We start from the raw sequence: 57671 nt of genomic DNA on the forward strand, positions 1-57671 counted from the left end.
AATAAATTGTGTAAAACACTTGACTGGAGGTAAGAAAAGTTAGAGGTTAATTGGGTGGTGTGAATATGCCAGTATACTCCTTTGATTATTTTGAATCTTATCTATGCCGAAATATCAACGTTTCTCACTTGGTGGGAAACGTTTTTTAATCACTTAATAAGAAGAGCAACAAATTATCTTCCACGAGTGAGGTTGTTGTTTAAACCACCGCGTTCCTTAGTGAATGCTATATTTCCAAATGCCTGATATGGATAGAGTGCAACCATTCGTTGCATGGATGGTTCTGTTTATTCGCTTTACATTTAGACTATTTTCTACAAAGATAGGTGTCAGGGAGGAGTGTTTATCATTGTACTTCAAAGAGCGTTTAAAAATTGAAAGAGAGTTAAAAGGTTGGTCTCAAAGTGAATTAGCAGACAAGCTTCATGTTTCGAGGCAATCTATATCTAAATGGGAAACCGGAAAAAGCTTTCCAAACATTGAGCTGATTATCCAATTAAGTGATTTGTTTGGTATAACGATTGATGATTTTTTAAGAAGTGATGAGAGGTTGGAGAATAAAATTATAGATGATAGTAAAAATTTAGCCTATCCAAATTTAAAAAAGTTATTTGAAGCATTATTGATTCTGGGTGGTTTCTTTATCATGATAAAATGGTTTGTGCTGGGAGTAAATACATATATGAATACCGATATTTATATACATGGTGTTCCCTCCAATGTGTCAAATTATCTGCCGCTTGGTATGGCAACTGTAGGCTGGATTGGCGGAAGTATATTAAGCAAAAAGTATAAATAACAAACAAAGGGCAAGAATCATCTCATCTTGCCCTTTTTACTAATCTTATTTGCAAATATAAAAGGATTCCGTGAGTTAATAACAAAAAAGCCTATATTTTACTCAAATATAGGCGATTTAAGGTGATCTGATCTACGTTTTGAATATAGATTTAGGTCTATATATTTCCCGTCATCTTTCTCATACTGTCTAAGGGTGCCTTCAAACGTAAATTGAAGTTTTTCTATAAGGGAAATGGAATTTAAGTTATCAGGATCTATTTTAGCTTCAATTCGATTAAGATTGATAGATTGAAATGCGAGCTGTAACAATTTACTAATGGCTTCTTTAGCGTAACCTTTCCCCCAAAATTCTTTTGCAAGTTCGTACCCAATTTCTGCTTTGTTGTTTTCTTGATCGATGGAATTAAAGCCACATGTTCCAATAATATGATTTGTAGATAATTCAATTATGGAATAACGTATAGCTTGGTTATCTTTATACAATTGATTCAAGAATTGAATCATTTCTACTGCCTGGTTTTCATCCGTAAAACTACTTATATTCATGAATTTAGTCACTTCTGGATCAGACCATATTCGAAATAGCATGGATGAATCATTAACTGAGATTTTCCTTAAAAGAAGTCTATTGGTCCGTAAAGTTGTAATCAATACTTATTCCTCCAATATAAAATGAATATGGGTTTTAAATATTGATATCCGTGCATGATTCAATCCCTTCTGTTTGTAAGCTAATTTGATTATACAAAGTTCTTGGATGATAGTAAAATATGAATGTAGCTAGAGCAATTTAATATGCCTTTTTTAATAATTCGACAAAGTTTTCTGCGGCGGCAGATAAGTGATGATTTTTAAGCCAAATTAATCCTATAGATCCTTTTACGTTTGCTTGATCGGAAATCTTATAGATGTGAATCGGGTATCCACTGTGTCGTTTCAACAAAGTTTCTGGAACGATGGAAGCAGCAAATTCAGATGAAATGAGGTCCATTAATAGCGTAATGTCTGAACACTCCCCAATTATATTTGGTTTTCGCTTTGTTTTTGAAAATGCCTCAAGAACTAAATAATGTACGCCCAACCCTTTTGTACTAGGCAGAACAAGCGGAAAATCATGAATCTCTTCAAGACTTACCTCATGGGTATGTTGAAAAGGTTTATGTTTGTTGGATGTAATAAAGTAAAATGGTTCTGTATGAAGATGGAGAACGGAAAAGTCATCCAAATCTAATGGTAATCGAATTATTGCTAGCTCAACGATTCGATCCTTTACTAATTGGCAAAGATGAGCCGATTCATTTTGTTGGATCTTATAAGTGACTTTCGGATATCTGCTTCTAAATTGATGTAGTATTTCCGGTAATTCGGCCACTGAAAATGTATTAATGCCAAGTGTTAATCTTCCATTTACGCCATGTCCGACTTCTTTTACATTCACTTTTGCTTCTTCCATTAGCTGTGTCACCTGCAAAGCATACGTATATAAAGCTTTACCAGACTCCGTTAATTCTAAATACCTTCCACTTCTTTCTATTAATTTGCAATCAAGTTCATCTTCCATTGCTTTTAAATGCTGACTTAAAGGTGGTTGAGAAATATGAAGCCTTTCTGCTGCTGCCGATATTTTTCTTTCTTCTACGATCGCGATGAAATAGCGTAATTGCCTTATATCCAAGATGACTCACTCCTTTAATATATGAAAAACTTTAGTAAAATTAAGTTTATTTATATTTTTGATATAAGAAATCTCATGATAGCATAGTTACATAGGAATGAAAAATCAAGAGAAAGGGGATCCACATGCAGCACAAACCATACTGGTTAATAAATGTTCGATTAGAGGTCGGTTACCAATATGATAATGATATCGTCACTGGAACAAATACCGAACAATTTCATATTCGTGTGGAAGATGGAAAGATTGCAGAGATGGTGTTGGCTGATGAACCTATAGAAGATCATCTCCCTAAGCAAGATGCAAAGGGTTGCTTGCTACTTCCGTCATTTCGAGACATGCATATTCATCTTGATAAAACCTTCTATAGTGGACCTTGGAAAGCACCAACGGTTCCAACACAAGGGATTTTTACAAGACTAGAGGAAGAAAAAGAATTGCTTCCAAAAATGCAGCCCTTTGCTGAAGACAGGGCAAAGAAACTTATCGATTTGCTCCTATCTGCAGGGACAACTAACATAAGAACACATTGTAATGTCGGTCCTATAGAAGGGATGAAGAACCTGGAGGCTACTGTACGAACAAAGGAAGCTTATAAAGAAAAGGCTAATCTAGAAATTGTTGCTTTCCCTCAACAGGGCTTGCTACGTAGCGGTTCTTATTCATATATAAGGGAGGCCTTACAAAACGGTGCTTCAATAATAGGTGGAGTTGATCCAGCTTCCATTGATGGGAATATTGAAAAATCCTTACAACAAACGATGGAATTAGCTGTTGAAAATAATAAAGGTATCGATCTTCATTTACATGAACCAGGTCATCTGGGGATATTTACGATGAAACGATTAATCGCTCTTACGGAAGAAGCAGGGTGGCAGGGGAGAGTTAATATCAGTCATGCTTATGCTTTGGCTGACATATCGTGCCAGGAAGCTGAAGAAATGGCAGTATTACTCGCTCACCATGGCATTTCTATTACATCAACGGTTCCTATGGGGAAAACCATTCCAATCCCATTATTGAAGGAAAAAGGAGTAAGCGTATCCCTAGGCGATGATAGTATTATTGACCATTGGTCCCCCTTCGGAAAAGGAGATAGCTTGGCAAAAGCAGGGAGGTTAGCTGAACGTTTTGGTTTAAGTGATGAACGATCTCTTGGACAAGCGTTAGGATATATTACAGGAGGGGTAACATCCTTAGATGAACAAGGGGAGTTCATGTGGCCCCAACCTGGTGATGCTGCTGATTATGTTCTAGTTGATGCCAGCTGTACTGCTGAAGCAGTGGCAAGGCGGTCGCCAAGGAATGCGGTCTTTTTCAAAGGAAAAATCGTAAGCGAAGATAAATAATTTTATATAGGGAGGATGTTTAGATGCATGCTGGTTTTTGGTTAACAAATGTTCGACTAGAGACAGAGTTTCGATTTAGTGCTGGAGATGTGATCGGAACGAAAACGGGCGTATTTCATTTATTTATAAAGGATGGAGAGATTAGCAAGGTATTATCGGCAGACGAGATGCTCACAGATGATGTCCCAAAGAAAGATGGAAAAGGATTTTTAGTATTACCATCTTTCATAGAAAAGCATTGTCATTTAGATAAAACGCTGCTGGGAGAAAACTGGCGTCCTGTCATTCCAACATCCAGTATTTTTGAACGATTTGAAATTGAGAAGCAGGTCCTACCCTCGTTGGAAACATCGACACAATCTCGGGCGGAAAAATTACTTGAAACATATATGCAGTCTGGTGTGACACATGTGCGAACACATGTAGATATTTATCCGGAAGTAGGTCTAAAGAATTTAGAAGCAGTGCAAAAGGCATTACAAGCATATGAAGGAAAGTTATCGTATGAATTGGTTGCCTTTCCTCAACATGGGCTATTACGATCAGAAGCCAAGCATTTAGTTAGGGAAGCTGTTCACAAGGGTGCAACGCTAATAGGTGGAGTTGATCCTGCCACAGTGGATGAGGACATAGAAACATCTTTACAAGAGATGGTGAAGATCGCGGCAGAAGAGAACGTAGGAATCGATCTTCATTTGCATGATCCAGACCATTTAGGAATATTTACAATGAAAAGATTAGCTGCGTTAACAAAGGAAGCTAATTTAGAAGGGAAGGTTGCGATTAGTCATGCCTTTGGACTTGGAGAAATACCTACTTCTCAAATAGAAGAAATGGCCGATCTATTAGCTGATGCGGGCATATCCATTATTACCAGTGTGCCTATTAACCGCAAATTCCCACCAGTTCAACTATTACATGAACATGGCGTAAAAGTTGCTGTTGGCTGTGATAATATTTTTGATGTTTGGTCCCCATTTGGTAATGGCGATATATTAGAGCGTGCAAGTCGATTAGCAGAAATTTCTAAATGGGTAGATGAACGGTCATTAGCTCAAACACTCTCCTTCATAACAGGAGGTGTGACCCCATTAAACAGGGAGGGTCAACAGGTTTGGCCAAAAGTAGGAGATGAAGCTAGTCTTGTTTTGGTAGACGCGTCCTGTTCAGCAGAAGCTATTGCGAGAAGAGCAAAACGAAAAGCTACAGTATTTAAAGGTGAATTTGTTTCGGGTTCATTTTAATAAGGGGTCGATAGAAGGATTTAGGTGGTCAGAAAACCGCATAAATTATTTTTAAGTAAATTCAATTAAAATAAATATCTTCTATTTCAAGACTATTGGGGTCTTTTAATTATGTATCAAGGTCATTTTTCAAAAAGGAAGATTCTTCCCTATCCGTAATTTCAAGTTTATCTTTAATTAGTTCGAGTTCCTTTAATATTACTTTCGTATTTAACCAAGCGGCTATGGATCCAAAAATCGTTATAATTAAAATGATAGTAATAAGAATTTCCAAGATTTCACGCTCCAATCATTTATTAATAATAACATAGTTCCGACTATGTAACAGTAAAACTATATATTTATTCTAATCATCCGATAAATAAATGAGAGCTGATTGTTTGAGTATAGATTTTAGTCCTTTAGAACCTGCATTAGATTATATATGGTGGGGCATATTTAAAATTCTTTTTATCCCTTTTATTTTCGCAATAATAAGTGGTTTGTTCCTAACTTTTGTAAGGGTCCCAAATAAGCTTATCAATCTTATATCGATATTAATTTTCTTGTTTTTATTTGTGAGGATGATCTTGACTTTGGAATGATTTTTAAAAAGAGAAGATAGATTTATTGTGATCTCGATGATGGATCGGGATCTTTTATATTGGCAGATAATCTAACCAGTTTGTTGTTAGGATATATACGACATGATAACTTGAAACAGCAATAGTCAGAAAAATGAATAAAAAAGAAGGGGTGGAAGAATGGATCAGATCATGGAGTTTATTGGACAGGTTAACGGTATACTGTCTACATATTTAACAATTCCTGTTTTATTAGGAGCAGGATTATTTTTTACAATCTTTTCGAAGTTTGTTCAGTTTAGGTATATGAAGGAAACATTTCGTGTTTTATTTGAAAAGACACCTGGTGAAAATGGGAAAGAGATTTCTGCTTTTAAATCTTTTTGCATTGGCTCTGCAACTCGAATAGGTACTGGTAATTTAGCAGGGGTGGCTGTGGCAATAACCATGGGTGGTCCTGGAGCAGTATTTTGGATGTGGATTGTTGCACTTGTTGGTGGTGCAACTGCCTTTTTTGAGTGTACGTTAGCTCAAGTGTATAAGATACGTGATGGTAAGGATGCCTTTAGGGGTGGGCCAGCTTACTATATCGAGAAGGGGCTTAAGCAACGGAGGGTAGGAATCGTTTTTGCTATCCTAATCGCTGTTACATTCGGTCTTATTTTTAATTCGGTTCAAAGTAATACAATTGCTGCAGCAATTAGTTCTACCTTTAATATACCAACATTCGCAGTGGGACTTGGCCTCGTTATTATTTCTGCACTTATTATATTTGGTGGCGTCCATCGCGTAGCTAATTTCTCTAGTGTCGTTGTCCCAATTATGGCAGGGATTTACTGTTTAATCGCTTTTGTAGTTGTGGCAATGAATATTACTGCACTACCTGATATTTTGGCTTTTATTATTTCTAATGCCTTTGGTTTTGAACAGGTTATTGGCGGTGGAATAGGCGCTGCGATTATGCAAGGAGTAAACCGTGGTTTATTTTCCAACGAGGCTGGCATGGGAAGTGCGCCAAATGCAGCAGCCTCTTCGCATGTGTCTCATCCAGTAAAACAAGGGTTTATTCAAGCGGCAGGGGTATTCCTTGATACCCTTGTTGTTTGTACCGCTACAGCGTTTATTATTTTAGTATCGGATCTTGCTGAGTTTGGAAGTGAAGCGGGAATAACGCTGCTTCAGGATTCCTTAACACAGCAAATTGGTAGCTGGGCAAGTATATTTGTAACATTAGCCATTTTTCTATTTGCATTTAGCTCGATTGCTGGAAGTTATTATTATGGAGAAAAGAATATTGAGTTTATTCGAGAAAATCCTACCGCTATTTTAGTCTATCGCGTAGCTACCTTAGGAATGGTAATGTTTGGTTCGATAGCAAGTCTTAGTCTGGTCTGGGCCCTTGCTGATGTGTTTATGGGATTAATGACAATGATTAATATGTATGCGGTAATACGATTAAGTAAAGTGGTCTACAAGGTTTTCGCAGATTATATGGAACAACGAAAAGCGAACGTTGAACCAGTATTTGAACCAAGGAAGCTTGGCATTGAAGAAGCAGTAACCTGGGAAAGACTCGATTTTGAAAATGTAAAACATAAGAAAGTGGTTTAGTTAAACAAGACCGTCGTGACGATCACGACGGTCTTGTTTTTAATGTGAGGAGATATTGCTTGCAACAAGGTTGTTCAATAAAAATCATGATTAATGTGATATATATGTTATTATGAACCAGAGAATTGTTACATAATTTGGTAATAAGTTCATGTTACTGCGAACCAAGAAGAAAAATGAATCAGATGAACATAGCTATTCTTGCTCCATGTTCAATTAACTATAACATGTGTAGATTTTATAACATCAAGTAGCGTTTGGAGATGGTAAAATGGTATTCGTTGTTGGATATGGAGTTGCATGTATAGCTGCTATGATAGCTTATCTTCTAAGCAGAGATAAGTCTAGAAATAGCAAATATAAGATTTGGGGCATCGCTTTGATGGTACCTATTTCCGAATCCTTGTCTTTTGCTATTGGGTTAACCTATGCGACCATTGTTAAAAATGGTTGGGCTGGATTGATCATGTGGTATATTTTTTCCATTATCTTTATCATAGGATTGATGATGCTTGCGGTTGGTATTCTCAAAAAAGAGAAAGCAGAAAACCTTTGATTCGGGGACAATATTTTAATATTATTATTTTAAATACTGATCAAGGATGTTCTGAAGAAGCATTGTCATCATGGGGAATTTTTTCCTCTGATTAATCCTTTGAGGAGTGTATGAATTTTAAAAGCCATACTACATCTATGTCGGGAGAGAAAACTTTTATCCTAGAATTTGCATGATAGTTATTTAAATTGCATTTTTGCTATGGGTTGGAAGTTTTTTCTTTAATTCATGGACTGGAAAAGCGGTTGATTTCGTTACTTCCTATTATATTTATTTGAGAGGAGAAGCATAGAATGTCTTTATTTATTGGATTCTTATTACCTATTTTTTTGGTAGCTATCTATGTCTTTTTTAAATTTTCCTGGAGTAAAGAATCGAAAGATGAAAGTGGTAAACAAATACTAATGAAGGCAGCTGAGAATGCGATCCCTATTTTCCCGACCGGTTGGTTATTGATGGAATATTATCATCGCTATATTCAAGAAATTTCATTGCAGCTATATAGAGATTATATGGGCATATTAGTTTGCATCACATTTATAGTAATCGGATTCAGTATCGTAGTTTTAAAGCAAAAAAGAAAACAGAATAACAGTACTGGATAACAAACACAGTCGTTGAGGGAGGTCATTAGTTATTTTTCTTATTATGTAGGGCTATCCTGCTGTTAAGGTTCTTAGGGAATACAATTGTTTCTTTCATAAATACTTGTAAGAAGAGTAAGAAAAAGAGTATTTATATTTTTTACTGATTGGCATAGCAATTTTCTTTTTAACTGGTTGGTCACAAAGAGTTAGAGATCAAAACGAATGATGGTTTAAAATCAAAAAAACAGAAAGGGTTTGGAGGGAATTGAAATAATAAATCTTAACTGTTAGCTACAAGAAAAGTAAAAAAGAGGTGCCTTAATGACAAATAGTAGAACAAATCCTAAGGTTGATGAGTATTTAAGTGAGGTTAAAAAATGGCAGGCAGAAACGGAAAAACTGAGAATGATCATTCTCAACTGTGGGCTAACCGAAGATCTGAAGTGGCGTAAACCATGTTATACGTTCCAGAATAGTAACATAGTTATAATACAAGGATTTAAAGACTATTGTGCGCTAATGTTTTTCAAAGGCAGCTTGTTACATGACGCCAAGGGAATTCTAATTAAACCCGGGGAGAATTCGCAGGCGCAACGTCAAATTCGATTTACAGATGTTCGAGAAATAGTTGAGCTGGAACCCGTTTTGAAATCCTATATTCATGAAGCCATTGAGATCGATAAAGCAGGTTTGCAAGTGAATTTTAAACAAAAGAAAGAATTAAAATTTCCTGAAGAACTTCAAAATAAATTCAAAGAATTCCCTGCCCTGAAAAATGCTTTTGAAGAATTGACACCTGGGAGGCAAAGAGCGTACATAATTTATTTCTCACAGGCCAAGCAATCCAAAACGCGAGCATCTAGGATTGAAAAATATATGCAGCAAATTCTCAATAGAAAGGGATTACATGATTAAGTGTGTCAGTGAAAGCATAAATAAATGAATCAGACTTTTCAATGGATCACTTCCTTTCTTTTTTATCATAATTTAATTATAGGGCAATTTACTGAACAATAAGTTACTTAACGAATAGTATGAATAAGGAATATTGCTAAATTAAAATTATTGGACCATTTAATAGATAATAAAAAATACAAAATGGGAGGTTTGAATATGACAGTTGAAAGTGAAAAAGAGGTTGAAGGATTAAAGAGAATCGGAAAAATCGTTGCAGCGACTATAAGGGAGATGAAACGCCAAACATGTGTCGGCATTGACGACTAAAGAATTAGATGATATTGGATTAAAAAGCCACGGAGCTGTATCTGCACCAAAGACAACTTTTCCTGGTAATACGTGCATAAGTATTAACCATGAAATTGCCCATGGAATTCCAGGGAATCGGAAAATTCAAGAAGGTGACTTAATTAATATTGATGTTTCCGCTGAACTTGGAGGTTATTTTGCTGATGCAGGACATTCTTTTCAACTGCCTCCGTACAAACCTACTTTAACGCATCTGACATACAATAATTATTACAAGGGATCAGCCCATCATTACTACTGTAGCCTAGTTTATTTTCTAACGGGTTCCATCATCGTATCGATAAAATTAAAGGAGGAAGATTAAAATCAGAGGTCTACAAGCTGGATATGGGTTAGACAGAGATGGTTACATTATAAGTGACGTCTCTCTAGACAAAATTGATAATGTCTACTTTCCATGCATTAAAGAGGCTGTTGAGAAACTAGGAAGGGTATTCCCCGATTTACTACATAGTGTCTATGTATATGGCAGCGTTGCAAGAGGCGAAGCTGTGGCGATTAAGTCAGATCTAGACCTTTTAGTTATATTCAATGGTGTGCTGCGAACGGAAGCGTCGATGGAATTAAAGAGCCTTTCTAAAGAGTTGTCTCTACGATATAATTATCTGGTTCGCGAAGTTGGCTTAGCTGTTGCAAACTATGATTACGTGATTAATCCGGAGAATTACTATGAACAAGCATTTTTAAAGGAAATCTGTGTTTGTGTCCACGGAGAAGATCTTCGCGAACGGTTCGGCCCTTACAAACTCACATCTGAAATAGCTGTAAGTTTTAATGGAGATATTCGCGATGTTTTTACTCGGACTATAAACCGGTTAGAAGTAGCTTCCAACAAGGAATTTAAAACACTTATACAAAACTTTGCTCGTAAGCTCATTCGAACATACTATTCTATGGTGATGGAACGATCTCAGATTTGGACGACACGCCTTCATGAGCAGTCTGAGGTTATTATCAATTACTTGCCACATAAGGAACCTATTATTCACACCTTGCAGAACTGGATAGAAGAGTCACCAACCAACCGAGAACCAGTACTAGAGTTATTTCAGAGCGAGGGCAGCTGGGTTACTGAAAACTTTGAATATGAAGCCCGTATTCCTTATTTATAAAATAAATTGATACTATTTCAAGTTGGAAGGGATAAATGATGAGATTGTTCTTTTTTTTTGCTTTTGCTATTTTCGTTTTAATAGGTTGTCAAGAAGAACAATCTAGTGAAAATGCAGAAGTTGAAGTAACTTTTTGTTGTTAATGAGGATCAGATTCCGTTGGGGGACGCAGCAATAAGTCTTGTGAGACCAAGCAAGGGGGAAAAGGAATGAATCTAGATCCTACCAATGAGGATGGAAAAACAACAGCAATTTTAATTGTTGGAGAAGATTGGAAGTAGCACAAAAGAGGTGCAAAACAAAGAGTTGATAGTTTCAAAGAGAGAAAATGACTTTACGTTAGTAGTAAAATAATAGTAAAACCTTTTCTATCTCAATGATCAGTGGGGATCATCTTTTTCGATAGTAGTAATAAAATCACTTGTTTATTCTGTTTTTAACAAAATAGATACTAGTCAATATTATTAGCGACAAAATCATTAAACCTATGGTTGGAGCAGCACTTATTTCCTCGTATGGATACGCAGCTTCTCGGATAGCCTTTTTAAATTTACCATTATTTTCTTGAATAGCTATAGCCTTATCTGTGCTAATACCCTCAATAGAATAGTATTTGGTACCTTTTTCATACACATTGGAAAAGTTCCCGGAGTATTGTTCCATATCAGAATACATAGTAACTTCCCCAATCTCTTTATGTATTTGAGTTATGTATTCATCGCTAACTACATAAATCGATCCATCCCACACGACAAATGGATAAGCCCATGATGTTGCGAAGGATGTTATAGTTGGAATCAAAAATGAAAACAATATAATACATGGAATTACATGTTTCCCCATCCTAATAAGCCCCCTTATATTAAAATAGACGTGTATGATTCTGTTACGTTTCACTAACATACTCGCTTTTTTATTGTAAAGACGAGGAAAAAACTAAAAAGCTAAAAGATTAGTTACGAAAGGGAGGGCAGGATACTATGTCTTTAAAAATAGTTATATCACACCACTAATCGTTGCAATAGCTGGTTATATCTCGTCCACAATGTTTCAATCTACCTTGGTTTTAGGTAACACTGTATGTAGGATTATCGTTATTATCAGGGCTAATTAGTAAACTAATTTGTTCTAAGAATAACTATGATGATAGATAAACGTAAAGATATCCTATGGCTTCTCCAGCATTTCTAGTGATTATCTATATCGCTATTTAATATAAAGCAACAATAAAATAGTCTATGATATAATAAGAAAAACATCATCATATGTGATTACAATAAAGCTAGAAGGATAGTAAAAGCCATGTTACGAAAATTGAAAGAAACCATTGAGCAAGGATTGCATGTATCGATGCAAACAAAGATACTTGGACTAATAATTTCCCTGCTTGTTTTCATCATTGCATTAATTTCTACGATATTTGGTATAATGGAGCTTCGGGAAGAAATTGAAAAAGCAGAAAATAGTGCGGAGCAGACGGCAAAAACATTATCCTATATGCCTGTGATACAAGACTATGCGACAGCAATAGAGAGGGATACCAAGCCGAAGCTCAAAGGAATTGCGGATCAAGTACGGGAAGAAATCAATGCGACGGGGATTATGATTGAAGATAGAAATGGGTTGATTTTTCATAATGTTTCTACTTCGATTGTTTCACAGCTTTCAAAGAGTGACGAGACCTATCAAGCAATTATGTTTGGAAGCGCTTATACGAAAATGCTAGGTGAAGGAGAAGAGGAACTACTCTTAGGGATTGCTCCTATTTATGTTGATTATGGATCCTATATAAAGGTGGAAGGTGCCATTTCCGTTATTTTTCAAATGAAAGAGATTAAAGCGGATATTATTACAGATATTCGCAATATCCTGATTATATCATTGATTGTGCTTGCTGGTGGTTGCTTTGGGGGAGTCATGCTAGCGAGAAGTATTAGAAAAGATACATTTGGATTGGAACCGGCTGAAATTGCTGCTTTATACAAAGAGCGAGGAGCAATTTTACAATCTGTAAAAGAAGGAATTCTAGCCATCGATTCAAATGATCAAATTACCATGTTAAATATGTCGGCAAAACAGATGTTAAGCATTGATCTTTATAAGAAAGGCATACCTTTGGATGCCGTATTTTCCTCTAATAATGTGATTGAATTGTTAACGTCTGCACATGAAAATCATGATGTAGAACTAGAATTTAATGGTAAGACGATTATTTTAAACTCACAGCCAATTATTGATGGGAACAAAAAAGTAGGGACAGTTGCTAGTTTTAGAGATAAAACGGAAATAAAAGATATGGTCAATACCCTTTCGGAAGTCAAACGTTATTCGGATGATTTACGTGCACAAACACATGAATTTTCCAATAAACTGTATGTTTTACTTGGATTAATTGAACTTGGCCGCTTGGATGAAGCGATTTCTTTTATTAAACAAGAAGTAGAGATTCAAGAGTTTAATACGGATATTATATTTAATCAGATTGAAGATGAAAAAATCCAAGCGATACTCCTAGGCAAGTTAGCAAAAGCCTCGGAATCAAGGGTGTCACTTACAATAGATACGAATTCTTCCTTATCACCGCTTCCTGAGTACTATGGATTACACCCATTATTAATTATTCTAAGCAACCTAATAGATAATGGATTCGAAGCGGTGTCACACGTAAATAATGGGGAAGTAACATTTTTTGTCACAGATATTGGGAAAGATATTATTTTTGAAGTTGCCGATAACGGTGGAGGAATAGATCAGGATAAATTACCAATGCTTTTTAAAAAAGGAGTATCTGAAAAAGGAAAACAGCGGGGATATGGTTTATCCAATGTCAAGGATGAGGTTGAACAGCTGGGAGGAACGATTGAGATCGAGACCTCTGTGGATAGTGGAACTGTTTTTACCGTTAGCTTACCGAAGAATCAGAAATGAATGAGGGGGATCATGGATGATTAATGTAGCCATTGCCGAAGACGACTTCCGAGTAGCACAAATTCATGAAGGATATTTAGAGAAAGAGCAAGATATGCAGATCGTGGGTAAGGCGATGAATGCAACAGAGACGATGGATCTATTAAAAGACAAAAGGATTGATCTAATCCTCCTGGATGTATATATGCCAGATCAATTAGGAACAGAACTTCTTCATCAGATTCGTTATCACCATCCAGGAGTGGATATTATCATTATTACGGCGGCTAGGGATAAGGCTTTCTTGGAGAAATCATTGGGTTATGGTGTGTTTCAATATTTAATCAAACCTGTTGATTTGCAATTATTCAGCAAAACGATGGAGCAATACAAGAAACAGAAGCAAGTATTAAATACGGCAGCGGAAGTGAATCAGGATATCTTAAATCAAGTATTTGGCAAACGTATTACGGATTCGAATGAAACGAATAATCTTCCACTAGGCATTGATGCACTAACTCTCGAAAAGGTAAAAACTTTAATTCATCAAACCTCCGAAGGGCTTACATCAGAGAAAGTTGGTGAAAAAATGGGAGCATCTCGTACGACCGCCCGAAGGTATTTGGAGTACTTAGTAGGAACAGGGGACTTAAAGGCAGAAAGTGTATATGGTATTGTGGGGAGACCTGAGCGAAGATATTATGCTATGAACGAATAAACAACTAAAATAGTTACCACAAAAGCCGATTGAAAATAGAATGAACTAAACGATCATACGATGTGCAGTCAACATATGTAGACTCCTGTGGGAACAGCATGAGCGCTGAAGATCCCAAAGGAAAGTGTTCTGATAAGGGCCGGCGAAACTCGTTCTTTGCGGACAACGTCGGCATACCCCTTGCCGGGGCAAAGAAGCCGAAGCCAGGAAGTATATGTCGAAGCCTTGATAGTACCTTTTGCAAATAAAAAATCCGAACGGTTTCGAGTGGAATCGTTCGGATTTTTATTAGAATAAGATACTTTTGTCTCAGTCTTTTTTTATCTTCCACTATTTGTTTCATGAACTTTATGAACAAAATTAATTTTAAGTTTTTAAAAAACAATATTTTGAAAACGTTTACATTAAACGTTGTTGTGATTTAATCTAGTAGTACACTTATAAGTTGTAATTTTCCAATATTTTTATGAGAAATGTAAAGGGGGATATAGATGAAAAAAATTATCTTACTTATTTGTATTTTATTTCTAGCAGCATGTTCAAATTCAGCTTCCGGTGGAAATGATTTTCCGACAAAAAATGTGGAAATCGTTGCGCCAGCATCTCCAGGGGGTGGCTGGGATTTAACTGCACGCTCGGTGCAAAAATTGTTGAACGATAATAATCTCGTGGATGCCAATATTAACGTCGTAAATAAACCAGGCGGCGGTGGCGAAGTAGGTTGGCAATACATTCAATCGAAGGATGCACACAATCTTGCAATTAATTCAAGTTTGCTGATAACCAATAATTTATTAGGTACAAGTGATTTAACGCACAAAGATTTTACGCCTTTAGCTACCTTAGCTACTGAATGGCAGGCATTAGCGGTTCCTGTAGATTCTGAATTTAAATCTTTGGAAGATTTAATGAACCAATTCAAAAAAGATCCTAAATCGGTGAAAGTCGGTGTTGGTCCAGCTTTAGGGAATGATGATCATTTGTCTTTTGTTCAAGCTGTTCGTGAATACGATGTAGATCCTAAGAACGTAGATTTCCTTGTTTATGAAGGTGGTGGAGATGTTGTAACTGCACTGCTTGGTGGTCATGTAGGTGTTGTGACTACGTCATTGTCAGAAGTAAAAGAACAGCATCTTGCTGGAAAGGTACGTATCCTTGCAATTTCTTCTGAAGAACGTGTGGAAGGATTAGAAGATGTTCCAACCTATCAAGAAGAAGGACTGGATATCGTGTTCCCGCATTGGCGAGGCATTATGGGACCACCAGATATGACGGAAGAAGAAATCGCCTATTGGGATGAAAAACTTAGTGAAATGGTGAAAACCGATCAATGGCAAGAAGTGATGAAGAATAATGATTGGGAAGGGTTCTATAAGAACAGCTCTGAAACGAAGAAATTTCTAGAAGAACAGACAAAATTGTATCAAGACTTAGTGAATGATTCTGGGTTAGGCCAGTAACTCTCTCGGGATGATAGGAAGGGGGATATTTGTTGAAAGCATTTAAGATAGGGATGCCGATATTTTTAATTCTTTTAAGTGTTTTTTTCCTAGTTGGTTCGTTAAGATTGCCCAAAGCTAATTTGGGCAATCCTTATGGACCACTGTATTTTCCAATTGGTGTAAGTCTATTATTACTTATCTTTAGTATTATTTACTTTATTCAAGAGTTAAGAAAGTTAACGGAAGATAATGAAGCGATCAAAGAGCTTTTTTCCGGTCGAACTCCAAAGCTAATCGGAATTACCATTTTGTTTGCGATTGGATATTCGCTGCTATTTGAGAGGGCGGGCTTTCTCCTTTCTTCCATAGTCTTTTTGGGGGCATTATTATTCCTGATTAATGGGCCGAAGAAATGGATCACCAATCTTGTTGTGGCCGTTATCTTTTCATTTATTTCTTGGTATGCATTCAGTGAGATGCTTGGAGTAAGTTTACCGTAGGAGGTGTAATACCATGGATATGAGTACATTTATGCAAGGGCTAACCACAGCTTTAGAGCCAATGAACCTCCTCTGGATTGTTATTGGTGGGTTTTTAGGGACCATTGTTGGGATGCTTCCAGGTTTAGGACCAGCTACGGCAGTTGCTGTATTAATTCCAGTTACCTTTGGTATGGATCCAGTAAGCGCATTAATTCTTATGGCAGCAATTTATTATGGAGCCATGTATGGCGGGTCGAGAAGCTCGATTTTGCTAAATACGCCTGGTGATGGTTCTGCGATTGCTGCTACATTTGACGGTTATCCCATGGCAAGAAAGGGAATGGCTGGACAGGCGCTTGCAATTTCAGCAGTTGCCTCATTTATTGGCGGACTTATTGCTGTAGCAGGGTTTATTTTATTAGCAGAACCATTAGCCAATTTTGCCCTGAAATTCGGACCAGCAGAGTATTTTTTATTAATGCTACTAACGCTTTCAGCAATCATTTCCTTATCCATTGGAAGAATGGTTAAAGGATTTATCGCGATGTTAATTGGATTAATGCTAAGTACGTTTGGAATTGATACGCAAACTGGCGTATATCGATTTACGTTTGATATTCCTCATTTAAGTGAAGGTATCGATTTCTTAATTGTGATTATTGGAATTTATGCTGTCGGTGAAGTTCTCTATAACTTATTGACAATTGATAAACAGAAGAAGGAAAAGAAAAAGATTGGCAAGGTATGGTTTGATAAAGACCAATGGAAACGTTCGAAATGGCCGATATTACGTAGTGGGCCGATTGGTTTTATTGTAGGAGTTCTGCCAGGTGCTGGCGGATCTATTGCTTCCATGATTAGCTACACAACCGAGAAGCAGATTTCCAAAAAGTCAGAAGAGTTTGGTGAAGGTGCGCCTGAAGGACTTGCTGCTCCGGAATCAGCAAATAACTCTGCCTCTGTTGGTGCAATGATCCCCTTACTGACAATGGGAATTCCTGGTTCAGGTACAACAGCAGTTATGCTTGGCGCTTTAATTATGTTAGGTATACGTCCAGGACCGATGTTATTTGAGAGTGACCCTGGCCTTGTTTGGACATTTGTTAACAGTATGTTTATTGGGAATATCGTACTAGTTATTATTAATATTGCACTTGTTGGACTGTTAGTAAAAATTCTAGATACACCAGCAAAAGTGCTTTATCCAATCATTTTACTACTTGCCTTCATTGGAACCTATACACTTAGTTACAGTGCGATTGACTTTTTCTTGTTAATTATTTTTGGTTATTTAGGTTTACTTTTTAAATTATTTGACTTCCCAATTGCACCATTAGTATTAGCGGTGATTGTTGGATCAGATATGGAACAAAACTTTAGAATGGCAGTTCTATCTTCTAATGGAAGCCTTGGTGTTTTCTTCCAGTCTCCAATATCGATTGGGTTGATCATTTTAACTATTTTATCCCTGTTCTATCCATTGATAATGAAATTAATTCGAAATAGAAAAAGAAAACATGCGTCGGAACAAAGAAAGGGAGCGTAATTGATGAAACAAGCTTATGATGTGATTGTTGTAGGAGCAGGAAATGCTGCATTATGTTCAGCTATTGCAGCAAGCGAACAAGGAGCAAAAGTAGTTGTCTTAGAGAAAGCTCCAAAACATAAACGTGGTGGGAATTCATTTTTTACCGATGGAGCAATTCGTGTTGCATATGAAGACTTTCATCAGATCAGAGAAATCATTCCTGATATTACAGATGAAGAAGCAGATAAGATAGAGATGCCAGTATATACGAAAGACGATTATTATGATGATCTCATGCGAGTTACAGCTGGCAAAAGTGATACCGATCTTGCACACCAATTAGTTGGTTCTTCTTTAGAGACAATTAAATGGATGAGACAACAAGGAGTCGCGTTTGAATTAAATGCTAAAAATCAATCCTTTATCAACGATGGAAAGCGTCATTTCTGGGGAGGATTACCATTAAAAACAAAGAATAAAGGGATCGGTTTAATAGGGCAACTATTCCATCGTATCGATGAACTAGGAATTGATGTGCTTTATGAAGCTCGAGCGATGAAACTTTTAAAAGAAGCAGCCCGTGTTAATGGGGTAGTGGTGGAACATCAGGGAGAAGCTAAAGCGTTACAAGGAGCTAGTGTTGTTTTAGCTTGTGGCAGTTTTGAAGCGGATAAAGAAATGCGAAAACAGCATATTGGCGATGAATGGGAGGCAGCCATTGTCCGTGGTACAGAATTTAACACGGGAGATGGAATTGAAATGGCATTAGCCGTCGGAGCACAGAAATATGGTGAATGGTCTGGCTGTCATTCGATAGGTACGGATTATAATGCACCACGGGTTGGAGATTTTGAAAAGCCTGGGGACATCTTTAAAAAGCACTCGTATCCAATAAGTATTATGCTTAACAAAGATGGGCAGCGGTTCGTAGACGAAGGTGCGGATTTCCGAAACTACACCTATGCCAAATATGGCAAGGAGATATTAAAACAGAAAGATCACGTAGCTTATCAAATCTACGACGTCACATTACGTCCATTATTAAGAGAAGAGTATGATTTAGAAGAAGCAACCAGCTTCCAAGCAGATACACTAGAGGAATTAGTTGATCAGCTTCCAGTAAATAAGAAAGCCTTTATCGAAACCATTTATGAATATAACGATGCTGTTCAAGCAGGAACATTCAATCCATCTATCAAAGATGGTAAGCATACGGAAGGTATTACACCGCCGAAAACAAACTGGGCAGCTAAAATAGAGCAAGGTCCATTCTATGCCTTTCCAGTTACCTGTGGCATTACCTTTGCTTTTGGAGGTTTACATGTAAATACTGATGGAAAGGTATTAGATGAAGATGCACAGCCAATTAATGGCCTCTTCGCTGCTGGAGAAATGGTTGGTGGAATTTTCTATGAAAATTATCCAGGTGGTTCTGGATTAATGTCAGGAGCAGTGTATGGAAAAATTGCTGGAACGGAAGCTGGAAAGTATGTTCAATCTGTTAACGTGATGAAATAAGAAACGATGGGAGGAAAAGCCACCTTATTTGATGGTGGCTTTTTCATTGATTTCTCACTTCTAGACCGTTATTCAAAGGGGTAGGAAGGTATGAAAAAGAATATCCTTTTATGTATTGCCATCATCCTCTATTTGCTTTTTCTACCTAGCTATGTGGATGTTGACATAAAGGTAAAAGCATTCGCTACACTTGTTATTATTCAAATTCTTTGGATGGGAAGAGTTTTTCCTCTAGCCCATAGTTCAATTCTTTTAATGTTGATTCTTTCGTTTCATTTTTTTACATACGAGGAAACACTTGACTTTATCGCTACGGATATTGTCTGGCTAATGTTTTCAATTTTTATCATCTCTCATGCATTTATTAAAACGGGATTAGCAAGTAGAATTTCCTTAATGATGTTAAAGCTTTCCAGGGGATCTGGGAGGCTACTCATCTTAATTGCATATCTTCTGATGTTTATTTTATCGATTATGGTGCCTTCTAATATTGGAAAAGCTAGTTTATTAACTTCTGTATTTGATAGCTTACTAAAAAGTGTACAAAAAATAATAAAAGCAAAAAACTTAGGAAAAGCCTTGTTTATTGGTGTATCTTATCTTACAGCGACGTGTGGTGCATTTGTTGCCACAGGAGCTAGTTCCACTGTATATGCCTACGGGATTATGAGTGGGTTGTCGCCTGACTTAAATTATTTAAATTGGATTCTATACTTTGCTCCACCAATTATTCTATTTGCATTCGTTCTATGGGGGATTTTTCTGTTTGTTTATCCACCCGAAAATATTGATAAAGAGCTATTAAATCAATTAATTAATTCCAAGCTGCGTGAACTTGGAGAAATAAGCCTTTCAGAGAAAAAGATGATCGTTATTATTAGTATAACCGTTGCTTTATGGGCTACACAGCAACTTCATCACGTCTCGATACCATTAATAGGGCTATTAGGAGCGGTGCTTACCATTACTCCTATGGTTGGTGTTTGGAATTGGAACGAAGCAAAACAGGCCATTGATTGGGATATGATTCTATTCTTTGCTTCGACAATCATGGTATCTGGAATGTTAATTGATACAGGAACCATTGATTTGCTTGCGAAGACACTAATGGATGTTTTACCTTTCGAATCATCCATGCTCATTGTAGTTGCTCTACTCATTTTTATTTTATTATTACGAATCATCTTTGTTAACGTACTCGGATTTTTGACGATTGTTTTACCATTGGCATTGACATTAGGAGAGACACTTCCAGGATTTTCATCCATTGTGCTTACGATGGGGGTATTTTTGATTGGTATTCCAGGATTTCTACTCATTACCCAATCGCCTGTCCATTTACTTACCTTCCCATATGGGTACTATTCTGAAAGAGATTTACTACGAGTAGGAGGGATTTCCATCGTTTGCTGGTTGGTTATCATTCTAACTACGATGATGACCTATTGGATATACATAGGGTAGAACAGTAGGTATAGCTTGTGGAGACTGGTTTCTGTTTTCTACAAGCTATTTTTATAGTATTTTGATAAATGGGGAATATGGTCCTTGCTGATTGCTTTTGTGAAAGACAAAATATCTAACAAAAAGGAAATAATTGGTTGAAGGGCATGGAAGATGAATGGTATGATCGACTTAGATAAAACGTTGGTATGAAGACGAGTAAATGAAAGGGCAGTTCCTTACAATTCAATAATTCTCAATTTTCGTTCTTCATTCTAGGCAATTCGCATACAAAGTACAAAAAGGGTTGGTAAATGGGGGAGTTGGATGGGAAAAAAGAAAAAGACAAAAAAAGAAAAATTACCGCTTCGATTAAATATTATTTTCTTTATTATGTTTCTCATGTTTTCCGCATTGGTTCTGCAATTAGGAGTTGTACAAATTCTTAATGGGGAAGAATTTCAGCAGGAAATTGATCGAACAGTTAGAGAAACAACGAAAGAACCAGTGCCTCGAGGGGAAATATATGACAGCAATCATCGGTTAGTTGTTGGGAATAAACCGATATACGCGATTACATATACTCCACAGAAAGGGTTACAAGCGAACGACCGTCTAGAAGTTGCCGAAAAACTTGCAGCATTCATCGATTTAAGTACGGAGGACATTACGGAACGCAATAAAAAAGAATATTGGTATTTAAAAAATAAAGAAGCAGCGGTAGAGCGATTAACGGATAAGGAAAAAAAGGATCTTGATGATACAGAAGAATACAATCTTGCTTTAGAGCGAATTACGGAAAAAGAAATGAATGATTTATCGGAACAAGAAAAGAAAGTAATTGCTATTAAAAAAGAGTTGGATAAGGCTTATGCGCTAACGCCACAAATTGTCAAAAATGAAGATGTGACGATGGAAGAGTATGCAAAGGTGTCTGAAAATCTTGATAAGTTACCAGGAATCAATGCCATTGCAGATTGGAATCGCGATTATCCTTTTAATAATACGTTTAAAAATTTAGCAGGTAACATTACCTCCCAGGATCAAGGGATACCTGCTGATCAAGAAGAACATTTCCTAACAAGAGGGTATAGCCGCAACGATCGAGTCGGTACAAGTGGACTGGAAGAGTACTATGAAGAAGTTCTACGCGGCAGAAAAGAACAGGTTCAATATATAACAAAAAAAGATGGGACGACGATTGATTCAGAAACCGTAGTGGAGGGGAAACCTGGAAAAGACTTGGTTTTAACGATTGATATGGAATTTCAAAAAAAAGTTGACGAAGTGGTAAAACAAGAATTACAAAATACCATTCAAAAACATCCTTACCAGCATCAATTCCTTTCTGATGCCATTGCTGTTGTTATGAATCCGAAAACAGGTGAGTTGCTAGCAGTTAGTGCACAAACACATGATAAGAAGAAGAATGAATATATCAATACTTCTTATAAAGCATTGCATGATTCGTACTTGCCAGGTTCCGCAGTAAAAGGAGCTACTGTATTAGCTGGTTATCAATCGGGAACGATTACGCCAGGTCAAGTTTTCGTTGACCGTACGATAAATATTGCTGGAAGTCCACCGAAAGGCTCCTATCGAACATTGGGATCGGTCAATGATTATGATGCACTCCGATTATCTTCCAATGTTTATATGTTCTATATTGCCTTACAAATGGGGGGGGAGATGAGGCATCCATTTCCAGATGGAAGTAAAGCTAGTTTTAATATGGCTGCTTGGACAGAAATGCGTGGTTATTTCCAACAATTTGGATTAGGAAAGCATACAGGGGTTGATTTCCCCTATGAATCTACTGGTGTAACAGGTGATAATCCATTTAACCCCGGGCTACTCATGGACTTTGCTATTGGCCAGTACGATAATTTCACCGCCATGCAGATGGTTCAATATGTATCGACCATTGCTAATGATGGCTATCGAGTTCGTCCCCATTTCGTCAAAGAAATTCGTAATCCTTCCAACAATGACGAACTTGGTCCAGTATATCGAACAAAAGGCACGGATGTTTTGAATCGTATTGATATGAGTCAGCAGTATATTAATCGAGTAAAGGAAGGGTTTCGACAAGCATTTCATGCAAATGGTGGAACTGGAACCGACTATTTTGGAACAAAAGATTATCGAGGCTATAAAGCAGCGGGGAAAACTGGTACCGCAGAGAATGAATTTTATAGAGATGGCGAGAAGTTAGGAGATACAGAAAATTTATCTTTGGTAGGTTACGCACCGTACGATGATCCGGAAATGGCTTTTGCTATCATTGTACCGCATACCGGAATTGTAGATAATAAATACCCCATTAACCATCGCATAGGTCAAGGAATACTAGATGCTTACTTTGAAACATATAAACCATAGACAAGAAGAGGCGAGACAAAAGTAATTTAAATAAGAGAAATCCGAACGCTTTCCGAGTATACAAGGATTTTTTGGAGAGTAGTTGGGATTTTTTTGTTTCATACATGGAGGATTTTGATGAGGAAAGTAATTGTTACAAATTATCAGGAGCAATGGGAAGAAGGATTTAAAAAAGGAACTGCTAAGCTAGAAAAAGTGTTTAAGGATATACTTATTTCCATTCATCATATTGGGAGCACAGCCGTTAAAGAATTAAAGGCAAAGCCAATTATTGATATATTGCCTGTCGTAAACGCAATTGATCAAGTAGATAGCCATAATCAGAAAATGTATGAATTAGGATATACTCCATTAGGCGAATATGGAATTTCAGGAAGAAGGTTTTTTAAGAAGGGTGTAGATCAACGAACCCATCATGTGCATATATATCAAGCTGGCAATCCGCATATTGATCGACATTTAGCGTTTAGAGATTATTTACGAGCCCATTCACAAACTGCTAAGGAATATGGCGACAAAAAAGAATGGCTTGCAATACAATATCCTTATGATATCGAATCCTACATCAAAGAAAAAGACATGTTTGTTAAACAAATCGAACAACAGGCATTAAAGTGGTATGAAGGCAAGCAGTAATTTATCCCTATTAATGTATGGAACATCCATTGTTATAATGGAGATCGTATTACTTAGGAGAATGAGGTAAGGTATGGGCATAAATGATATTATTATTGTTATTGTGGTTGGTTTTCTTTGTCTTGGGGCGATTGATAAATGCTTTGGCAATAAACTTGGATATGGAAAGCAGTTTACAGATGGGTTAATGACAATGGGGTCACTTACCATAGCAATGGTTGGAATTATCTCCATGGCCCCAGTACTCGCTAAATTACTGACTCCGATAATCGCACCTGTTTATGGGGTTATTGGAGCAGATCCTGCCGTTTTTGCTAATACCATCCTTGCCATTGACATGGGTGGATATGCTTTAGCGCAGGAAATGGCGGAAACCCCAGATGCAGGGCTGTTTGCTTGGGTTTTTTTAGGAACCATGATGGGTCCTACTATTGTTTTTACAATTCCAGTCGCATTGGGAATTATTAAGAAGGAGGATCATCCGTTTTTTGCTAAAGGTATTCTCATAGGAATAATTACGATTCCTTTTGGTTGTTTTGCTGGTGGGTTCCTTGCTGGATTTACTATTCATATGATTCTATTAAATTTACTTCCTACTGTCATATTCTCTGTGATCATTTCTGTTGGTTTATGGAAAATACCTGATAAAATGATTTATAGCTTTTCTATTTTTGGTAAATGTATCGAGGTAATCGCTATTATTGGGCTAACAGCGATTATTATCGAGACGTTGACAGGGATAGTTGTGATTCCTCATTTAACACCACTTAATGAAGGAATACAAATTGTTGGTCAAATTGCGGTATTTTTAGCAGGTGCATTTCCAATGGTCCATTTTATTTCGAAAGCTTTCAAAAAACCGTTATTTATGCTAGGTACACGTCTAGGTATTTGTGATACATCAACTGCTGGATTAGTTGCTTCGCTTGCGCACAGTATTCCGATGTTAACCCTGTTAAACCATATGGATGACAAAGGCAAAGTATTGAATGTAGCTTTTGCCGTCAGTGGTGCTTTTGTATTCGGTGGCCATCTAGGGTTTGTCGCAGGAATTGATAAGGAAATGGTATTTCCGATGATTGTGGGGAAATTTATTGGAGGAATTAGTGCAGTTGTATTAGCGATTTTTGTAATAAAACCGTCTAAACAAGCTTAAAAGTAGAGAGAAGGGATTGCTGTTGATCATTGCATTGCGCTGGCTAGTATTTTTTTTAGGGTTGATGTTATTTAGTTTAGGAATTTCGATCTCTATACAGGTACAGTATCTTGGTATCCATCCTTGGGATGTATTAAATGTTGCATTGTATGAGAAGTTTGGTCTATCGATTGGTTCCTGGGCTATTCTTATTTCCATTCTATTAATTATCATTTCTTGGTTTTTAGATAAGCGTTATATCAAATTAGGTACATTTCTAAATGCTGTCCTTATTGGAGCTTTCGTAGACATTTATTTATTTTTAGACTTTTTGCCAAAAGCAACACACTCGTGGATTGACTATCTTATTATTATCATTGGTATTGTCATTATGGGATTAGGTGGAGGCATCTATAATGCTGCAGGTGTTGGATCTGGACCACGTGACGGATTTATGTTATCGATCTCTGACAAAACAAGCACTTCTGTTGGAAAAGTACGGATTATTACGGAATCAATTGTACTTGTAATTGGATTCATGCTAGGAGGGCCGGTGTTTTTATTTACTTTCCTCTTCACCTTTATACAGAGTCCAATTTTTCAATATACGTATGAACGGCTAAAAAAATGGATCCGTAAATTGGATGAGTTATATCGCCACAAACAAATTTCAAAAATGCGTGCGTAAGGCAGCGATTAGTTAGTAATCGCTGTTTTTTTCAATAATTAAAAGTTTCCTATAATGATGGATAACTAACCAAGTAATCAAGTCTCTAGGGTCTTTAGGATAGAGGACATGCTGAAGTTGGCCTACGATGGGCCGAATTTCGCGGCTTTCATTAATAAATGGTGCTGACGTTATTGTGCAATAACTAAAAATTGATAAATAAGCTTGCCTTTGCACGATAAAATGGTAAAAGTTCTAATGGAAAACGAGAACCGAGCGAAACGTTGCTGCTTTCCATTCTATTTTGTACATTAGACGTTCCCTTTATGAATGCTACAATAAAGAAAATAGATTGGGGGGAAACTTATGTTAAATCAAAAGAGCGCTTCAAAATCCCTATGTAATAAACGGGATCTAATTGCGATGATTGATGAAATATTTTACTATTCAATGGAACAGCATCTGCAACGATTATTGGAAGAAACAGAACGGTTTGCAAAGGATATTCATTTATCTGAAACTTGGTATAATAAACTATATGTCCAATGGTTATGGTGGACGATTTTTTGTATAGAATGCAATTCTACTTCTAGAACTATTTATCAACAATTCTTAGAAAGATCAAGTACTCGTGACTATCCGGAGCCAATTCGACAAGTATTGGGTAAGTGGAAACAGGTGGATGCTGGTTTTTATATAATAGAAACTTCCTATGATAGACCTCATTATATTATGTGTAGAGATTTAGTTGATCATCAAGTTAAGCCTGTTCAATTAGCTAGTACTAGAGTCAACTACCAGATAGGTGACTTGGTAACAGGATTATTACTTCCTTTTCCTGACGGCATGTACTTCTCTCCTAGTAGTTTATGTAAGCTTAGAAGAAAACTATCAACTCCACTTGCTTCTGATATCCAAACAGTGATTCATCCTACAACTTCTTCTCAATGTTCTTCGAATTATCCTATATTATTAAAAACAATCTTACGTTTGGTGGATAGCCCGATATGAAAGCACCTTATAAGACATCTAAAAATGATACGTCTTCCATTATAAAATCGTTAGCTAAAACAAAAATCAGGATTATATTTTTTGAAAAACCAACTTGTTTACGAGAGAAAGATAGTACAATTGATCCGTTCAGGTGATTGATGTAAAGCTTTTTCCAGGTCGTAATCAACAATAACGTCTTGTAGCCAAAACCAACATAAGGCTAGTGCTATTAAAGTCACAATAATTAATATAAATACAATTGTTCTTCCTTTCATGATCTATCCTCCTTCATATGTACATAAGCGTACCAAACCGCTTATCTTATGTAAATATTCTTTTAAAAAGTACTAGAAAATAATAGATGACTTGATTCAATTACTTTTTGTTAACTTCTAGTAAATCAAGCAAATACATAAGAAAATTAAAGAAAACGAAAGAAGAACACGCTTTCTTTCGGTTTTTAATGTCGGGCGATTTATGGTATGATTCATTGGTTATCTGCGGCTCAAGCTACACGAAGGCTTGGAAATCTTAAATAGAAAGAGGTTGAACATTTGAAAGTAGCACAATGGAAACAGGAATGGTTTGGCAATGTCAAGGGTGATGTTTTAGCAGGAATTGTCGTAGCTTTAGCATTGATTCCTGAGGCAATTGCTTTCTCCATTATCGCTGGTGTAGATCCGATGGTCGGTTTATATGCATCGTTCTGCATTGCAGTCGTAATTGCTTTTGTCGGAGGGCGACCGGGAATGATCTCTGCGGCAACAGGAGCAATGGCATTACTCATGGTTGATTTAGTTGCCGAGCATGGGTTGCAGTATTTATTCGCGGCAACTATTCTTACTGGTATGATTCAAATTATATTTGGTATCTGTAAGTTAGCAAAAGCAATGAAATTCGTACCACGTTCGGTGATGGTCGGTTTCGTTAATGCATTAGCTATCTTAATATTCACGGCCCAACTTCCTCATTTTAAAGGAGAAGGATGGATAATGTATGCATTGGTTGGATTAACACTTGCAATTATTTATCTCTTACCACGCATTACTACAGCAGTTCCATCCGCATTAGTAGCAATTGTAGTGGTTACAGCAATTGTAGTCTTAGGGGATATTCAAGTTGGAACAGTCGGAGATATGGGGGCTTTAACACAGCAGCTTCCAGTATTTTTACTCCCATCTATCCCATTTACTTGGGAAACATTGATGATTATCTTTCCTTATGCTTTCGCATTAGCCATTGTAGGTTTGTTAGAATCGCTATTAACCTCAAATATTGTGGATGATATGACGGATACGGAAAGTAATAAACATCGTGAAAGTAGAGGCCAAGGAATTGGGAATATCATTGCTGGTTGTTTCGGAGGAATGGCAGGATGTGCCATGATAGGTCAATCTGTGATCAATGTGAAGTCAGGTGGAAGAGGAAGATTATCAACACTAGTAGCCGGTATTTTCTTGATGTTTTTAATTATTGTATTAGGTGGCTTAGTTGTACAGATTCCCATGGCAGCATTAGTGGGTGTTATGATTATGGTATCTATAGGTACATTTGATTGGTCCTCGATTAGAAATATAAATAGACTGCCGCGTACGGATGCAGCTGTCATGCTGGTTACAGTAGCTGTTGTGGTTTATACACATGACCTATCCAAAGGCGTATTTGCCGGAGTGCTATTAAGTGCGATTTTCTTTGCGGCAAAAATTTCACGAGTGAAAGTAACCAATGAGCTTGTAAATCAGGGACAAAAACGAATTTACTATTTAGAAGGTCAATTATTCTTTGCATCCATCAGTGATCTGCCAGTTAACTTTTACTTTATGGATCAAGTTACGGAGGTAGAAATAAACCTTGAAAAAGCCCATCTCTGGGATGACTCTGCTATTGGGGCATTAGATAAAATTGAGATGAAATTCGAGCAGAATCAAATTGCTGTTTCATTTTCTGGGTTGAACGCTGATAGTCAACAGCTTATGCAACGAATTGGTGGTATTTCCAAAGCCTCTGGTCATTAATATGATAGGATTAGGATAAGAACTATTTTTCTAGAGTTATCAAAGAGGTGAGGCTATTGTTCCAACAAATTTTATTAGCAACCGATGGTTCGGAGCATTCTATTCGTTCAACGAAACAAGCAATTGAACTTGCCAAAAAGTTTTCTGGGACAATTGAACTGATTTATGTAATAGATGGCCAAACAGCGAAATCAGATGTTTTACATGCAGCGGATAAATTTGAGGTAGAACAAAAAAGATTAGAAAAATTAAAAGCGGTTGAAGATATCGTAAGAACGGCAGGGATTAAGTACAAAATAACTATTTTACATGGAGAACCTGGACCAACAATTGTAGCTTATGCTAATGAACAAGCCTTCGATTGTGTTGTTATTGGTAGCCGCGGATTAAATAACCTACAGACATTTATTTTAGGAAGTGTTAGCCATAAGGTAGCTAAGCGAGTAAATTGTCCGGTTCTAATTGTAAAATAAAGCTAGAAGGATGCCTGATTAAAGGCATCCTTCTCTTTGTGTGTAATAAAGGCAATGTGCTAGTAAATTGCTCCATTAATATCATAGTTGTCTAAATCAATCTCATGCTCTTGATCTGTTGCCATTTTTGCTAATTGTGATCCTATATATGGACCCATCGTAAGACCAGTAGATCCTAAACCATTCGTTAAATAAAGTCCTTTAAACTTAGGTATTGGACCGATAACTGGAAGGAAATTTGGCGTTACCGGGCGAAAACCTACCCTCGCTTCCACTATCGTACTGTCAGAAATGCCAGGAGCATATTCCATTGCTTTTGATAATATTTCATGAAGCCCCCCAGCAGTGATACGTGGATCGAACCCTACATTATGTTCATGGGTAGCACCCAGAACAATTCGATTGTCTGGAAAGCTAAGCATGTATTGATTATTAGGTGGTTTAACAACTGGCCATGTAGCTGTTTCTTCATATGGATGAGCTACATGTAATATTTGTGCACGCTGTGCTTCGACTTGAAATTTGATCCCTAATGGTTTCAATAGTTCAGGCATCCAAGCGCCAGTAGCGGCAATAACTGAATCAGCAGGTAATTTTTGATTATCTACGATCGCTCCAATCACCTTATGTCCAGCAACGTTTAATTCGGCACTTCCATTGATAAAAACAGCACCATGTTTTTGTGCACCGTTTAATAAAGCATCTCGCAGTTTTTGGCCATTTACACGAGCAGCACCACTTACGTAAACAGAGCTATAGTTGTTATCCAATAATTTGAATTTACGCTTTGTTTGTTCAGGATCTAGTATTTCAATATGTCCTATTTCTGGTGCGTCTATTTTTCTTTTTTCTGCTCTTTCTTTCATAGCAATCAATTTCTGTTCATCTTTATGAAGATGAAGTGCACCCACTTGATCATATCCTATGTCACCTTCACCATCTTTGGCAAGAGCATCTACAAGGCTTGGATAGATGCGAGCCCCTGCTTTTACAAGCTGATACCAAGCCTTATTTCTGCGTTGAGACAACCACGGGCAAACAATACCAGCCGCAGCATCTGTAGCTTGGCCATTATCTGAACGATCGATAATAGTGACTTCATGGTTGGCTTTAGCAAGGTAGTAGGCAGCAGAAGCTCCAGCTATACCTCCACCTACTACAATGATCTTCTTTTTCATTTATTTGTTTTCTACTATACGCTTTATTGCTTTAATTTGGCCAAGATGTTCTGCTTCGTGATGAATAATCATTGCATAAATATCACCATATGTTTTGAAGTTACCAAACGGTAATGTATAGGGTAAATCTTTTGCAAGGAATTCCTCTGTCAATTCTTCAATACGTGGTGCTTGTGCTTCCAAATCTTTAATCAGATTCGCTAGGCTAGGTACGCTCTCAGGCCAATCGGCCGGTTTCGTACCAGTCGCAAATAAGTCATTATAGTATTCTGGCAGCTGATTGGTTTGTTTTGGAAAGCCGAATAATAGACTTTCTGCGGTTACAAGAATATGGCCGATATGCCAATGAATGTTGTTATTAAATTCTTTTGGCTGCACATCAATCACTTTAGTGTCTAAGTTCTTAATAAATGAAAGTAAACTTCCCCGTGTAAATGAAAATTGATTAATCATTTAACTTCGCCTCCAATTCAAAAATAACTCTATCTATCATGATAAAAATAATTACGGAAAAAGTAAACTATTTGAAGGGTTTACAAGAAGAATCAAGAATTAATTATCAAGAGGACTAGCGAGGAATGGGAATGAACAAATCATATAGCTCGCTATTTTATGTCTTCCTGAAAATACAATGGTGGAGGATAATAATGGAAAATAAATGCAGCAGAATTGGAATAATAATGTCTATAAGATTATGGTTTTTATGAGGATCAAGCAATACCAGAAATAACTGAAACGTCCATAAAGGGATATTTTATGATTAATCTTCAAGATCGTCGAGACTATCCATTAAATCCAGAGTTACATGTGGTAAATATTAGTACTGAGCAAGCAATTGAACTTACGTATCAAAAACAGAAGCTTTAACTAATGGAATGCTATCATAATCGACGTATCTAGATCTTTTGAACAGTTGTTCAAAATAAAGGGAGTTTTAATATGAAGCGGAAAAAGACAAAGAGAAGCTGGGGGTGGTTTGGCTGGACAATATTGAGTGTTGTGTTAGTCACCATTATTGGTTCAACTGTGTTTTTCTTTACCATCTTTCAATTCAATATCTCCTCTCTATTTCAGGAAAGCGAGGCAGCCAATAATTCGGAAGTGAATGAAGAAAATTCACAGCAAAATAATGATGAAACATCTAAAAATATTGAGCATGTACAAGAAACTGTAGGAAAACAACATCAGGTAATTGGTACATTTATTTCTGAGACACATGCATTTTATAATGAGACGACAGGTTATGGTGGTATAAATAATTTGGATTGGGATGAACAACAATCAAAAGCAAAAACGATACAATCCCAAATCCATTTGCAATTAAGGGACGTGAAAAATGAATCACTAAAGAATGATTTGGAGAAGGTGAATGTTTTTGCAAAACGTGTCGTCAAAGACCAATCAGTCGAAGCTGTTCAGAGTCTACATCGATATTTTCATGATTTAGACATCGCTTTAAATGAATACAACGGGTATGACAAAATTTGGAATATCACCGAAACATTAGCAGAAACAGACTAAATAAAACGCTATTCAATTTCCTTGAATTTTGATAAGCTATTATTGGTAGAAGCTTAATAGAAGGAGAATGATCATGGGAAAAACGTTAATTTTTGGCCATAAAAATCCAGACACTGATACAATCTGTTCGGCGTTAGCTTATGCTGATTTAAAGAATAAACTTGGAATTCCGGCAGAGCCAGCAAGATTAGGTTCCGTTAATAAGGAAACCCAATTTGCATTAGATTATTTTAAAACGGAAGCTCCACAACGCATTGAAACAGTGGACAATGATGTAAGCGAAGTTATACTTGTCGATCACAATGAATTCCAACAAAGTGTAGATAATATTAAGGATGTACGTATTGCAGAAGTAGTTGATCATCATCGAATTTCTAATTTTGAAACAAGTGAACCACTTTATTTTCGTGCAGAACCAGTAGGTTGTACAGCCACTATTCTAAATAAAATGTATAAAGAAAATAAAATAGAGGTCACAAAAGATATTGCTGGTCTTTTAGTTTCAGCAATTATTTCCGATTCATTATTACTCAAATCACCAACATGTACAAAAGAAGATGTAGATGCTGCTTATGAATTAGCTGAAATTGCTGGCATCAACCTTGAAGCGTACGGTTTAGAAATGCTTCAAGCTGGTGCAGACTTAAGTGATAAATCTGTAGCCGAATTACTTACGATGGATGCAAAAGAATTTTCTATGGAGGATGCAAAAGTAGAAATTGCTCAAGTCAACGCGGTGGATACGGCGAAGATTTATGCGCTTCAAGATGAGATTAATCCAGAAATAGAAAAAATCATAAACGAAAAAAATCTTGATTTATTCTTGTTTGTTGTAACAGATATTCTAAATAATGATTCAGAAGTGTTGGCACTTGGAAATGGCAAAGCGAAAGTGGAAGAAGCATTTCATGTTCGTTTAGATAATAACAATCGTGCCTTGCTTAAAGGTGTTGTCTCACGTAAAAAACAAATTGTTACTGCTTTAACAGATGCATTCACAAAATAGAATGTTTTTCGTAAAAAGTGAGAGCTTTTAGGCATTCGACTTTTTTACTGTGCTAAGCGACGGGTTACTTCAGCTAACTAAACATAGTAATATTTTGGCTTTCTGCGCTCTATTTAGCTGTTGTAGGATGGAATTCACTGATTTTATTTATCCCATACATTTATGATTAAGCGACAAGTCAAATGTTCGGTCGATGAATAAATGAGAATACTACCTCAAATGCTATGTAGTGTGAAAGGAGGAAGTTATCCATGGGAGGTAAGCCAAAAGGACCGAAGCAGCAAGAGCATCCTAATTTGCCACAAAGCCCCAAACAGCCATATGGTGAACCATTAAGTGGTTCTAAGAAAGTAAAGAATGCAAATCACTCGAGACAAAAGCATAACCCGCATCATGGTCTTTAGTATCAAGGTATCCTGTTTTAGGATACCTTGTTTCTTTTATATCATTCTCATTGTAATTACATATATAAATTAATTCATGTATAGGATGGAACAGGGGGATGATCTAGTTGTGGAAGGATTTTAAAGAATTTGCATTTAAGGGTAATGTAATTGATTTAGCTATAGCGGTGGTGATTGGCGCGGCATTTAGTGGTATCGTTTCATCCCTAGTGGATAATATCATTACTCCATTGATTGAAATCCTCTTAAATGGGATGGACTTTACCGATTTAACTTATACGATTGGAAATGCAGAGATTTTATATGGCATGTTTATTCAGTCTGTTGTAGATTTCTTTATTATTGCTTTGTCTATTTTTTTCATTATCCGCTTGTTTATGGCATTTAAACGTAAAAAAGAGGTAGAGGTGATTAAGTTATCATCAAAAGCAAACCCTCAAGAAAAACTGCTTAAGGAAATTAGAGATATATTGAAAGAAAAAAATAAATAAAAGGAGGTAAGATATGGAAATTAGAGCTTATGGGCCAATTTCGAGAAAAGTTGGCTAAGGTTGCAGGGTTCTTTTTTCGAAACTACTTATTTTGATCATGCTTTACATCAAAAAGAGACATACAAAAATCCGGAAATTGAATGTGAGTTATGCTTATAGATGAGCAAGTAGTGGGGATTATTGATGTTGAATATGAGTTAGCATGAAATAAATGGGTTTAACCATGTATTCTCTTATTTATAAGTTACATGGAGGGCGAAACAGAATTAGGAGCCATTACAACCAGTTCAAGCTTGGGCACACTGCACAAGAAAGGACGAGTCAACTATACATTCTACTTTCAATCGTTACCTAAATGTAGCAATTTTGAAAAGCGTTTAAATGAAACCGTGACGAATTAACATTAGCAATAAATAAGCATAAAGGGAGGCGTGTCGATGCAACCGAAAACAATCATTCGTATAGAAGGCGTAGCGGTTTTGTTAATAAGTATCTATGTTTATGCAGCATATGAATTTAATTGGCTATTATTTGGATTATTCTTGTTTGCTCCAGATCTCTCCATGGTTGGTTATCTAAAAAGTAAGCAAACGGGAGCCTGGGTGTATAACATCTTTCATACCTATGCACTGCCTATTATTATTGTGATGCTTGGCTTTATCTTTGTTCATACATGGTTTCTTAAAATTGCGCTCATCTGGTTTGCGCATATTGGAATGGACCGAATGTTTGGGTTTGGTTTAAAATACAAGACTGCATTTAAAGATACACATATACAACGAGTTTAGTGGCTTATTGAGATTGTTAGCTTTGCAGTTATATGATGATGAAAACCATGAAAATAATTTCTCCTGACTGGGTAATTGTCTTATACAAATCGTAGTTACTTGCCATACGTTATTAGTGTAGTAAATACAGGAAAGGGGAGTCTTTATTCATGAGACGTCATCATCATGGGAACTGTGGTTGCCCAAAACAAGTCGTTCATCCAACTAAATATAATAATGTACAACAATGCTCAGAAGATGTAGTAGAACATGTTCATCCGTCGCACACAACCGTTCACAATCATCACACAACAGTTAACAAACACGTATTTCCACATTCAACTTCCGTACAAAACACGAGTGACAATGTAGATGTTTATGGAGGATCATATAACGTACCTTCTCAAGTAGGAGGAGCAATGGATCCGGGTTATGGGAATGGAAACGGTAACGGAAATGGGCAAGTTGGGGGAGCAATGTACCCAGGTATGGGCCAAGGAATGGGTCATGGGTGCCACAAGCCTAAACATTGGAAAAAACCACATAAATGGTGTTAACTTAATGTAAAAGGCTGGCATACGATATGCCAGCCTTTTATTATAAGGAGGAGTGAGATGTGAAGATTCTAACAGTAACTGGTTATAAACCAATGGAGATTAATATCTTTAAAGAGGATGATCCTAGGATTACATATATTAAAGCAGCTATCACGAAACGACTCATTCCATTAATCGAAGAAGGATTAGAATGGATACTTATTTCAGGGCAAATGGGAATTGAGTTGTGGACTGCAGAAGTTGTACTTGATTTGCAACAAGAATACAATGTGAAATTAGGAATTTTCCCTCCTTTTGAAAATCAAGAAAGTCGCTGGCCAGAGACAATTCAGGAAAAATATCAAATGATTACAACAACAGCTGATTTTTATAAACCAATCTACAAAGGAGATTATCAGGGGGCTTTTCAGTTTAAGGCAAAGAATATGTGGTTAGCTGATAAAAGTGATGCATGCCTCTTATTAATGGATAGTGAGTATCCAGGAAGTACGCGCTTTTTCTATGAAATTGCAAAGCAGGTAATGGAAGAACAAGCTATTTTCATAATTACCCCAGCGGATTTAGATGATGTTGTAGAGGAGATAAGAATGGCAGATCCGGATTATTGGGGGTAAATGTTATTCACAAATATCCCCCTAAAGTTCAACAAAAATAAAACGTAACAAAACCCCCTCCAGGTCCACCATATACAACCAATCTGCATGAAACGAAAGCAATTTCTTGATTTCGTTTTCTTTCAATCTGAACCGTCAATATTTTCTCCCTTTATGCATACAATTTACTAATTCATGAAAGGAGGAGTGCAGATGCAATATACTTATCCTTACTATAGACAACCGTTCACTCCTAATCAGGTTGAGTCAAATCGAAGAACGATGGAGGTTTATGGAGATGGTAAAGTTTCTGTAGAACCTAATGTCGTAACCATTCAATTAGCTGTTGTTACAGAAAATCAATCCCTACAAACAGCGCAGGAAGAAAATGCAATGCGAATGAATCAAGTTATTCAAGCGCTAAATAACGAGGGAGTACCTAAAGAAGTGATTCAAACGGCAGCCTATACTATTTCTCCCAAGTATGAATATGAAGATGGAAAACAAATGGATCGTGGTTACCAAGTTACAAATGCTGTTCAAATTAGGGTGAAAGATATTAGTAAGATTGGCAAGATAATTGATACAGCAGTGGATCAAGGTGTAAATCGGGTCTCTAATATTACGTTTACCATTGATCAGCCACAAGTATATTATGAAGAAGCATTACGGTTTGCATTGGAAAATGGAGGCCAAAAAGCGCAAACGATTGCTGATTCACTGCAACTTCAATTGGACCCAGTTCCAGTAAAGATTATCGAGCAAACAGAAGCACCACCTGTAGCCTACAAAACATTTGCTGCATCAGCAGAGAGTTTTGCAACACCTATTGAACCAGGCCAGATCGAAATTGAAGCCTCAGTAGAGCTGCAATATCAGTATTAGTTTCGTACTTGACAACTTTTTGAACATCTCAAAAAAGCAGGTATTTAAAGAAAATTGGCGAATATAACATATAAATAGGAAAATAATTAAAAATTGAAATGAGTGGTGAATGGATGGATAAAGATGATAAAGAATATGAAGGAAATGAGCGAATTCAATATGCAGACCCAATAGGTGAAATGATAAAAAAAGCAGAAAATGATGGCCAATTTGACAACTTGCCTGGTAAAGGAAAGCCTCTTTATTTGGGAAAGAATTATCTAAATCCAGATGAAAAACAACTGTATAAAACGATGAAGGATAATCATGTTCTACCAAAATGGGTGGAATTAGCTAATGAAATTGATCATATAAAAAAAGAATTGTTAACGTTGGATGGAGAGGAGCGGCTAAAGAAAATCAAAATCATTAATAAAAAAATAAAAGCGTATAACTATGCTTGTCCACCGTCACTACAACTTAATAAAATAATGGAATGATTTCAATATTTTTGTGGTTACATGCATGAATAGCGACGTAGGAATAAGCAAAAAGTCCTCCGTCTTTTTTTGTGTTATCATTAAATTCATAATATAATGAATTTAATGGAAAGGAGCTTTGATATGGAATATAACATACGTCCAATGGCGGAAAAAGATATCACTCAAGTGCAACGTGTAGCGGAAACAAGTTGGCATACTACATATAAAGGATTAATACCACAGGCTGTACAAGATCATTTTTTAACAGAAGCATATAGTGCGAAAATGCTACAACGACGTATGAAATTCTCCTATATTCTGGTAGTCGAAGTAGACAACCAAGTGATAGGCTTTGTCAATTATTCACCAGTTACTGAAGGGAAGGTAGAACTTGGTGCCATTTATTTGCTACCTGATTATCAGGGGAAAGGGATTGGTACAGCTTTATTAGCGCGTGGGATAGAGATGTTTCCGGAAGCAAAGGTAATTTATATTAATGTTGAAAGAGATAATGAAATTGCTAAACCCTTTTATTATGCAAAAGGGTTTAAAGAAGTTGAAGTGTTTAATGAGGATTTTGATGGTCACCAATTACAAACCATTCGAATGGCTTTAAACCTTTAAACAAGAAATTTAATAATCATTAGTAAAAGAGCGTTCAGGAGGTAAGCTCATGAAAATTTTTAATTTTGCCAAAGATGCAGGGAATGCAATTACTCTATTTGGTTCAATTAATATGGTGATGTCACGAATTATCCAAATTGGAAAAGGTAGATATCCATATTGGATGTATTCCCATTTAGAAGCTAACGGAAAGATTGGCGAACATGCTGCCTCAACTGATCAATTATTACTAATCGTATCTGGTTCAGGCCAGGTAAAGGGAAAAGAAAATGTATTTCAGGATGTTACTCGTAACGATGCTGTACTTTGGGAGAGAACAGAAATGCATAAAACAATAACTGAAGCAGGACTAACAGCAATTGTTATTGAAGGGAATAGCATTGATCCTGCACCTTATTTGCCAATGAAACAGGGGCATTCATATTGAATTATTTAAATTTAGGAGCGTACGTATGCAAAAGAATATCGTAATTTGGGATTTAATTTGTTATCTGGCTTTTCCATTATTGGTATGGAATGTTTTAAGGGATTACATCGGTGATTATCCTGCAATGCTTCTATCAACGATACCCGGAATTGTGTATTCCTGCATCCGTTTTTTTGCAGTAAAGAAGATAAATACGTTTGGTATATTTATGATTGTTACGTTAATTGCCAGTACCTTGGTAAACGTACTTGCTGGCTCAGCAATACAGATGCTTTGGAATAATGTATATTATGCATTTGCCATGGCCGCATTCTTTTTATTTACTATATTAATCAAACGGCCATTGGTTTTATTGTTTACCTTAGATTTTGCCGAGCTGCAAGGCCAAAGTCGTAAAAAAATGAAAAAAATTTTTTATGAGAAAAGATTTTATATGATCTTCAATTTAATTACGTTTGGATTTGCCATGAGGGAAGTTATCTTAGGAATTATAAAAGTTAGACTAATATCAGCATATGGCATAGAGGCGTTTGATAAAGGGTTAATCATTCGAAATATCCTCAGTTGGGGGATTACTGCATTATGTGTACTGGGATTTATTTATATATCGAAGCTTTTACATACGCAGACGGCGAATTATACAGGTAAGTTCAAGACGTACTGAATTCGGAGTAGGTTAAATAAAAGGAATGAGGAGAATAACGTGAGAACCATTGGTTTACTTGGGGGAATGAGTTGGGAATCTTCGGCAACATATTATGCATTAATTAATAAAGAAGTGAAAACACGGCTGGGTGGATTGCATTCAGCTTCTTGCATTATGTATAGCGTTGATTTTCATCAGATGGAGAGGTATCAATCTACAGGTAAATGGGAAAAAGCAGGTCAATTGCTTGCAAATGCAGCTAGGTCGTTAGAACAAGCTGGAGCTTCTTTTATCATACTTTGTACAAATACGATGCACAAAGTCGTTGACATGATTCAAGCTGCTATCACGGTACCGGTCCTACATATTGCGGATGCTACAGCGAAAACTATTAAACAAAAAGGCATGAAGAATGTTGGTTTACTTGGGACGGCTTATACGATGGAACAAGATTTTTATAAGTCACGCCTTGAAGAACATGGAATTCATGTGGTGATTCCTGATCAAGAAGAAAGACGCAACATAAATGACATCATATTCAATGAATTATGTCTGGGTCATACTCATACATCTTCAAGGGCTGTTTTTCAAAAGGTGATAAATGGACTGATCGAACAGGAAGCCGAAGGTGTTATTTTAGGCTGTACAGAGATTGGCATGTTACTCAAAAGCGAAGATGTCATACTGCCTATTTTTGATACGACAACTATACATGCGTTAGAGGCGGTAAACCAATCGTTAAAAGGAGGCATCCAACTTGAATAACAGGTTATTACGAGCAGGCACGACTTATTTACCTATAAAGGAGTTAGAATTATCAATAACTTGGTATGTTCATTATTTAGGTGCTGTGCTAACGTATCAAGATAAAAATTAAACGATTCTTAATATGGCAGGCCAAAGTTTTTGTCTAGTGAAAGCGACGGACGGTCAAAAATTTTTTAGATCAACGTGGTCAAGAATGCTTTTCACTTGTCGTTTGAATTCAATGGATAAACTGATTTACTAAAGCTACATAGCGAATTATCCAGTCATCATATAAAAGTAGGTCCTATTGAAAACAGAGGACATGCTGGTAGGAATTTTATCTTTTCTGATCCTAATGGTAAGCAATTTGATGTATGGAGTGAGTGAAGTGATAATTTTAAACAATGTATGAAATAAACATGAATCTTACGAAAGGAATTACCAAGGTTTTGGCTGATTAAGCCCAATTTGCAGGTAATGTAGAGGGATTATCAAATGAATAGTAGTAAAATAATGAAGCATTTTGGAATTAAGACGGATGAAGCACCAATAAGTATTTATCCGTTCTCTCCAGTTTATAAAGTTCAACATACTACAGGAAATATAATTATAAAGAGAACACAGCAACCATTAGAAAAAGCGAAAAGGTTAATGAAGTACTTATTGCATTTAAGGAAAAACAAGATTGATATTGTCACCCCGGTTGTATTGGACAGAGAGAATCCAATAGAGATGGAGGATGCGTGTTATGTGGCATATCCGTTTATAGAAGGTGAAGGTTACATTGCCTCGGAAAAGTCGATTAAAGAAGCAGGTAGATTACTTGGTTCCATTCATAGACTATCGGAGAGTACGAATACCTATCAGCTTCCAGAATACAATGTGTATGATTTTACAATAGAGGAAGTGGAAGAAAGTATGGCGGCAATTAGGAGATATGCAATGCCATATAAGGAGGATGTTCAGGTTCCTAAATTAAGAAAGCGATTATTAAAAGTGGTGGGACAACAAGATGAAATCAAACATGCTAAATTACCACATGTTGCAACACCCCATGATTATAAAGCAAATAATTTAGTATATACACCTGAGCCTTTTTTAATTGACCCAGATAACGCTACATGGATTCCACGTATTTTTGATTTAGCTCTCGTTTTATTATTGTTTCATAATGAATTAGAAACAGCCCCCGATCGTACATTCACTCCTGATGAATGGTACATATTTATGGATGGTTATACAGAGTATGTAAGATTAACTATGGAGGAGAAACATTTTTGGAAAAAAGCAGTAGAACATGTTTTTTTAGATGAAGTAATGTGGTTAATGGCTGAAGTTCCAGAAGATTGGAAGAGCCCTTCGCAACGTAATTTATTTCAGAGTATCGTCCATTTACTATTTCACATAGAGAACTATTTCATGCTAAGGACAAATACCTGGTGATCTGCTCACCAGGTATTTGTCTTTCCATTATGACTGATTTGGAACGGGAGTTTGCTGACTATCTTGCATTTCTGCTTGTTGCATTGCCATCTCCTGTTGCTGTTTTTGACTTTCTGTTGTATCAACACGTTTCATAAATAGAGCTAAAATCAATGCTCCTACTGCAATTATGGTTGATATGAAGAAGGTAAAGTTAATTCCGCTTAACATTGCCTCATTCATAATTTGGGCTTGCATTTCTGCCATCGCTTGGTCAGAAGGAACAGCACTCGGATCCATATTTGCCATTGCTTGCTCACCCAACTCAGTTGCCTTACTTTCTGTGCGATTATTCATTACTGTAATTAATAGTGCAGAACCAATCGCTCCTGACACTTGTTGTAGGGTATTATTCATTGCAGTTCCGTGCGGGTTATCTTTAATTGGTAGTTGGTTTAAGCCATTTGTCATAACAGGCATCATGACCATTGACATTCCGAACATACGAACCGTGTATAGAAGCATGATCGTACCATAAGCAGTTTCCATATCTAGACGGCTAAAGAAATAGGTTGTTGCAATGGTAATGAATAGACCCGTAATTGCTAACAATTTTGGCCCGTATTTGTCAAATAATCTTCCTGTAATTGGTGACATAATTCCCATCACAAGTGCTCCTGGTAGCATTAATAACCCAGAATCTAGTGGAGAAATGCCACGAATCGTCTGTACGTAAATAGGCATTAAAATCATTGCTGAGAACATTGCTACAGCAAGGACAATGGAGATAGCGGATGATAATGCGAACATCGAATGCTTAAAGATTCGAAACTCTAACATTGGATCATCCATTCGTAATTGACGAAGAATAAGGCCAATGACAGACAAGGCTCCAACAATAATCGTTCCATAAACAGATGGATCATTCCATCCGCTTTCTCCTGCTGAACTAAATCCATAAAGTAACCCACCAAAACCTAAACTTGATAAAATAATGGACAGGATATCAAGTCTAATGGCTCGTTGCGGGGTAATATTTTTTAATTTAACGATTGCATAGATTAGTGTAAATACAGCAAACGGCAGTACAATATAGAATAGCGTTCTCCAATCATAATGTTCAATAATCCAACCAGATAATGTTGGGCCAATTGCAGGTGCAACAATCATTACCAAACCAAAGGTTCCCATTGCTGTACCTCGTTTTTCGACTGGAAATGCGGTTAGCATGACATTCATTAATAATGGCATCATCACTGCTGAACCGGCCGCTTGAATCATTCGAGCTACAAGTAGTATTCCAAATGAAGAGGCAAGGGCAGCTGTTAGTGTTCCAGCTGTAAATAGAGCCATGGCAGTTATAAATAAACTTTTATTGGTAAACCGCTGAATAAAAAATGCGCTTGCTGGAATAAGAATTCCGTTTACCAGCATATATCCATTTGTTAACCACTGTACGGCGGATGGACTTACATCAAATTCGGCCATAATTGACGGCAATGCTATATTTAATAACGTTTCATTTAATATGGCAACAAATGCTCCAATAAATAAAATAGCGATCATTCCATAGGGTGGACGTTTTTCAATAGAATGTGCTTCCAATTGTTCATTCCTTCTTTCATTCTGAAGAGTAATTTTTTAATATAATACTAACCTATTTTATACTCATAGTATAATAAAATCAATATCTTTATTGAAAATTTACATTAAAGTTGATTTGGCAGCGTTTTACTGATCAGATTTATTTATAAAATGGTGCTTTTTTCTTCCGCTGTTTTTTGGGTTTTGTACACTTATTATAATACTTTCGTTAATAGAGAATAATGCATCAATATAAAGGTTTGGTTTAACTTCTTGAGAATTAAGGTATGATAGAAATATAAATAAATTGGAGGAAATACGATGAAAAGGTTAATTAGAAAACTAATAAAATATGGTCCCATTATCTATCCGGTAATAAAAAAATATTTAAATAAACGAAAATCCAAAAAATATCCAGGAGATTAATAAAAGGCGAAGCGTTTCTGAGCTTCGCCTTTAAAAATGGTTGAAATCAACAATATGGAGGGGCTCGACTAGAGGAAACTAATCAGTAATGTACTCGATGTACATGGACATCCTGCATAGGGCATTTATGGTTTTTCTAATCTGTTTCATAAATGAAACAGATCTCTTGATGTTTCCTGTGATTTTTGTAACAATATATTATGCGATTATTTTTAATAACTAACAGGAGGAATACGAGATGAAAATTGTAGCAATGGTCGGAAGTAACCGCCAAGATTCATACAACTTGAAGCTGACTCGCTTTTTACAAAAAAGATATACGAATAAAGTAGAGGTTGAGATTCTACCTATTGATCAGCTTCCTTTTTATAATCAGGATGAGGAATACAATCCACCTGAAATTGTGAAAGAAATTCGAAATAAAATCTTAATGAGTGATGGTGTACTTATTGCAACACCAGAATATAATGGTTCTATTTCAGGAATGTTAAAAAATGCGCTTGATTGGTTCTCGAGAGTAGAACAAGTATTAGTGAAAAAACCAGTCATGATCGTTGGTGCTTCTATGGGTGCAATGGGAACGATCCGTGCGCAAATGCACCTTCGTCAAATCTTACAAGCTCCAGGGATTGGTGCATTGACATTGCCAGGCAATGAAGTATTCATTGGTTCTGTTCATGAAAAAATGGATGAGCAAGGCAAGCTTACCGATGAGCCAACAATTGAATTTGTAGATTCCGTAGTTGATAACTTTATCGATTGGGTAGAGAAAACAAAAGTTTTTTAATGAATTAAACATGCAAGTTTAACACTTACTTTCAAAAATTTATTTTTTGAAGGTAAGTTTTTTTGTATCATAATGAAAAGGAGGGACAAAACTTGGGAATAAAAGGAATTAATCATTTGCTATTTTCAGTTTCTGATTTGGAAGTCTCTATTGATTTTTATCAGCACGTGTTTGATGCAAAACTTCTAGTGAAAGGGAAAAGTACGGCTTATTTTGATTTGAATGGGCTATGGCTAGCTTTAAATGAGGAGAAGAATGTTCCGCGAGAAGAAATTCAGGAGTCTTATACACACATTGCTTTTTCTATTGAAGAAAAAGATTTTCAGCAGATGTACGATCGGTTAGGGAGTTTAAACGTTTCTATATTGCAAGGTAGACAACGCGATGTTCGCGATAAGCAATCGATTTATTTTACAGATCCGGACGGGCATAAATTTGAGTTTCATACAGGTACCCTGGCAGATCGATTGGACTATTATAAGCAGGCGAAAAAGCATATGACATTCTATGACTAATTTCAGGTACTTTGAGTTTCTATAATGAAAAAGCACTCGGGTAGGCGCGATGAGATTTTTGCTTACCCGAGTTATCTCTTGGTAGATATTATGTTCATTTCGGTCCATGAAGATACGGTGCTTTCGTTACATTCTTATAATTCCAATTGTTCAATTTGTGATTGGAATTCGATAATATTCTCCATTGTTTGATATACTTCTGACTCCTTAAATTGTTCAACGGCAATTTCTCCTTGATCAATGATACCATTTGTTGCATCCAATAATGCTTGGCTTTGAGATTCTAATTTCTGATGAATATCTTCAGCCAGGCTCGGTGGTTCTATCGTAAGAAAATCCTTTATTGTATCTTGTAGACCTTCTAGCTTTATGACAAGCTCTTCTTCTGGAAGTTGTGTTGCTTCGTTTGCAAATTCACTTAAATCATTTATATAATCTGATGTTTCATTCACATAATTGACTGAATTCGTTGTTTCTTCTAGAAAAGAACATCCAGTTAAGCTCCCGATAAATAAAACGGACAGTAGAATAAAAATCGCTTTTTTCATTTGTTACTCCTTTCTTTTTTATAACACTTTATATAATCTACATACGATGAAACATCATTTTTGTTTCATAAAATCAATAAATGATTTTGTAACAAATGGGTAAGCTATTTTCTTGAGAGGATATAGAAAGGATGTAAGAAGATGAAAAAAATATTACTATTAAGTATGATTGCGATTTTTGCTTTGGTAGCAGGTGGGAATTCGGTCTCTGCAGAATTTTTAGACATCCGATTATCGGACATGCATCATTCCAAGCAAGCAAACGATGTTCATAAGGCGTTACTTCATCAAAAGGCGAAAGAATTAGGAATTAAGGTAGAAGATAAGTCAACAAAAGAAATTCATAAGGAAATTATAAAAACAACCATTCTAAAAAATGCAAAAGAAATGGGAGTAGAAACAAAAGGAAAATCATTTAAAGAACTGAAGGAAGAAGTTCATCATCAAAAAGTTATAAACAAAGCGAAAGAACTAGGAATAGCTACAAACAATAAGTCGCAAGAGAATCTGGCGAAAGAAGTTCATGAAGCAATGATTAAAAATAAAGCGCAACAATTAGGAATTGAACAACAAGGCAAAAGTATCAAGGAGCTGAAGAAAGAAGTTCTTGCACATTCGGTAAAAAAAGAGGCGCAAGAGCTAGGGATTGAAACGAAGGGGGAAGAAGTAAAAGCTTTAGTACATGCTATTCATGAAGCAAAATTATATACCACAGCCGAAAAACTTGGGATACTTACAAGCGGAAAAAGTGCCAATGAGTTAATGGAGGAAATCATTGTAAATCATGCTACGGAAGCGGCAGAACTAAACCTTTATCCATTTAAGAATGGCAAGCTTCATTTTCATGCTTCTCATAGAGAACTTCGGAAATAGGAAAAACGAGCAAGGATGCTCGTTTTTTTATGAATGAGAAAATGGATTGAATTTTTTACATAGTGGTTGAAACATTTTAGTTTGTAATGTATTTTCGATATGGTATGATGATGTTTATGACTAAACTTTGAGTCTAAATTAGGGTGCTTTATAGCTCTACCACAGGTAATACGTATGTATAAAAAGCTGTCGCTGAGGCATCCATAAGATTAAAAAGAATTCTAAAAGAAAGAAGGAAGATTTTATGGTGGACAACAATGTTTCAGAAGCAAATAATCCAACTTCTGTAAATAAAGTACCGCTAATGATTGTTCTTATATCTGGTGCTTTTGTTGCTATTTTAAATCAAACATTATTAGCCACAGCCTTGCCTCATATTATGGCAGACTTGCAATTAGACGCTAATACAGCACAATGGTTGCAATCCATTTTTATGCTTGTTAATGGAATAATGATTCCAATTACTGCATTTTTAATTGAACGTTTTACAACAAGAGGATTGTTCTTGACTGCATTAACGATATTTGCGGTGGGAACAGTGATCTGTGCAATCGCTCCGAATTTCAGTATCTTGATGGCTGGACGTGTTGCACAAGCTGCCGCTGCTGGTATTATTATGCCATTAATGCAGACTATATTATTCCTAATATTTCCTGTTGAAAAACGCGGTTCAGCAATGGGGATGTTTGGGTTGGTTATCGCATTTGCTCCAGCCATTGGACCAACGTTATCCGGCTGGTTAGTAGAGCATTTTCCGTGGAGAAGTCTGTTCTATATTATATTGCCAATCATTATTGTTGATATTATTATTGCTTACTTTATATTAAAGAATATTACAAATCGTACATTCCCAAAATTGGATATGATATCCATTGTTCTTTCAACGTTAGGGTTCGGAGGACTATTATTTGGATTCAGTAGTGCTGGTAATAACGGCTGGGGAAGCTTCGAGGTTATTCTTTCTCTAGTTATAGGTGCAATCACGCTCTTCTTCTTTATTTGGAGACAAATGAAGCTGGAACAACCAATCCTTGAATTCCGGGTATTTAAAAATAGTATTTTCACTTTAACAACCGTTTTAGGTATGGTTACATTCATAGCGATGATTGGAGCAGCAGTTGTATTACCATTACTCGCTCAAAATATGCTTGGGTTTACTGCATTGGAATCAGGGTTAATGTTATTACCTGGTGCTGTGCTTATGGGAGTTATGAACCCAATTACGGGGCGTTTATTTGATAAGTTTGGGGCGCGGTGGCTCTCCATTATTGGATTAACGATTGTTACCGTGACTACATTTATGTTTTCAAATTTATCAGCAGATACAACGTTTACTTATCTTGCCACCGTTAATGCAATTCGTATGTTTGGAATTGCTATGGTAATGATGCCTGTTACAACAGCTGGATTAAACCAGCTACCAGTGAATTTAATTCCACATGGTACAGCTATGAATAATACCATGCGACAAGTTGCTGGTGCAGTTGGTACAGCACTGTTAGTTTCGGTTATGACAAATAGTGCAATACCTGAAGAAGGGTTAAATGGTATGATCCATGGTGTAAATGTGTCCTTTATTGTTGCAGGCGTGTTTGCAATCATTGCCCTAATCTTGTCATTCTTTATTAAAAGATCTCAACCGAAATCAGTACAGATAAGTAAGTAATTTGCATTAATTTTGAAAAAACAGTTGACATAAGTGCTATTTCTATCCATAATATTAAAAAAACATACTTGAACGGTAAGGAAGGAATAGTATGTGGTAGAAATAGGTGGCCAGAGAGAGTGGGTTATTAGCTGGAAGCCACTTCACTTATTGTCACAGAACGCGCCTTCTGAGTCCTGCATAAAGCAGGCGCTTTGCATGGCGTTAACGCAAAAAGACGGGATGTAATCATCCAAATTAGGTGGTACCGCGGAAGAAAAGCTCTTTCGTCCTGAGTAGCAGGACGAATAGGGCTTTTTTTATATATTACTTTCATTTTAATTATATTAGATAGCTGGTTCTTAGTTAAACATCTATAGAAAGAAGACAGAAGGATAGGGGCATACAGTATGAGTAAACAGAGAATTGTAGTCAAAATTGGAAGTAGTTCGTTAACTAATCCACAAGGTGAGCTAGATAAAAGGAAATTGACGGAGCATGTGGAAGCAATTGCTAGACTTCGTCAACAAAATCATGATGTTGTGTTAGTATCTTCTGGGGCAGTTGCTTCCGGTTTTTCTAAAATCGGCTATGCTTCAAAGCCGGTAACGGTAAAAGGAAAGCAAGCAGCTGCAGCGGTAGGGCAGGGATTATTAATTCAAACCTATATGGAGAAGTTTGCTGAGTTTAGGTTAACTGCTGCCCAATTACTACTAACTAGAGAAGATTTTACTACACGTAGTAGATACAAAAATGTATTCAATACGATGATGGAACTTTTGGAACGACGCGTCATTCCAATCATTAATGAAAATGATACGGTGTCTATAAATGAGCTTACATTTGGAGATAATGATATGCTTTCAGCATTAGTAAGTGGTATTGTTCATGCAGATCAATTAATGATGTTAACGGACATAAATGGTTTATATAATGGTAATCCGCGTACCAACCCAGATGTTGTTAAGTATGATTATCTAGAGATGATCACAGAGGAAATGATTGCCGCTGCTGAATCAAACGGGTCTTCTGTAGGTACCGGTGGGATGAAGTCAAAATTGGAAGCAGCACGAATGGCTTTATCTTTAGGTGTTAATGTATTTATTGGTACAGGTGAAGGGGAGAGAAAGCTCCTCGAAATTATTAGTGGCGATGGGGATGGTACATACATTTCTAATAAATCGAAAGTAACTGTTAATACAAATAGGCAGTGGATAGCACTTCATTCAGAGACGATGGGGAAAATTTATGTCGATGAAGGGGCAGAGAAAGCAATCTTATATCAAGGAGCAAGTCTTCTTTCCGCAGGAATAAAAAAAATCAAAGGAACCTTTCAAGAAGGAGACGTGGTGGAAGTTTATGGAATAAAGGGGCTTATTGGAAAAGGGGAAGTCAGTTGTTCAGCTGCCATTGTGAACAAAGAAATGGAAGAAAGAAATACAGATAATAGCTGTTTATCATCACGCGTTATCCATCGTGATCGTTGGGTAAGGTTGAAATAATAAAGATAACATTTAGAGGAGGAGAGATAATGGAAGAAGTTCTGGAGAAAGGAAAGTTAGCCAAAGTCGCAAGTTATCAATTAAATGGGGTGACTACCGAAGATAAAAATAAGGCTTTGCAATTAATCGCAGATCAATTAATACAGGATTTGGATTATATATTAAGCGAAAATCAAAAAGATATTGTTGATGGCCGTACTAATGGCCTAAATGAATCTTTAATAGATCGAATTATGTTAGATAAAGATCGAATCCGATTAATGTATAATGCCATTTACCAATTAATTGATTTAGCCGATCCAATTGGTGACGTGCTTGAGTCGATTGAAAAGGATAATGGATTGCTAATTGAAAGGAAGCGTGTACCAATCGGAGTTATCGGTATGATTTATGAAGCAAGACCAAATGTTACCATCGATGCTGCAACTCTTGCTGTCAAAACTGGGAATGCAGTAATATTACGAGGCAGCTCCTCTGCTAAATATTCTAACCAAGCTTTAGTCCATTCGATACATCAAGCATTATCTACTAGCAATCTTTCTGTAGATGCAGTACAGTTAATTGAAAATACAAATAGAGATTCTGCAAAAGCATTATTTACATTAAATGAATATTTGGATGTATTAATTCCAAGAGGCGGGAAAAATTTGATTGAAACGGTGATTAAGGAATCTACCGTACCAGTAATAGAGACAGGTGCTGGTAATTGTCACGTTTATATTGACGATACAGCCGATGTGAAGATGGTTCAGGATATTGCAATTAATGCGAAAATACAACGACCATCTGTATGTAATGCGATTGAAACTGTTTTGATTCATGAGGATTGGTTTAATCATCATGGTGTAGAACTTCTTGATACATTACGAGAAAATAAGGTGGAAATTTATGGCGATGATATCGTATGTGAGGCTTTCCCTTTTGCTAAACAAGCATTAGAAGAAATATGGTACACAGAATTTCTTGATTTAGCAATTGCTGTACGTGTCGTAAAAAACTGCAATTCAGCTGTTAATCATATTAATGCTTATGGAACAAAGCATTCGGAAGCAATTATTACAGCAAATGATAATCACGCTATCTACTTTCAAACACATGTTGATGCTGCGGCTGTATATCATAACGCTTCAACAAGATTTACAGATGGTTTCGAATTTGGATATGGTGCAGAAATTGGCATTAGCACACAGAAATTACATGCAAGAGGACCGATGGGGCTTCCAGCATTAACATCTAGCAAATTCTTTATACATGGTACAGGGCAAATCCGTTCATAAATCTAATTTGAAACGACTGCATTAAATGTAGTCGTTTTTATAAGGAGAGAATTCGAAAATTTATGGACGCCGATTAAAGTGAGCGTTTAATTGGCCTTGTAACATTTCACTTCGAATGTCTTTCTTTCTTTTTTCTCGAATCATGTCACGTTTAATTTCAGTGGTTTGAACACCGTCTTCACGTAGATCAGCAATCTTCATTAACAATTCTATATCTGAAAAAGAATATTTTCTGGTTCCCCGTTTACTTCGTTCTGGAAATAATAGTCCGCGCTCTTCATAATAGCGAATTTTCCTTTCTGATAGGCCAGTAAGTTCGTGTACAATACCAATTGTAATTACTTTTTTATCTTTATAGGATATCATTTTGTTTCCCTCCTGAAGAATTAATCGACGTAATTTTCGGACAATACAGTCATTATCTCACTTTTATGTTAGGTTTCCTAACATAATGATTGGGAAGTGAATAGAAACGGAAACTATCCTGGATAGTTTCCGAATAACTTATAACTGATAAAATTTAACCAATCGCTGTAGTTCACTCAATGTGAGATTATTCATCTTCTTATTTTTATCCTCAATGACACCCGCATCTTTAAGTTTTAAAATATAATACAATTTCGCTTCTTCAATTCCCTCACGAAGCTGATTTCTCATTGACTCGCCTCCATAAACATTTTGCATTTACCGTTCAATTTATGAGATAAAAGCCAGTAGCGGTACAATTATTGCAAGAAATAAGGCAGATATCGTCATTGCGATACTTCCCCATTGCACCTTCTTCTTCTCCCCATATTAAAGATCGATTTGCTCCTAACATTTGTGCCTAAGTACCCATAGCCAATCCTTTGGCAGATTTACTCCTAATACCTGCTTTCTTTAATAAATCAGGACCTATAATAAGTGATAATAAGGCAGAAGTAATTACAAACAGGACAGTAACTGAACCTAGACCACCAAGATCGCTAGATATGGTGAGGGCAATTGGTAATGTGACAGAGCGCGGAATTAGTGAAGCTAGCAGTTGATCTTGTAAATGAAAGAAGTGAGATAAACCAATCACTGCAAGAACTCCTAGTCCCGTTCCGCATATCACACCAAGACAGATTTTTTGATAATTTCGTTTAAGGAATTCCCACTGTTTGTATAATGGAACAGCTAGTGAGACGATGGTTAACTATAATAACAGGCTGAATAATTCAATTCCTTCCTGATAGCTCTCTCCTTTGATAGGTGTGAATAGTAATAGGATGACAACCATAACGGAAGCAGTATATAATGGGTTTAACCAAGATTTTTTGTATTTTTTAAATAAGAATAGTCCAAGTAAATAGCAGCTAATAGTAATCGTAATTGCAAGAAGTATGTTAAAAATGAAAAAGCTCATTCTACATTTCTTCTTTTTTCATATAGCTCTACAGCAAATCCTGTACCTAATAAACAACATATACTACTTGCTAGAAGTATAAATAAGATGTTCCATTGGAGTATTTGTATAAAACCGGTGGAAAGAAATAAGGTGACGAGCGGAGGAATGAAAAGAAGTGTCAGATGCTTTAATTGAAAGTTAGATATCTTCTCAATCCATTCCAGTCGTATAACCCCCGTTAATAAGAAAAAGAATAATAGAATCATACCAATAATACTCCCTGGTAGTGGAAGTTGCATGACAGCTGCTATTCCATAACCCAAAAGAAGAAACAAATTTATTATCCCAAGCTGTATGAACCAGCGAAATATCATGTTATTCCCTCCAATCTGTAGATGATGATAGTAACAGATTAGAATAATTTTCTTGTCTTGTCATTCGATTTGTTAGATTATCTAACAGGATATTTTGACATGATAGGATAGGAAATCTTACTTCGTAGGTTAGAAATGATTAGTTTCCTATATAAACAGGGATTAGGTGAGGGTTTAGCGAATTAATTATATAGAAAATGGAATGGAGGAATAAACTTGGCTACTATTGACGATTTTATGGAAATTGATATGAGAATTGGAACCGTAAGAAAGGCGGAACTGTTTCCAGAGGCTAAGCATCCCGCAATTAAATTATTTATTGATTTTGGAGAGCTTGGTATGAAACAATCGTCTGCGCAAATAACCAAACGTTATACACCAGAAGATTTGATTGGTCGGCAAGTAGCAGCAGTTGTTAACTTCCCGCCTATGCGAATTGCTGGATTTAAATCAGAAGTGCTCGTATTAGGTGGGGTGCCGGAAAAAGGCGATGTCGTACTGTTGAATCCAGGAGAAGAAGTGAAAAACGGTACTCGAATTTCTTAATTTGCATATCAAACATATAAAATAAAGAAATGAAGTTCTTAGGAAGGGAACGGACAGATGACAATGATAAAAACTGTCAACAAAATAGGCCTGCTTACGAAGGTAATATCGTTCTACTATCTAACAAGATGACCGTATTGAAATAATAAACAATAGGAAACGGGTGTGGCATCTAGAAGACAATCAGGGACGATTACGTATGTCCTATTCTTCTTGGTAGGTATAATGCTATGGTATTTATCTGTTTATGTCCCTTTATGAAGTACGTGCGTACATATGAGCCATTTTGGTTAAAGTACATCTATCGATTGCACAGGTGAGTAGCAGAGAAAATAGGTTAAACGAACAACAAAGTAACGCATCAAGGAGGTTATTAAATGGCTGAAACAAAGCCAGCTGGATTCTGGATACGGGTATTAGCAAGTATCGTAGATTCGTTATTATTGTCTGTATTGGCAGCTATTATTGCATTCATTATTAACGATGAGGATTTTGTATTTTTGTATTCGCAAGCTGAAATGGAGACTTCCACTTCGGATTCATGGGCGTCTGCGATTTATATCATTTTATTTATGATTATATTAACGGCGAGTAAATGGAAAGGCTCACCAGGAAAAATTATCTGTAATATTCAAGTTGTTAATACGGATATGTCGCAGATAAGTATATTGAAATCAATTGGACGGTATTTAAGTTATTTCCTTTCTGCAATTCCATTATTGATTGGTTTTATGATGGCAGGTTGGAATGAAGAGAAAAAAGCTCTCCATGATATCATTTGTAAGACACGAGTTGTATATAGAAAGTGATCACTGCTTGTAGGGAATTAATTGTAGTTCTCTGCAAGCTTTTTTATGCTGAAAAATGCATCCCAATCCCCTTTCTTATTAGTAAATGATATCATCCAGAAATAAATCTCTTCAATAACGTATAGGTATTAAATGTGATAAACTATAAATAAATGAGACGATTTGAAAGGAAGATGGGGTTGAAACTATTAGAGGCTTTGCATCAGATTTTACCAAACGATCGTGTGACGAATAATGAAACCGTTTTAGACCAGCATAGCTCGGATGAATCGTACCATACACCAGCACGGCCAGATGTGGTGGTATTTCCTGAAAATACGGAAGAAGTCAGTGATATTATTAAGCTTGCAGCGTTATATGAGGTGCCAGTTGTCTCGTATGGTTTGGGAACGAGCTTAGAAGGAAGTATGATTCCCTATGATAAAGGGATTGTTATGGATTATTCATTGATGAACAAAGTATTGGAAATTCGACCAGATGATTTTCTTGTTAAAGTCCAACCAGGAGTAACCAGAAAACAATTGGAAAAAGAATTAAAGTCACATGGGTTATTTTTCTCGGTTGATCCAGGAGCAGACGCAACCCTAGGGGGCATGGCTGCAACAAATGCAAGTGGAACTACCTCAGTAAAATATGGAATTATGCGAGATCAAGTTCGAGACTTAGAAGTAGTGCTTGCAGATGGAACGATTATCCATACCGGTGGGATGGCAGCTAAGTCTTCGTCAGGTTACCATTTAAATGGATTATTTGTTGGTTCAGAGGGCACCTTAGGATGTTTTACAGAGCTTACACTTCAAGTGCATGGAATTCCTGAAAAAACAATGGCAGGAAGAGCCGCTTTTCATTCATTAGATGAAGCTGTATCTGCTGTCATTAGTATTTTGCAAGCGGGTATTCCAGTAGCAAGAGTAGAGTTGGTTGACGAACAATCAATGAAACAAATTAATTTATTTAGTGAGACAGATTATCCGGAAGTTCCAACTGTATTCCTTGAATTCCATGGAAATGAGGCTGGATTACAACAAGATGTAGCGTTTGCCAAAGAAATTCTGCATGATTTAAACTGCCGATCCTTAGATTTTGAATCAGATACAGCTGCTAGACAGCAATTATGGGAGGCGCGACATAATGCGGCATACGCATATTTGCATAATTTCCCAGGAAAAAAACAGATGGTTACTGACGTATGTGTCCCAATATCTGAACTAGCTGGAGCAATTAAGGATGCAAGGGCAGCGATTGAAGCTTCTGGCCTTGACGGCGGAATTGTAGGTCATGTTGGTGATGGTAATTATCATATCTTATTAATGGTTGATGTAAATAAATCGGCTGATATAGATAAAGCTAATGTAGTAAATGAAAAAATCGTAGCCTATGCTTTGGATAGAGGCGGAACCTGTACGGGGGAACATGGGGTAGGTGTTGGTAAAGCAAAATATCAAGAAAAAGAGCATGGAAAAGCATTAGAAGTGATGCGAAAAATTAAGAAAACATTAGACCCGGCGGATATTTTAAATCCTGGTAAAATCTTATATGATAAGAAAATCCATTCTTAAGGAACTGCGTAGGAGGCAGTTCTTTTTTATTCGTAATTATCCTTGGAATTCTTACCAGTAAGTTGTTTAAAACTTTTGTGAAATTATATGATCCACGATATATCTGCAAGGATTGCTTTAAATAGATGTAAAAATAATGCAGCTAATTGAAATACATAGTTTTAGAAAATAAAGGAAATATATAGGGAAACAGTATTTATGCTAGGAGGAATTTCGATGTCAGGGCAAAATCAACATCAGGAGATTGAAAAGTGTACCATTCAAGTAAAACAAGCATATCAAATGATGGAACAGGCAAAAACGAATGGGGATATGGATCAGTTGGAACAAGCTCAGCAGCAGTTACGTCAAGCCGAGGAGCATTTAAAGGCTGCGCAGGATCGGTTTGGAAATGAAGCGTTAGAAAATCCCCAATTTCAACAGACTCAAGAACATTTACATGATGCTCGCCAAGAAATAGAGCATTTTAGGCAGAATCATAAGTAAAAAGCTCTTTCAAGAGCTTTTTACTTTTTTGTTCGGTATATGTTAAAAAAATAATTTATGGTAGTTGTCTATGTTATATTGTTTGGATTTAAATTAAATAACAAGTTTTATTCGTTTGTTATCGCATTAAAAAACATTAAAAAACGAACAAAAACTTGTATTAATGACTGGACTTTTTTATAATAGGAACGTTCACTAAAAAATCAAACCATTTTTGGGGAGGACTTTTTATGAAAAAGAAGGTTTATTTAAATCATGATGGTGGCGTCGATGATTTAATTTCATTATTTTTATTATTGCAAATGGAAGATATTGATTTATTAGGAGTGGGGGTCATTCCTGCAGATTGTTATTTAGAGCCGGCAATGTATGCGAGTCGAAAAATAATCGATCGTTTTGGGAATGGTGACAAAATTGAAGTTGCTGCATCTACCTCACGTGGGAAAAATCCATTTCCAAAGGATTGGCGAATGCATGCTTTTTTTGTCGATGCCTTACCAATCCTCAATGAAAACTTACCAATAAGTACAAAAGAAGCGGAACTTCCAGCACATAAGCATTTGGTTCAACAAATTCAGCAAAGTAATGAACCAGTAACACTTGTTTTTGTTGGACCTCTAACAGATCTAGCACGAGCGTTAGAGGAAGCACCTGAAATTGAAGAAAATATTGAAAAACTAGCATGGATGGGTGGTACCTTTCTTGATGTAGGGAATGTGGAGGAGCCTGAACATGATGGCTCAGCTGAATGGAATGCGTTTTGGGACCCAGAGGCTGTGCAAAAAGTGTGGGAAAGCAATATTGAAATAGATTTAATTGCATTGGAAAGCACGAATATGGTGCCACTTACAGTTGATGTAAGAAACCAATGGGCTGCAGAGCGAAAGGACATCGGAATCGATTTCTTAGGACAATGCTATGCAATGGTCCCACCTCTCGTACATTTCCAAACGAACTCTACGTATTTTCTTTGGGATGTGCTTACAACGGCTACCATTGGCAAAAGTGATCTAGTTAAGAAAAAACAAGTTAACTGTACAGTTCACCCTCAAGGTGCGAGTCAAGGCAAAACAGAGATTTCAGAAGAAGGGCGAGCAGTTAATTTGGTATATGAAGTAGATCGAGAGCAATTCTTTGGTTATATTACAAGCTTATCAAGACAACATGAAAGGAGCTGATATACATGAGAAGGGTGATTATTGATACAGATACTGCTGGTGATGACACGATCGCATTACTTACTGCTCTACATCACTTTAAAGTAGAAGGAGTCACAATAACTGGAGGAAATGTAGAATTTCAACAAGAGGTAGAAAATGCATTATATACCATTCAAGTATTTCAACCTAATTATAAGGTACCGGTATATAAAGGCCATGAGCGCTCTATTTTGTCTGCTGGAAAAGATAGTCATCGCACCGTTGAGGATGTTCATGGCAAAGACGGGATGGGGGATTCGTTTTTTGAAAAAGCAAGTCAACGACCTGAAGCGGAGCATGCTGTTGATTTTATTGTTAGAACGGTAAAAGCCTCCCCTGGTGAAATTGAATTACTGGCAATTGCCCCATTGACCAATATTGCTATGGCAATAAAAAAGGATCCATCTATCGTAAAGGATATTCCGCACATCTATATTATGGGTGGAACTAATAATTCTTTAGGAAATATTACTGCTGCAGCAGAGTATAATTTTTGGGTTGATCCTGAAGCGGCAAGAATTGTTTTGCATGCTGGTATTCCCATCACGATGGTTGGCTGGGATATGTGTACGAAATATTCGGTGATGACTGATGAAGACCATCAAGAAATAGCATCTTTAGGAACTTCTAGATCTGATTTTTTTATGGATATTAATCAAGTTGTTATGCGCTTTAATCCATCCATTCATAAAATTAATGGAACTACACATCCAGATACTTTATTAGTTGCTGTTGCTGCACACGAAGAATTAATGGTGGAGGCAAGTAGTTACTACGTAGATATTGAAATAAAAGGAGAGCTAACGAGAGGATATTGCTTCGTTGATATGAATAACCGTTCTGGAAAAGCGCCAAATGTTCGTGTTTGCGAAGCAGTGGACAGGAGAGCGTTTAAAGATAAATTAATCGACGTATTATCATCTGGTTCGTAATTAGAAAACAACGAAGTGAGGTTTACATGATGGAAATTATTTGGGGAATTACTGGAATATTGGTGATATTAATCATTGCATTTCTATTATCAAAAAGCAAAAGAAATATTAATTATCGAACTGTATTTGGTGCACTGGTGCTGCAATTTTTATTTGGATTTATTGTTTTGAAATGGGAATTGGGTAGAAGTTTTTTTCGGAAAATCACTTCCATTGTTGAGCAGATAATCAATACTTCCAATGAAGGAATTAATTTTTTATTTGGCGGTGTGCTCGGATTAGAAGGTATTGGTACTGTATTTGCTTTCCAAGTGTTACCTGTTATTATATTCTTTTCTTCACTTATATCTGTTTTATTCTATATCGGTGTGATGCAAATTTTGACAAGAGCAATTGGTGGATTTTTGG

Annotated in this window: 61 protein-coding genes and 3 pseudogenes (1 of these 64 running past the window's edge); 51 read left to right on the top strand and 13 right to left on the bottom strand. The window is 36.5% G+C overall.

The window, feature by feature from the left end:
- The first annotated feature begins 349 nt into the window (after positions 1-349).
- Positions 350-799 carry a helix-turn-helix domain-containing protein gene (locus M948_RS44055; RefSeq protein ID WP_021291964.1) on the top strand — a complete coding sequence of 150 codons (450 nt, stop codon included), beginning with the start codon at positions 350-352 and terminating at the stop codon, positions 797-799.
- Between the two features lie 98 nt (positions 800-897).
- Here the strand turns inward: M948_RS44055 and M948_RS38840 are convergent, their stop codons facing one another.
- Both M948_RS38840 and M948_RS38845 read right to left on the bottom strand, forming a co-directional pair.
- Positions 898-1452, bottom strand: a complete 555-nt coding sequence (locus tag M948_RS38840; RefSeq protein WP_021291965.1) for a GNAT family N-acetyltransferase — start codon at positions 1450-1452, stop codon at positions 898-900.
- Between the two features lie 139 nt (positions 1453-1591).
- Positions 1592-2476 (bottom strand): LysR family transcriptional regulator, encoded by an 885-nt coding sequence (locus tag M948_RS38845; RefSeq protein ID WP_021291966.1) that lies wholly within the window; start codon positions 2474-2476, stop codon positions 1592-1594.
- Positions 2477-2601: 125 nt separating this feature from the next.
- On the opposite strand from M948_RS38845, the gene M948_RS38850 reads away from it, so the two are divergent.
- Positions 2602-3825 carry an amidohydrolase gene (locus tag M948_RS38850; RefSeq protein ID WP_021291967.1) on the top strand — a complete coding sequence of 408 codons (1224 nt, stop codon included), beginning with the start codon at positions 2602-2604 and terminating at the stop codon, positions 3823-3825.
- 23 nt (positions 3826-3848) lie between these two features.
- A complete protein-coding gene (locus M948_RS38855; RefSeq protein WP_021291968.1) occupies positions 3849-5069 on the top strand; it encodes an amidohydrolase in 1221 nt (406 codons plus the stop codon).
- A 109-nt stretch (positions 5070-5178) separates the two neighbouring features.
- Here M948_RS38855 and M948_RS43280 read toward each other — a convergent pair whose 3' ends face one another.
- On the bottom strand, positions 5179-5343 hold the full coding sequence (locus tag M948_RS43280) for a hypothetical protein (protein ID WP_021291969.1): 165 nt from the start codon (positions 5341-5343) through the stop codon (positions 5179-5181).
- Positions 5344-5812: 469 nt separating this feature from the next.
- Here M948_RS43280 and M948_RS38860 point away from each other — a divergent pair, with 469 nt between their 5' ends.
- The 6 genes and pseudogenes from M948_RS38860 to M948_RS0122200 all read left to right on the top strand — a co-directional run bounded on the left by M948_RS38860 (position 5813) and on the right by M948_RS0122200 (position 10764).
- On the top strand, positions 5813-7243 hold the full coding sequence (locus tag M948_RS38860) for an alanine/glycine:cation symporter family protein (protein ID WP_021291970.1): 1431 nt from the start codon (positions 5813-5815) through the stop codon (positions 7241-7243).
- Between the two features lie 271 nt (positions 7244-7514).
- Complete coding sequence (locus M948_RS38865; RefSeq protein WP_021291971.1) at positions 7515-7799, top strand: hypothetical protein; 285 nt, start codon at positions 7515-7517, stop codon at positions 7797-7799.
- A 293-nt stretch (positions 7800-8092) separates the two neighbouring features.
- Positions 8093-8404: a hypothetical protein gene (locus tag M948_RS38870; RefSeq protein WP_021291972.1), complete on the top strand. Its 312-nt coding sequence runs from the start codon at positions 8093-8095 to the stop codon at positions 8402-8404.
- Positions 8405-8707: 303 nt separating this feature from the next.
- Positions 8708-9301, top strand: coding sequence for a YdeI/OmpD-associated family protein (locus M948_RS38875; protein WP_021291973.1), 594 nt, complete (start codon positions 8708-8710; stop codon positions 9299-9301).
- Between the two features lie 198 nt (positions 9302-9499).
- Positions 9500-9818: pseudogene (locus tag M948_RS38880) on the top strand (M24 family metallopeptidase); the annotation flags it as partial.
- 235 nt (positions 9819-10053) lie between these two features.
- Complete coding sequence (locus M948_RS0122200; RefSeq protein ID WP_231378709.1) at positions 10054-10764, top strand: nucleotidyltransferase domain-containing protein; 711 nt, start codon at positions 10054-10056, stop codon at positions 10762-10764.
- A 417-nt stretch (positions 10765-11181) separates the two neighbouring features.
- Here M948_RS0122200 and M948_RS38885 read toward each other — a convergent pair whose 3' ends face one another.
- Positions 11182-11607, bottom strand: coding sequence for a hypothetical protein (locus M948_RS38885; protein ID WP_021291977.1), 426 nt, complete (start codon positions 11605-11607; stop codon positions 11182-11184).
- 459 nt (positions 11608-12066) lie between these two features.
- Here M948_RS38885 and M948_RS38890 point away from each other — a divergent pair, with 459 nt between their 5' ends.
- The 12 genes from M948_RS38890 (at position 12067) to M948_RS38945 (ending at position 26633) form a co-directional block, all read left to right on the top strand.
- On the top strand, positions 12067-13692 hold the full coding sequence (locus tag M948_RS38890) for a sensor histidine kinase (RefSeq protein WP_021291978.1): 1626 nt from the start codon (positions 12067-12069) through the stop codon (positions 13690-13692).
- A 16-nt stretch (positions 13693-13708) separates the two neighbouring features.
- On the top strand, positions 13709-14389 hold the full coding sequence (locus M948_RS38895) for a response regulator (RefSeq protein ID WP_021291979.1): 681 nt from the start codon (positions 13709-13711) through the stop codon (positions 14387-14389).
- Between the two features lie 491 nt (positions 14390-14880).
- Positions 14881-15849: a tripartite tricarboxylate transporter substrate binding protein gene (locus M948_RS38900; RefSeq protein WP_021291980.1), complete on the top strand. Its 969-nt coding sequence runs from the start codon at positions 14881-14883 to the stop codon at positions 15847-15849.
- 32 nt (positions 15850-15881) lie between these two features.
- A complete protein-coding gene (locus M948_RS38905; protein ID WP_021291981.1) occupies positions 15882-16331 on the top strand; it encodes a tripartite tricarboxylate transporter TctB family protein in 450 nt (149 codons plus the stop codon).
- Positions 16332-16350: 19 nt separating this feature from the next.
- A complete protein-coding gene (locus M948_RS38910) occupies positions 16351-17859 on the top strand; it encodes a tripartite tricarboxylate transporter permease (protein ID WP_038246067.1) in 1509 nt (502 codons plus the stop codon).
- A 3-nt stretch (positions 17860-17862) separates the two neighbouring features.
- A complete protein-coding gene (gene tcuA / locus M948_RS38915) occupies positions 17863-19359 on the top strand; it encodes an FAD-dependent tricarballylate dehydrogenase TcuA (RefSeq protein ID WP_021291983.1) in 1497 nt (498 codons plus the stop codon).
- Between the two features lie 90 nt (positions 19360-19449).
- The gene (locus M948_RS38920; RefSeq protein ID WP_021291984.1) at positions 19450-20823 is read left to right on the top strand and encodes an SLC13 family permease; all 1374 of its coding nucleotides are present in this window, start codon (positions 19450-19452) and stop codon (positions 20821-20823) included.
- A gap of 306 nt (positions 20824-21129) precedes the next feature.
- Positions 21130-23184: a peptidoglycan D,D-transpeptidase FtsI family protein gene (locus M948_RS38925; RefSeq protein ID WP_021291985.1), complete on the top strand. Its 2055-nt coding sequence runs from the start codon at positions 21130-21132 to the stop codon at positions 23182-23184.
- A gap of 117 nt (positions 23185-23301) precedes the next feature.
- Complete coding sequence (locus M948_RS38930) at positions 23302-23820, top strand: GrpB family protein (protein WP_021291986.1); 519 nt, start codon at positions 23302-23304, stop codon at positions 23818-23820.
- 73 nt (positions 23821-23893) lie between these two features.
- A complete protein-coding gene (gene eutH / locus M948_RS38935) occupies positions 23894-24976 on the top strand; it encodes an ethanolamine utilization protein EutH (RefSeq protein ID WP_021291987.1) in 1083 nt (360 codons plus the stop codon).
- Positions 24977-24998: 22 nt separating this feature from the next.
- Positions 24999-25643, top strand: coding sequence for a YczE/YyaS/YitT family protein (locus M948_RS38940; RefSeq protein ID WP_021291988.1), 645 nt, complete (start codon positions 24999-25001; stop codon positions 25641-25643).
- Positions 25644-25988: 345 nt separating this feature from the next.
- A complete protein-coding gene (locus M948_RS38945) occupies positions 25989-26633 on the top strand; it encodes a hypothetical protein (protein WP_021291989.1) in 645 nt (214 codons plus the stop codon).
- A gap of 98 nt (positions 26634-26731) precedes the next feature.
- On the opposite strand, the gene M948_RS43285 is transcribed toward M948_RS38945, so the two are convergent.
- Positions 26732-26890: a hypothetical protein gene (locus M948_RS43285; protein WP_021291990.1), complete on the bottom strand. Its 159-nt coding sequence runs from the start codon at positions 26888-26890 to the stop codon at positions 26732-26734.
- Between the two features lie 279 nt (positions 26891-27169).
- Between M948_RS43285 and M948_RS38950 the strand changes: the two genes are divergently transcribed.
- A complete protein-coding gene (locus M948_RS38950) occupies positions 27170-28630 on the top strand; it encodes a SulP family inorganic anion transporter (protein ID WP_021291991.1) in 1461 nt (486 codons plus the stop codon).
- A gap of 47 nt (positions 28631-28677) precedes the next feature.
- Positions 28678-29103, top strand: a complete 426-nt coding sequence (locus tag M948_RS38955) for a universal stress protein (RefSeq protein WP_306465041.1) — start codon at positions 28678-28680, stop codon at positions 29101-29103.
- A 59-nt stretch (positions 29104-29162) separates the two neighbouring features.
- Here the strand turns inward: M948_RS38955 and M948_RS38960 are convergent, their stop codons facing one another.
- Entirely contained in the window at positions 29163-30281 is a 1119-nt protein-coding gene (locus tag M948_RS38960; RefSeq protein WP_021291993.1) for an NAD(P)/FAD-dependent oxidoreductase, read from the bottom strand.
- The gene (locus tag M948_RS38965; RefSeq protein ID WP_021291994.1) at positions 30282-30734 is read right to left on the bottom strand and encodes a DinB family protein; all 453 of its coding nucleotides are present in this window, start codon (positions 30732-30734) and stop codon (positions 30282-30284) included.
- A 486-nt stretch (positions 30735-31220) separates the two neighbouring features.
- Between M948_RS38965 and M948_RS38970 the strand changes: the two genes are divergently transcribed.
- The 15 genes and pseudogenes from M948_RS38970 (at position 31221) to M948_RS39040 (ending at position 40853) form a co-directional block, all read left to right on the top strand.
- On the top strand, positions 31221-31802 hold the full coding sequence (locus tag M948_RS38970; protein ID WP_021291996.1) for a hypothetical protein: 582 nt from the start codon (positions 31221-31223) through the stop codon (positions 31800-31802).
- Positions 31803-31875: 73 nt separating this feature from the next.
- Positions 31876-32808: a manganese-dependent inorganic pyrophosphatase gene (locus tag M948_RS38975; RefSeq protein WP_021291997.1), complete on the top strand. Its 933-nt coding sequence runs from the start codon at positions 31876-31878 to the stop codon at positions 32806-32808.
- A 251-nt stretch (positions 32809-33059) separates the two neighbouring features.
- Complete coding sequence (locus M948_RS38980; protein ID WP_021291998.1) at positions 33060-33212, top strand: small acid-soluble spore protein P; 153 nt, start codon at positions 33060-33062, stop codon at positions 33210-33212.
- A gap of 107 nt (positions 33213-33319) precedes the next feature.
- Positions 33320-33703, top strand: coding sequence for a large conductance mechanosensitive channel protein MscL (mscL, locus tag M948_RS38985; RefSeq protein ID WP_021291999.1), 384 nt, complete (start codon positions 33320-33322; stop codon positions 33701-33703).
- Positions 33704-34140: 437 nt separating this feature from the next.
- Entirely contained in the window at positions 34141-34491 is a 351-nt protein-coding gene (locus tag M948_RS38990) for a DUF4260 domain-containing protein (RefSeq protein ID WP_021292000.1), read from the top strand.
- 149 nt (positions 34492-34640) lie between these two features.
- A complete protein-coding gene (locus M948_RS38995) occupies positions 34641-35027 on the top strand; it encodes a CotD family spore coat protein (protein WP_021292001.1) in 387 nt (128 codons plus the stop codon).
- A 59-nt stretch (positions 35028-35086) separates the two neighbouring features.
- A complete protein-coding gene (locus M948_RS39000; RefSeq protein ID WP_021292002.1) occupies positions 35087-35641 on the top strand; it encodes an SLOG family protein in 555 nt (184 codons plus the stop codon).
- Positions 35642-35833: 192 nt separating this feature from the next.
- Positions 35834-36505 (top strand): SIMPL domain-containing protein, encoded by a 672-nt coding sequence (locus M948_RS39005; RefSeq protein ID WP_021292004.1) that lies wholly within the window; start codon positions 35834-35836, stop codon positions 36503-36505.
- Positions 36506-36618: 113 nt separating this feature from the next.
- Positions 36619-36984: a DnaJ family domain-containing protein gene (locus tag M948_RS39010; protein WP_021292005.1), complete on the top strand. Its 366-nt coding sequence runs from the start codon at positions 36619-36621 to the stop codon at positions 36982-36984.
- Positions 36985-37107: 123 nt separating this feature from the next.
- Positions 37108-37590: a GNAT family N-acetyltransferase gene (locus M948_RS39015; RefSeq protein WP_021292006.1), complete on the top strand. Its 483-nt coding sequence runs from the start codon at positions 37108-37110 to the stop codon at positions 37588-37590.
- Positions 37591-37639: 49 nt separating this feature from the next.
- The gene (locus tag M948_RS39020; RefSeq protein ID WP_021292007.1) at positions 37640-38017 is read left to right on the top strand and encodes a hypothetical protein; all 378 of its coding nucleotides are present in this window, start codon (positions 37640-37642) and stop codon (positions 38015-38017) included.
- Positions 38018-38042: 25 nt separating this feature from the next.
- Positions 38043-38681: a VC0807 family protein gene (locus M948_RS39025; protein ID WP_021292008.1), complete on the top strand. Its 639-nt coding sequence runs from the start codon at positions 38043-38045 to the stop codon at positions 38679-38681.
- Positions 38682-38720: 39 nt separating this feature from the next.
- Positions 38721-39428, top strand: a complete 708-nt coding sequence (locus M948_RS39030) for an aspartate/glutamate racemase family protein (RefSeq protein ID WP_021292009.1) — start codon at positions 38721-38723, stop codon at positions 39426-39428.
- Positions 39421-39797 (top strand): annotated as a pseudogene (locus tag M948_RS39035) (VOC family protein). Before M948_RS39030 ends, M948_RS39035 begins: the two are co-directional and overlap by 8 nt.
- Before the next feature lie 108 nt (positions 39798-39905).
- Positions 39906-40853, top strand: coding sequence for a phosphotransferase (locus M948_RS39040; RefSeq protein WP_021292011.1), 948 nt, complete (start codon positions 39906-39908; stop codon positions 40851-40853).
- Between the two features lie 27 nt (positions 40854-40880).
- On the opposite strand, the gene M948_RS39045 is transcribed toward M948_RS39040, so the two are convergent.
- Entirely contained in the window at positions 40881-42398 is a 1518-nt protein-coding gene (locus tag M948_RS39045) for a DHA2 family efflux MFS transporter permease subunit (RefSeq protein WP_051170081.1), read from the bottom strand.
- A 682-nt stretch (positions 42399-43080) separates the two neighbouring features.
- On the opposite strand from M948_RS39045, the gene M948_RS39050 reads away from it, so the two are divergent.
- Complete coding sequence (locus M948_RS39050) at positions 43081-43629, top strand: NADPH-dependent FMN reductase (protein ID WP_021292014.1); 549 nt, start codon at positions 43081-43083, stop codon at positions 43627-43629.
- A gap of 92 nt (positions 43630-43721) precedes the next feature.
- A complete protein-coding gene (gene fosM / locus M948_RS39055; protein ID WP_021292015.1) occupies positions 43722-44144 on the top strand; it encodes a FosM family fosfomycin resistance protein in 423 nt (140 codons plus the stop codon).
- Between the two features lie 134 nt (positions 44145-44278).
- Here the strand turns inward: fosM and M948_RS39060 are convergent, their stop codons facing one another.
- The gene (locus M948_RS39060) at positions 44279-44692 is read right to left on the bottom strand and encodes a DUF6376 family protein (RefSeq protein ID WP_021292016.1); all 414 of its coding nucleotides are present in this window, start codon (positions 44690-44692) and stop codon (positions 44279-44281) included.
- Between the two features lie 141 nt (positions 44693-44833).
- On the opposite strand from M948_RS39060, the gene M948_RS39065 reads away from it, so the two are divergent.
- The 4 genes from M948_RS39065 (at position 44834) to M948_RS39080 (ending at position 49989) form a co-directional block, all read left to right on the top strand.
- A complete protein-coding gene (locus M948_RS39065; protein ID WP_021292017.1) occupies positions 44834-45565 on the top strand; it encodes a hypothetical protein in 732 nt (243 codons plus the stop codon).
- 244 nt (positions 45566-45809) lie between these two features.
- The gene (locus tag M948_RS39070; RefSeq protein ID WP_021292018.1) at positions 45810-47231 is read left to right on the top strand and encodes an MDR family MFS transporter; all 1422 of its coding nucleotides are present in this window, start codon (positions 45810-45812) and stop codon (positions 47229-47231) included.
- 389 nt (positions 47232-47620) lie between these two features.
- A complete protein-coding gene (proB, locus tag M948_RS39075; RefSeq protein ID WP_021292020.1) occupies positions 47621-48712 on the top strand; it encodes a glutamate 5-kinase in 1092 nt (363 codons plus the stop codon).
- A 29-nt stretch (positions 48713-48741) separates the two neighbouring features.
- Positions 48742-49989, top strand: coding sequence for a glutamate-5-semialdehyde dehydrogenase (locus M948_RS39080; RefSeq protein WP_021292021.1), 1248 nt, complete (start codon positions 48742-48744; stop codon positions 49987-49989).
- Between the two features lie 60 nt (positions 49990-50049).
- On the opposite strand, the gene M948_RS39085 is transcribed toward M948_RS39080, so the two are convergent.
- The 4 genes and pseudogenes from M948_RS39085 to M948_RS39095 all read right to left on the bottom strand — a co-directional run bounded on the left by M948_RS39085 (position 50050) and on the right by M948_RS39095 (position 51732).
- Complete coding sequence (locus M948_RS39085; RefSeq protein ID WP_021292022.1) at positions 50050-50355, bottom strand: MerR family transcriptional regulator; 306 nt, start codon at positions 50353-50355, stop codon at positions 50050-50052.
- 138 nt (positions 50356-50493) lie between these two features.
- The gene (locus tag M948_RS43290) at positions 50494-50646 is read right to left on the bottom strand and encodes a hypothetical protein (protein ID WP_021292023.1); all 153 of its coding nucleotides are present in this window, start codon (positions 50644-50646) and stop codon (positions 50494-50496) included.
- A gap of 169 nt (positions 50647-50815) precedes the next feature.
- Positions 50816-51376 (bottom strand): annotated as a pseudogene (locus M948_RS39090) (LrgB family protein).
- The gene (locus M948_RS39095; RefSeq protein ID WP_021292026.1) at positions 51373-51732 is read right to left on the bottom strand and encodes a CidA/LrgA family protein; all 360 of its coding nucleotides are present in this window, start codon (positions 51730-51732) and stop codon (positions 51373-51375) included. The pseudogene M948_RS39090 and the gene M948_RS39095 overlap by 4 nt, the downstream one beginning before the upstream one ends.
- A gap of 216 nt (positions 51733-51948) precedes the next feature.
- Between M948_RS39095 and csaA the strand changes: the two genes are divergently transcribed.
- From csaA to M948_RS39130, 7 genes are all read left to right on the top strand, one after another.
- Positions 51949-52278 carry a chaperone CsaA gene (gene csaA, locus M948_RS39100; RefSeq protein ID WP_021292027.1) on the top strand — a complete coding sequence of 110 codons (330 nt, stop codon included), beginning with the start codon at positions 51949-51951 and terminating at the stop codon, positions 52276-52278.
- A gap of 377 nt (positions 52279-52655) precedes the next feature.
- Positions 52656-53087: an RDD family protein gene (locus M948_RS39105; protein ID WP_021292028.1), complete on the top strand. Its 432-nt coding sequence runs from the start codon at positions 52656-52658 to the stop codon at positions 53085-53087.
- A 179-nt stretch (positions 53088-53266) separates the two neighbouring features.
- Entirely contained in the window at positions 53267-54646 is a 1380-nt protein-coding gene (locus tag M948_RS39110) for an FAD-binding oxidoreductase (RefSeq protein ID WP_021292029.1), read from the top strand.
- A 216-nt stretch (positions 54647-54862) separates the two neighbouring features.
- Positions 54863-55132: a hypothetical protein gene (locus tag M948_RS39115; protein WP_021292030.1), complete on the top strand. Its 270-nt coding sequence runs from the start codon at positions 54863-54865 to the stop codon at positions 55130-55132.
- 230 nt (positions 55133-55362) lie between these two features.
- Complete coding sequence (locus M948_RS39120) at positions 55363-56310, top strand: nucleoside hydrolase (RefSeq protein ID WP_021292031.1); 948 nt, start codon at positions 55363-55365, stop codon at positions 56308-56310.
- Between the two features lie 5 nt (positions 56311-56315).
- Positions 56316-57263 (top strand): nucleoside hydrolase, encoded by a 948-nt coding sequence (locus tag M948_RS39125; RefSeq protein WP_021292032.1) that lies wholly within the window; start codon positions 56316-56318, stop codon positions 57261-57263.
- A gap of 29 nt (positions 57264-57292) precedes the next feature.
- A protein-coding gene (locus M948_RS39130) for a NupC/NupG family nucleoside CNT transporter (RefSeq protein ID WP_021292033.1) crosses the window boundary here: on the top strand, positions 57293-57671 show its 5' end (the start). 833 nt of this gene lie beyond the right edge of the window; 379 of the gene's 1212 nt are visible here — the first part of the coding sequence; its start codon is at positions 57293-57295; the stop codon falls past the right edge of the window.

This window comes from Virgibacillus sp. CM-4, from assembly GCF_000445495.1.
GTDB classification, from domain to species: domain Bacteria; phylum Bacillota; class Bacilli; order Bacillales; family Amphibacillaceae; genus Virgibacillus; species Virgibacillus salexigens.

What these genes read in the sequence shown, in the direction of transcription:
- M948_RS38850 (WP_021291967.1), top strand. Translation starts at nt 2,602, where the DNA reads ATGCAGCACAAACCATACTGGTTAATAAATGTTCGATTAGAGGTCGGT.
- M948_RS38855 (WP_021291968.1), top strand. Translation starts at nt 3,849, where the DNA reads ATGCATGCTGGTTTTTGGTTAACAAATGTTCGACTAGAGACAGAGTTT.
- M948_RS38860 (WP_021291970.1), top strand. Translation starts at nt 5,813, where the DNA reads ATGGATCAGATCATGGAGTTTATTGGACAGGTTAACGGTATACTGTCT.
- M948_RS38865 (WP_021291971.1), top strand. Translation starts at nt 7,515, where the DNA reads ATGGTATTCGTTGTTGGATATGGAGTTGCATGTATAGCTGCTATGATA.
- M948_RS38870 (WP_021291972.1), top strand. Translation starts at nt 8,093, where the DNA reads ATGTCTTTATTTATTGGATTCTTATTACCTATTTTTTTGGTAGCTATC.
- M948_RS38875 (WP_021291973.1), top strand. Translation starts at nt 8,708, where the DNA reads ATGACAAATAGTAGAACAAATCCTAAGGTTGATGAGTATTTAAGTGAG.
- M948_RS38885 (WP_021291977.1), bottom strand. Translation starts at nt 11,607, where the DNA reads ATGGGGAAACATGTAATTCCATGTATTATATTGTTTTCATTTTTGATT.
- M948_RS38890 (WP_021291978.1), top strand. Translation starts at nt 12,067, where the DNA reads ATGTTACGAAAATTGAAAGAAACCATTGAGCAAGGATTGCATGTATCG.
- M948_RS38895 (WP_021291979.1), top strand. Translation starts at nt 13,709, where the DNA reads ATGATTAATGTAGCCATTGCCGAAGACGACTTCCGAGTAGCACAAATT.
- M948_RS38900 (WP_021291980.1), top strand. Translation starts at nt 14,881, where the DNA reads ATGAAAAAAATTATCTTACTTATTTGTATTTTATTTCTAGCAGCATGT.
- M948_RS38910 (WP_038246067.1), top strand. Translation starts at nt 16,351, where the DNA reads ATGAGTACATTTATGCAAGGGCTAACCACAGCTTTAGAGCCAATGAAC.
- tcuA (WP_021291983.1), top strand. Translation starts at nt 17,863, where the DNA reads ATGAAACAAGCTTATGATGTGATTGTTGTAGGAGCAGGAAATGCTGCA.
- M948_RS38920 (WP_021291984.1), top strand. Translation starts at nt 19,450, where the DNA reads ATGAAAAAGAATATCCTTTTATGTATTGCCATCATCCTCTATTTGCTT.
- M948_RS38925 (WP_021291985.1), top strand. Translation starts at nt 21,130, where the DNA reads ATGGGAAAAAAGAAAAAGACAAAAAAAGAAAAATTACCGCTTCGATTA.
- M948_RS38930 (WP_021291986.1), top strand. Translation starts at nt 23,302, where the DNA reads ATGAGGAAAGTAATTGTTACAAATTATCAGGAGCAATGGGAAGAAGGA.
- eutH (WP_021291987.1), top strand. Translation starts at nt 23,894, where the DNA reads ATGGGCATAAATGATATTATTATTGTTATTGTGGTTGGTTTTCTTTGT.
- M948_RS38945 (WP_021291989.1), top strand. Translation starts at nt 25,989, where the DNA reads ATGTTAAATCAAAAGAGCGCTTCAAAATCCCTATGTAATAAACGGGAT.
- M948_RS43285 (WP_021291990.1), bottom strand. Translation starts at nt 26,890, where the DNA reads ATGAAAGGAAGAACAATTGTATTTATATTAATTATTGTGACTTTAATA.
- M948_RS38960 (WP_021291993.1), bottom strand. Translation starts at nt 30,281, where the DNA reads ATGAAAAAGAAGATCATTGTAGTAGGTGGAGGTATAGCTGGAGCTTCT.
- M948_RS38965 (WP_021291994.1), bottom strand. Translation starts at nt 30,734, where the DNA reads ATGATTAATCAATTTTCATTTACACGGGGAAGTTTACTTTCATTTATT.
- M948_RS38970 (WP_021291996.1), top strand. Translation starts at nt 31,221, where the DNA reads ATGAAGCGGAAAAAGACAAAGAGAAGCTGGGGGTGGTTTGGCTGGACA.
- M948_RS38975 (WP_021291997.1), top strand. Translation starts at nt 31,876, where the DNA reads ATGGGAAAAACGTTAATTTTTGGCCATAAAAATCCAGACACTGATACA.
- M948_RS38980 (WP_021291998.1), top strand. Translation starts at nt 33,060, where the DNA reads ATGGGAGGTAAGCCAAAAGGACCGAAGCAGCAAGAGCATCCTAATTTG.
- M948_RS38990 (WP_021292000.1), top strand. Translation starts at nt 34,141, where the DNA reads ATGCAACCGAAAACAATCATTCGTATAGAAGGCGTAGCGGTTTTGTTA.
- M948_RS38995 (WP_021292001.1), top strand. Translation starts at nt 34,641, where the DNA reads ATGAGACGTCATCATCATGGGAACTGTGGTTGCCCAAAACAAGTCGTT.
- M948_RS39005 (WP_021292004.1), top strand. Translation starts at nt 35,834, where the DNA reads ATGCAATATACTTATCCTTACTATAGACAACCGTTCACTCCTAATCAG.
- M948_RS39010 (WP_021292005.1), top strand. Translation starts at nt 36,619, where the DNA reads ATGGATAAAGATGATAAAGAATATGAAGGAAATGAGCGAATTCAATAT.
- M948_RS39015 (WP_021292006.1), top strand. Translation starts at nt 37,108, where the DNA reads ATGGAATATAACATACGTCCAATGGCGGAAAAAGATATCACTCAAGTG.
- M948_RS39020 (WP_021292007.1), top strand. Translation starts at nt 37,640, where the DNA reads ATGAAAATTTTTAATTTTGCCAAAGATGCAGGGAATGCAATTACTCTA.
- M948_RS39025 (WP_021292008.1), top strand. Translation starts at nt 38,043, where the DNA reads ATGCAAAAGAATATCGTAATTTGGGATTTAATTTGTTATCTGGCTTTT.
- M948_RS39040 (WP_021292011.1), top strand. Translation starts at nt 39,906, where the DNA reads ATGAATAGTAGTAAAATAATGAAGCATTTTGGAATTAAGACGGATGAA.
- M948_RS39045 (WP_051170081.1), bottom strand. Translation starts at nt 42,398, where the DNA reads ATGATCGCTATTTTATTTATTGGAGCATTTGTTGCCATATTAAATGAA.
- M948_RS39050 (WP_021292014.1), top strand. Translation starts at nt 43,081, where the DNA reads ATGAAAATTGTAGCAATGGTCGGAAGTAACCGCCAAGATTCATACAAC.
- M948_RS39060 (WP_021292016.1), bottom strand. Translation starts at nt 44,692, where the DNA reads ATGAAAAAAGCGATTTTTATTCTACTGTCCGTTTTATTTATCGGGAGC.
- M948_RS39065 (WP_021292017.1), top strand. Translation starts at nt 44,834, where the DNA reads ATGAAAAAAATATTACTATTAAGTATGATTGCGATTTTTGCTTTGGTA.
- M948_RS39070 (WP_021292018.1), top strand. Translation starts at nt 45,810, where the DNA reads ATGGTGGACAACAATGTTTCAGAAGCAAATAATCCAACTTCTGTAAAT.
- proB (WP_021292020.1), top strand. Translation starts at nt 47,621, where the DNA reads ATGAGTAAACAGAGAATTGTAGTCAAAATTGGAAGTAGTTCGTTAACT.
- M948_RS39080 (WP_021292021.1), top strand. Translation starts at nt 48,742, where the DNA reads ATGGAAGAAGTTCTGGAGAAAGGAAAGTTAGCCAAAGTCGCAAGTTAT.
- M948_RS39085 (WP_021292022.1), bottom strand. Translation starts at nt 50,355, where the DNA reads ATGATATCCTATAAAGATAAAAAAGTAATTACAATTGGTATTGTACAC.
- M948_RS43290 (WP_021292023.1), bottom strand. Translation starts at nt 50,646, where the DNA reads ATGAGAAATCAGCTTCGTGAGGGAATTGAAGAAGCGAAATTGTATTAT.
- M948_RS39095 (WP_021292026.1), bottom strand. Translation starts at nt 51,732, where the DNA reads ATGATATTTCGCTGGTTCATACAGCTTGGGATAATAAATTTGTTTCTT.
- M948_RS39105 (WP_021292028.1), top strand. Translation starts at nt 52,656, where the DNA reads ATGGCTGAAACAAAGCCAGCTGGATTCTGGATACGGGTATTAGCAAGT.
- M948_RS39115 (WP_021292030.1), top strand. Translation starts at nt 54,863, where the DNA reads ATGTCAGGGCAAAATCAACATCAGGAGATTGAAAAGTGTACCATTCAA.
- M948_RS39120 (WP_021292031.1), top strand. Translation starts at nt 55,363, where the DNA reads ATGAAAAAGAAGGTTTATTTAAATCATGATGGTGGCGTCGATGATTTA.
- M948_RS39125 (WP_021292032.1), top strand. Translation starts at nt 56,316, where the DNA reads ATGAGAAGGGTGATTATTGATACAGATACTGCTGGTGATGACACGATC.